Raw genomic sequence first — 57,479 nt, forward strand, 5'->3', positions numbered from 1 at the left:
ATCGGGCGCTCCCGGTGCGGACCCTTGGAGCACCCCCGCACTGGTGCTGCCCGTAGGGCAGGTGGTGGGGTCCACCGGACCGCGGCCCGACAGGACCTCGCCGTACGCCTGCATCAGATCGGGCAGCCGCAGCGTGGAGAGATCCTCGCGGGTCGGCGTGCCCGGGTATCCGGACAGCCGCAGATCACGGTAGGCGCAGCTCTTCTCGTACAGCGTGCGCAGAAAGCGGCCGTTGCCGAGCTCGTCGATCCAGCCCTGGTCGACCACATGGCCGCTGATGGAGCGCAGCTCCTCGCGGACCTCGTCGTCCCACACATCACCGTTCTCGGCGGCCAGTACCTCGCCGATCGCGGTGAGTTCGAGAGGGCGGTACGAGGGGAAGTCGACGCGGGTCGTGAAGCGGGAGGAGAGCCCGGGGTTGGTGGCGAGGAGCCGGTCCATGCCCTCGGGGTAGCCGGCCAGGATCACCACCAGATGGTCGCGGTTGTCCTCGGCGCGCTTGAGAAGGACCTGAAGGGCCTCGTCGCCGTATGCGTCGCCCTTGGAGTAGCCGGAGTTGGACAGGCTGTACGCCTCGTCCACGAACAGCACACCGCCGAGTGCCGAATCGATGAGCTCATTGGCCTTCACCGCCGTCTGGCCAAGGAACTCGCCCACCAGATCGGAGCGTTGGGCCTCCACCAGATGGTCGCCGCCGAGCAGCCCGAGGGCGTAGAAGACCCGGCCGAGGATTCGGGCGACGGTGGTCTTGCCGGTGCCGGAGGGGCCCGAGAAGACAAAGTGACGTTTCGGAGGCTGGACCGGAAGGCCCTGGCCGGCTCTCAGCCTGGCCATCTTCAGTTGTGCGGACAAGGCCTTGACCTGCCGCTTCACCGGCTCCAGGCCCACCATCCGCTCCAGCTCCGCGAGCGCTTCGGCAAGCAGCACCGGATCGGTGGGGCCCGCCGGGAAGGCCGGGGCCGACGGCTGTACGGGAACCACCGCTTTGCGCCGTACACCCTCGGGCGGGACGCTCGGCACGGAGCCCGGGAGCTGGGTCTGCGGATCGAGGCCGATCCGCGTCTCTGCCGCGAGGGGTCCGTCCCCGTCGGCCTGAGCGTCCACGACGTCCTGGCCGACACCGGCGATGGAGACGGCCGCGAGGCCTGCCGAGTCGTCGTACCCGTCGATGCCGTCGTACTCCGCGATCGCGGCGAGGCGCGCCGAGGTGTCCATGAAGGCCGGATCGATCCGGTGCACCGCCCGGTACAGCGGCAGGGCGGCGGCGCTGCGGCCGGTGCCCTCGTGCGCCCGCGCCAGCCAGTACCGCAGCTCCTTGCGCTGCGGCTGCTCGCTGCGACAGCGCATCAGCGCGGCGGAGAGCAGCGGCTCCGCCTGCCCGTACATCTCCAGGCGCACCCGGGCCATACCGCCGAAGAGCCCGGCCTCGATGCCCAGCATCGAGTCGTTGACGAGCGGCTCGGTGTGGCGGACGAGCTGTTCCCAGTCCTTGACCAGATAGGCCCGGCAGGCATGCAGAAACCGCACTTGAGGGTCGGCGTCCACCGGTGGCAGCCCCGCGAGCGCCCGGTCCAGCTCCGGCACATGACGGCCGTCGAGCCAGTGGGAGGCGTGCGCGAGTAAGAGATCGCGCGGGCTCTCGAGGACGGGCTGGACCCACCAGCCCAGCCAGTACCAGGAGTTGAGTGTGCGGCGGTGGCGGGCGCGCTGCTCGCCGAAGCGTTCGCGTGCGCGGTACATGCGCAGCAGCGCGGTCGTGGTGTCGACGCGCAGCGCATGAAGACCGAGCCAGCCGTCGGCCATCCCGGGATCGAGCTGTACGGCGGTGCGGAACTCCTCCTCCGCCTGTGGATACGCGCCCATGGTGTAGGCGTCCACGCCGCGCACCCAGGCGAGGTCGGCGGGGGCCGGTGCGCCCTGCGTGCCGATGTCCATCAGGTCCCCCACAAACGTGCACCTGTCCTGTGTTCCCGGACCGAACCGCCTTGCCGTGGACGGGAATTGACCCCACCGAGGTGCATCGTACCTGCGCAGAAGGGTTGCGACTAAGGGCGCCACCAGTGAACCGGAGGCAGTGACCCTGGGTAAGCGGAGGGGAGGGCGCCGTGCCGGTGAAGTGGGGGAGAGGGCAGAACGAAGCCCCCGATCACGGGGGAACAACCGGGGGCTTCGCGTCTGCGGCGGCTCCGGAAAGCCGCACATTGAGAACGTAAGACCTGTGCGCCCCCTCGGTCAAGAAGAGTTGGAGCTCTCTTGAGGGTGATTCCCGACTGGTCAGTATGCCGGGGGAAAGCGGTCACCCTGTGTAATGCGTTGGTTCGGTCGTGCTGTCGAAGTAGGTCCCGGGAGCCACTCGTATCCCTCCTGACACTCTCGTATCAGGGCATCCGCGAACGGACGAGAAGGGTCCGTCGCGAAATGGCGTGTCTCCGCCATCGTCCAGGCGTCCCAGAAGGCGGAGAGGCCGATTCCGTCGCGTCGGCGGCCCCGCTGCCAGGACTCTTCGGCGTCCCTCTCCATCCACAGCAGCCCCGCCAGATACGGGCGCAACATCCGTCGCCCCGCCCCGACTCCCTCGATCAGCACGACGGGAGCCGCTTCCAGCGGGCGCGGGGACCCGAAGCGGCGCAGATTCCAGTCGTACGGGTGAAAGTGTGCGGTTCTGCCGTTCGAGAGCGGCTCGATCACCTCGGCCATCATCCGGTCCGTCCAGCCGAAGAGCTCCTCATGGCTGGCCAGATCGTCGAGATGCAGCACGGGCACGCCGTCGCTGCCGCCGAGGGCCGCGGCGAGCCGGGCGGCGAAGGTGCTCTTCCCCGAGCCCGCGTGGCCGTCGACCGCGATCAGCCGTACCGGTCCGCAGGAGGGCGGCAGCGCGCGCAGCGCAAGGGCCCGCCGATCGAGGTCGCTCATCCGGCCAGCCTACGAGGGTGGCGCGGCCCACCGCAGGTCACTCCCCCTGCGGGCGTGGGGGGACCTCCAGTGGACGAGACCAATATTGGTGGAGCGACTCGGCTCCGGATGCTGGCAGAAGGCCACTGCGACCCGTAATAGTTGCCCCCACTGTCGCGCACCTGACTTGGGGGTCCCATGGCCAGACCTGCTTCGCGCAGAACCGTGCTGAGCGCCGCGATCGCCGCGGCGGCGGGTGCGGGCGCGCTGTCTTCGTCCGCCGCCGCGGCGCCCGCCGCCCCGGCCTCGAAGCCCGCCGGACACGGCAAGCCGCTGCCGCCGGTCGACAACCGCTTCTGGACCTCGTACACCGACTGGCGAAGCGGCACGGCGGCCGGCACCCGGGCCGTCGCGGGCCTGCGCCCGAGCCTGGTCATCGGCAGCGCCGCGGGCCGCTCCTACTACACCGACCCGCACACCGGGAAGACGGCCACCTGGGAGTACGCCACCTGGACCTCGCCTGTCCATGTCTCCCCGGTGCCCGCGACCGAGGTCATCGCCTCCTGGAACGCACGGACCCCGGCTGGCACCTGGCTCCAGGTCGAGCTGCGCGGCCGCTACTCCGACGCCACCCAGACCCCCTGGTTCGTGATGGGCCGCTGGGCGGCGGGCGACGGCGACATCCGGCGTAGCTCGCTCGACGACCAGACCGACGGCAAGGCCACCATCTGGACCGACACCTTCTCGGTCGACGATGCGGCGGGCGGGCTGCGGCTGAACTCGTACCAGCTGCGGCTGACCCTCTACCGCAAGCCCGGCACGGGCCTCACGCCCACCGTATGGCGGCTCGGCGCGATGGCATCCGACATCCCGGACCGCTTCACCGTGCCCGCGTCGGCGCCGGGTCTCGCGCGCGAGCTGGCCGTGCCGCCCTACTCGCAGAACACGCATGTCGGCCAGTACCCGGAGTACGACAACGGCGGTGAGGCCTGGTGCAGCCCCACCTCCTCGCAGATGATCATCGAGTACTGGGGGCGCGGACCCAGCTCCGACGACCTGGCCTGGGTGAACCCGGACTTCGCCGACCCGCAGGTCTGCCACGCGGCCCGCTCCACCTTCGACTACCAGTACAACGGCTGCGGAAACTGGCCCTTCAACGCCGCCTATGCGGCCACCTACCCGGACATGAGCGCGGTCGTCACCCGGCTGTCCTCGCTCACCGACCTGGAATCGCTGATCCGCGCCGGTATCCCGGCCATAACGTCACAGTCCTTCCTCAAGGAGGAGCTGACCGGGGCGGGCTACGGCACCTCCGGCCATCTGATGACCGTGATCGGCTTCACGGCCGACGGTGACGTGATCGCCAACGACCCGGCCTCGCCCAGCAACGCCGCCGTGCGCCGTGTCTACAAGCGCGCCGAGTGGGAGAAGATCTGGCTCCGCACCAAGCGCTACAACGCGAGCGGCAAAGTGGTGTCGGGCACAGGCGGCGTCTGCTACCTGTACTGGCCCGCACGTCCGACGGCCGCCCAGCGCCGGGCTCTGGCGGCCTTCGGCATCCACTGAGAGCACGAGCGGACCCCGGGGGCAGTGACGTACGTCTCTACCCCCGGGCCGCTGCCGCTGGCACTGTGGTCGGTCACCGGGGGACGCATCTGCTGGACGACTGAACCGAGACGCACCATGACTTCGACCGCTGCCACCGCCGACGTTGCCGAGACCCGCGCCCGCACCGGCGGCCCCGACGACGGCTCCAGGATCCTCGAGCACATCTGCGGCTGGACCCTCGTCGTCGTCCTCGCCATGCTCGTCACCCAGCTGGGACTGATCTAGGGCCTGTCGTTCGGATCTTGCCGGGCTCGCGTGCCCTGGTGCGCACTCCCCCGTAGCCCTTCGGGCACGGGAGGTGCCCCCACGCCGCGTTGTCGTCAGTCGCCGACGCTCCGCGTCGGCTCCGTCCTCCGCCTTGCGATCGCACGCACCGCAGTGACATCAGCCGCTCCGCGGCGGGCCGCTCACTGATCCGGCCTGATCGACCGGACAGGACCCAGGGGGTGCCCCGCCCTCAGAAGCACTTCTTGCCACCGATGCTCACATCGACCTTCATCCCCTTCAGCCGGAAGTTCCCGCCGGTCGCGGACCAGGCGTGCGACCGCACCCCGACGACCTCGATGTCCCTGGCCTGGAGACCGAACTTCCCCGCCTCGCCCTTGACTCCGCCGACCGCGTCCAGCGTCGAGGCGTCGCGGCCGATCTGCGCCGTGCCGAAGCGGGCGTCACCCACCAGGTCCTCGCCGTCGATCACCAGATTGCTCGCGGTGACCTGACCGGCGTCGCCGCCCGCGGTCAGTTTGAAGACGACCTTGCCGACCGGGGTGTCCACTTCGGCCGCCTGGCAGATGTCGCTGAGCGTGGCGTCGCCGATGCCCAGCAGGGCCACCGGATGGCCCCTGCCGTCCACCGATCTGTCGGTCTGTACATATGAGGCCAGCCCCTGGCTCGTCAGCTTGCCTGAGGAGACCTGGAAACTCGTGCCCGAGACGGCGAACGACGCGGCGAGCGCGCCCTCGGCCATCACCGATGCCATCGCCCCGACCGCGAGAACCGCGGGAATCGCGACGACGGCGGTCTTCTTCCACGCGGTTCTGCCCTCGACGCGTGGCCTGTCGACTGTGCTCACTTCTTCCTCCCGTACGTCGTCCACGTGCGTAGGGGGAGTGCGTGCGCAGGTCTGCCATACTGCGGAGATCCTGTGGCAGTTGGAGACTAGGGCTCAATTTGAATAATAGTCAACAGCGCGGCGCGACCGAACGATCGCAGGTACGCCGCGGTGAACTCATCGCAACCGGGCGGAAGTTGTTCGCCGACACTTCCTATGACGCGCTGTCGATGGATGACATCGCCAAACACGCCGGAGTCGCCAAGGGCCTGATCTACTACTACTTCAAGAGCAAACGCGGCTACTACCTGGCCATCATCGAGGACTCGGTGGCCGACCTCGTCTCGCGTGCGGCGGGCGAGACCGAGCTGCCGCGCGCCGAGCGCGTGTACCGCACGGTCGACGGCTATCTCCGCTACGCCCAGCACCACCAGGCGGCGTTCCGCACGATCGTCACCGGCGGCGTCGGCTTCGACACCCAGGTGCAGTCGATACGGGACGCGGTGCGCGAGGAGCTGATCGCCACCATCGCCGAAGGCGCGTACGGCAGGCGCGACATCCCCATGCTCGCCCGGCTCGCGCTGCTCGGCTGGCTCAGCAGCGTAGAGGGAATCACCCTGGACTGGCTGGGCCACCCGGAGCTCACCCGGGAGACGGTGTGCGCGCTGCTGATGCGGATGCTGCGCGGCACGCTTCATACGATCGCGGAGTTCGAGCCGGAGTGCCCGGAACCGCCGAGGGAGCCCCTGCCCGCCGCGCTCACCGACCAGGAGTGCGTGCCCACAGCCGTCGAGGCATGACGCGAGGGCGGGCCGCCGTGCGGGCTGCCCGCCCTCGACTCAGCTCATCAGCACGCTGGGTCCTGTCCGGCCGATCAGGCCGGGCTCGCGTGCCCTGGCACGCACATCTGCCGCGTTGTCGTCAGTCGCCGACGCTCCGCGTCGGCTCCTTCCTCCGCCTTGCATCTGCACGCACCAGACCCCGCTCACTGATCCGGCCTGATCGACCGGACAGGAGCTAGTTGATGGCCTTGATCAGCTCCCCGTTCGAGGTGTCACCGCTGAGCTCCCAGAAGAAGGTGCCCCCCAGGGCCTGCTGGTTCTTGTAGGTCATCTTCCCGGCGATGGTGGAGGGGGTGTCGTAGTTCCACCACTGACTGCCGCAGTGGGCGTACGCGGTACCGGCGACGGTTCCGTTGGCCGGGCACTTGGACTTCAGTTCCTTGTAGTCGTCGATGCCCTGTTCGTACTTGCCGGGCGCGGGTCCGGTCGCCGTGCCGCCGGGTGCCTTCTGGGTCACGCCCGTCCAGCCGCGTCCGTAGAAGCCGATCCCGAGCAGCAGCTTCGACGAGGGAACGCCGAGGCCCTTGAGCTTCTTGATCGCCGCATCGGTGTTGAAGCCCTGCTGCGGAATGCCGGTGTAGGACGTGAGCGGCGAGTGCGGGGCGGTCGGACCCTGGGCCGCCCAGGCGCCGAAGAAGTCGTACGTCATCGGGTTGTACCAGTCGACGTACTGGGCCGCGCCCGCGTAGTTCGCCTTCTCGATCTTGCCTCCGGCCGAGGCGTCCGCCGTGATCGCCGCGGTCACCAGGTTGGAGCTGCCGAACTTCGAACGCAGCGCGGACAACAGGTTCTTGAAGGACTCCTTGCCGCTGGTGTCACAGCTCAGACCGCAGGCGTTGGGGTACTCCCAGTCGATGTCGATGCCGTCGAAGACGTCCTTCCAGCGGGGGTCCTCGACCAGGTTGTAGCAGGACTGGGCGAAGGCGGCGGGGTTGGCCGCGGCCTGGCCGAAGCCGCCCGACCAGGTCCAGCCGCCGAAGGACCAGAGGATCTTGAGGTTCGGGTGCAGCTTCTTCAGCTTGCGCAGCTGGTTGAAGCTGCCCCGCAGCGGCTGGTCCCAGGTGTCGGCGACGCCGTCGACGCTCTGCGCGGCCGTGTAGGTCTTCTCGTAGTCGGCGAAGGAGTCGCCGACCGCGCACTTGCCGCCGGTGACGTTGCCGAAGGCGTAATTGATGTGGGTCAGCTTGTTCGCGGACCCGGACGTCTGGATGTTCTTGACGTGGTAGTTGCGGTCGTAGACACCCCATTCGGTGAAGTAGCCGACCACCTTGCTCCCGGCCTTGGGAGCGGCAGCGGCTTTCGCGGCGGGGGACTCGCCGGCGGAGGCGAAGTGGGCGCCGGTGAACAGGGTCGCGCCGAGAGCGGCGGTACAGGCTGCGGCTATGAGCGCCCTGAAGCGGGCGCGGGGACGGTGTGGTCCGGGCATCAGGTCTCCTCGTGGGGGAGGGAGATCGAGTGGGGGATGTGCAGGCGGCCGTCGGACTTCTTTGGCATGAACGCGTTCATGTTCTGGGGGGAACGGTAGATGGACTAGACCAGTCGGTCAATGGTTCGGACCAATCTCGGCCGGGCCCACGAGAAGCGGAGTCGGGAATTCCAACCCGTGACGTAACTCCGCTGATCGGGCATACTCAACGCGCCAACAGCCGCCGTCAGCCACTTTCGTGATCCGGAAGGGCAGCATCGGCCTGGCAGGAAGACCGGCGGCGCGCCCACACCCTTTGCGCGCGACGCCGCAGCGCCCGACAGGGAGGAGAGCGCCGCAATGCCCGACCGCGCCCCGCAGCCGGTGGAACGTCAACTGCCCACCGAGGAGTCCAGGGATCTGATCACCCTGGTACGCGACATCATCCAGCGGGAGATCGCCCCCAGGGCGGCCGAAGAGGAGGACTCCGGGCACTTCCCGCGCGAGGTCTTCTCCCTCCTGTCCCAGTCCGGGCTGCTCGGCCTCCCGTACGACTCCGAGTACGGCGGCGGAGACCAGCCGTACGAGGTCTACCTCCAGGTCCTCGAGGAGCTCGCCGGCGCCCGCCTCACGGTCGGCCTCGGCGTCAGCGTCCACTCCCTCTCCTGCCACGCCCTCGCCGGCTACGGCACCAAGGAGCAGCAGGCCGAGCACCTGCCCGCCATGCTCGGCGGCGGCCTGCTCGGCGCGTACTGCCTGTCCGAGCCCGCATCGGGATCGGACGCCGCATCGCTGCGCGCCAAGGCGGTGCGCGACGGGGACAGCTGGGTGATCACCGGCACCAAGTCCTGGATCACGCACGGCGGAATCGCCGACTTCTACACGGTCATGGCCCGCACCGGCGGCGAGGGGGCCCGAGGCATCACGGCCTTCCTCGTCCCCGGGGACACGCCAGGCCTGAACGCCGCCGCGCCCGAGAAGAAGATGGGCATGAAGGGCTCGCCCACCGCCCAGTTGCACTTCGACGGTGTACGGGTCCCCGACTCCCGCCGGATCGGCGACGAGGGCCAGGGCTTCGCGATCGCGCTCTCCGCCCTCGACTCGGGCCGGCTCGGCATCGCGGCCTGCGCCATCGGGGTCGCCCAGGCGGCCCTGGACGAGGCCGTCGCGTACGCGACCGGGCGGCAGCAGTTCGGCCGGCCCATCGCCGACTTCCAGGGGCTGCGCTTCATGCTCGCCGACATGGGCACCCGGATCGAGGCGGGCCGCGCGCTCTATCTCGCCGCCGCACGGCTCCGGGATGCGGGACGGCCCTTCTCCCGGCAGGCCGCGATGGCCAAGCTGTTCTGCACGGACACGGCGATGAGCGTGACGACCGACGCGGTCCAGGTGCTCGGCGGCTACGGCTACACGCTGGACTTCCCGGTCGAGCGCTATATGCGCGAGGCCAAGGTGCTCCAGATCGTCGAGGGCACCAATCAGATCCAGCGCATGGTCATCGCCCGTCACCTGGCCGGTCCCGAGACCCGCTGAACCTAGTCGCCCGGCTTCGTGGGCGCCGTGGGCCAGGGGGCGTTTGTCGTCGCCGTCCGGTAGGTGGTTTCCCGGGCGATCCCGCGGCCGGTCCGCGCTGACCCGAAAGCCGGCGGCGCCGCGAGCCTGCTCCATTCAGGGTCGCGGCGCCCCGGCAAGGTTCTGCCTCCGCTCGCCCAGAGCTGGAGCAGCTCTCGGTAGATCGGCGGATCGGCCGGGTGCGGAACCGATTCTTCGGGTGCGGGTGCGGGTGTCGCGAGCCGGCGCCGACCGTGGGCGGGCGTCGAGTACAGCAGGGTCATGCCTGGGCAACGCCGCCGGTCCCGGGCGGGTTACCACCGGGGCAAATAGGCCCCCTGTTCGCGAGGCACCCCGTGGGCGCCCGCCTCTGGTCTCCGCAGGGCATCTGACGTACCGTCAACTTCCTTGCCGCCCAGGAGGTCAGCCGTGTCCGACGACCGCCCGATCGCCCTCGACGAATACCCCGTCCACCAGGCACCCCTGTCGATGAAGCACCTTGTCACCGGCGACCGCAACGCGTACGACCGGTGCATCTTCCAGGTCTTCGACCACGAAGGCCGCGCCCTGCTCATCGCGGGCCTCGGGGTCTACCCCAACACCGGCGTCATCGACGCCTACGCCACCCTGCGCCTCGGCGACCGGCTGCACGCCGTACGCGCCTCCGACGCCCTGACCGACGACCGGATGAACCTTGCCGTCGGACCGCTGCGGATCACCGTCGACGAGCCCCTGCGCCGCCTCACCCTGCACTGCGACGCCGACCCGGACGACCCGGGCTCGCTCTCGTACGACATCACCTGGAGCGCGGACTTCCCGGCCGTCTGGGAACCGCACCACATCCAGCGCCGCGGCGACCGGCTGATGCTCGAAGGCCGCCGCTTCGTCCAGGCGGGCAAATGCGCCGGTGTGATCCGGGCCGCCGGCGAGGAGATACAGGTGACGGCGGGGGAGTGGACCGGCACCCGCGACCGCAGCTGGGGCGTGCGGCCCATCCCCGGCGAGGAAGGCGGCCGCGCCGCCGAAGAACTGCGGCCCGAAGGCTTCCACTGGCTCTGGGTCCCCGTCCGCTTCGAGGACCGCTTCCTGATGGTGATCGTCCAGGAGGACGCCGACGGACACCGCAGCCTGAACGAGGCCCTGCTCGTACGGGACGGGGAGCGCGACATCCAGCTCGGCTGGCCCCACGCCGACATCACCTACCGGCCCGGAACCCGCGATCCGCGGACCGCCGTCGTGCATCTCACCGACCAGACCCGCAAGCCCGTCGAACTCGGCGTCGAGATCCTCGCCTCCTCGCCGCTGGCCGTCGGCGCCGGATATCCGCCCGCTACTGACTGGCAGCACGGCACCTGGCAGGGCCGCGGCTGGACGGACCGGCGCGTCTACGACCTCACCGATCCCACCGCCCACCCCGCGGCCGCCTACGGCGTCACCGACCACTCCGCCCGCTTCACCCTGGACGGCCGGACCGGGCACGGGATCTTCGAGCACGGCAGCTTCGGACGGCACGACCCGAGCGGCTTCACCGGGTACGCGTCGGTCGCCCCCTGACCTGGTGAGTCGGCCCCTGACCTCCGACAAGGACCTTCCGAGAGGAGTCGGCAGATGGCAACGGCACCCCGCCCCCGCACCACCACCCGCGACCCCGAGGAGCTCGCCCGCCGTCTCACCGCCTGGCTGGACGCCCGGCTGCCCGGCGCCAAGGTCGGCGGCGTACGGGTCCCCGAGTCCAACGGGATGTCGAGCGAGACGCTGCTCTTCGACATCGAGCACCCCGAACCGCCGGTCAGGGCCTGCGCGTTGCGGCTCGCCGCCGACCCCGCCGCGTACACGATCTTCCCGGTGTACGACATGGCTCTGCAGTACCGCACGATGCGGGACGTCGCCGAGCACACCGACATCCCGGTCCCGCGCGTGCTCTGGCTGGAGGAGGACGCCGGGGCTCTGGGCGCGCCGTTCTTCGTGATGGAGCGCGTGGACGGCCGGGTACCGCCCGACGTCATGCCCTATACGTACGAGGGCAATTGGCTGCACGCCGCGAGCGACGCCGAGCGCGCCCACCTCGAACGGGCCACGGTCTCGCTGCTCGCCCGGCTGCACGACCAGCACCCCGTCGAAGCCGGGGACGGCAGTGCGCTGAGCCGCCAGGTCGATGCCCAACGGGCGTACTACGCCTGGGTGGTGAAGGGACTGCCGCGCTCCCCGCTCATAGAGTCCGGCTTCGACTGGCTGGACGCCCACTGGCCGGCGGGCGAGGGCGAGACGGTTCTGAACTGGGGCGATGCCCGAATCGGCAACATCATCTACGACGGATTCGAGCCCGCGGCCGTGCTGGACTGGGAGATGGCGTCACTCGGCCCGCGCGAGGTCGACCTCGGCTGGACGGTGTATCTCCATCGCTTCTTCCAGGACCTGACGGTGAGCTTCGGGCAGCCGGGACTGCCCGAATTCCTGCGCCGGGACGCCATCGAGCGGCGCTATGCCGAACTCACCGGCCACACGCCGCGCGACATGGAGTTCTACACGCTCTACGCGGCGCTGCGGCACGCGATCGTCATGCTGCGCGTGGCCTACCGCCAGATCCACTTCGGCGAGACCCAGCTCCCGGAGGACCCGGACAGGCTGATCCTGCACCACGGCAGTCTCGCCGCCATGGTGCAGGGAAGCTACTGGACCTAGTACGGGACCTACGCGGCGTGGCGCCGCATCTGCGGCACGCGCAGGGGACGCGAGCCCGGACCGCCGACGTGAGAGAAGGGCTGCGTCCGCCAGTCGAGCCCCTGAGGGAGTGTCAACAGGAGCGCGGTGTCCTGCTCCTGGACATCGAGGGTCTCGTCCGCGGGGCGGGCCTGCGATGCGGCGCGGCCGGTACCGGCGCACACGGTGAGCCCGAAGGGATTCCACGGGGTGGGGCACAGCGCGTGCTCCGGCAGGACGTCCTCGTCCGCCAGCAGCGCGATGGGCTGTGCGCAGTCCGGGCAGATGACCCGGTACATCTCAAAGGTGTCGTACGCGTCGAGCTCGTCGATCTCGGCCGGTTCGGCCGAATCAACAGGCTCCGGTTCGGTACGTCCGGTGTTCTTGACACTCTGCATGGAGAATCTCCCCCTCGGGTGGGCCGACCAGGCACTTGCGGCCTCGACCACAGCAAGCAATTCCCCACCGGCCCGGGAGGTAACCGCGCGGTCACGAGGGACCGGGCCGCGAGCCTGTGGCATTCGTCACATGCCCGCCGCAGGTGCCTCCGGGTGCTTCCGCCGACTGTGCCGGAAGCCGCCTGGGGCAATAGGTTGATCCGCATGGAGGAGCTCGACAGACAGATCGTGGAATTGCTCGTCAAGGACGGGCGGATGAGCTATACCGACCTGGGCAAGGCCACCGGCCTGTCCACATCGGCGGTGCATCAGCGCGTCCGTCGCCTTGAGCAGCGTGGTGTCATCCGAGGCTATGCCGCCGTCGTCGACCCCGAGGCGGTCGGGCTGCCGCTCACCGCGTTCATCTCGGTCAAGCCGTTCGACCCGAGCGCGCCCGACGACATCGCGGAACGTCTCGCCGACGTGCCCGAGATCGAGGCCTGCCACAGCGTCGCGGGCGACGAGAACTACATCCTCAAGGTGCGTGTGCCGACCCCGCTGGAGCTGGAGCATCTGCTCACCCGCATCCGCTCGCTGTCCGGGGTCTCCACGCGTACGACCGTCGTGCTCTCCACCCCGTACGAGGCACGCCCGCCGCGTATCTAGGCTGGTCCCATGACCGAGAGCGCCGCCCCCCAGAGCGAACACCGCACCGTGCTGCTGCGCGGTGGAGAAGTCCACAGTCCCGCCGACCCCTTCGCCACCGCGATGGTCGTCGAACGAGGGCATATCGCCTGGGTGGGCTCCGAGGGTGCCGCCGACGCCTTCGCCACCGGCGTCGACGAAGTGATCGACCTCGAAGGGGCGCTGGTCACCCCGGCGTTCACCGACGCACATGTGCACACCACGGCGACCGGCCTGGCCCTCACCGGGCTCGACCTGTCCGGGGCGCGCATCCTGGCCGACGCGCTCCGGCTCGTACGGGAGCACAGCGCCGCACACCCCGCCGACAAGGTGCTCCTCGGTCATGGCTGGGACGCCGCGCGCTGGCCCGAGCAGCGACCGCCGTCCCGCGCCGAACTGGACGAGGCGGCCGGCGGGCGCCCCCTGTATCTGCCGCGGATCGACGTCCACTCGGCCGTCGTCACCACCGCACTGCTCGACCTGGTCCCCGGTGTCACGGGCCTCACCGGCTACCACCCGGACGCACCGCTCACCGCCGCCGCCCACCACGCCGTGCGTGCGGCGGCCCATGGTGCGATCACCCCGGAGCAGCGCACCGCGGCCCAGCGCGCCGCACTCGCCCGGGCCGCGTCGCTCGGCATCGGAACCGTCCATGAGTGCGCCGGTCCCGACATCTCCGACGAGGACGACTTCACGTCCCTGCTGGCCCTGGCCGAGGCGGAAGCGGGCCCGAGGGTCGTCGGCTACTGGGCCGAACGGGTCGCGAATGCGAAGGACGCCCGGCGCATCCGCGAACTCGGCGCGATCGGCGCGGCCGGGGACCTCTTCGTCGACGGCTCCCTCGGCTCGCACACCGCCTGCCTGCACGCCCCGTACGCCGATGCCGGGCACACCGGCACCGCCCACCTCGACGCCGCCGGCGTGGCCGCCCATGTCACCGCCTGCACCGAGGCCGGGCTGCAGGCCGGTTTCCACGCCATCGGCGACGCCGCGCTGACCGCGGTCGCCGAAGGTGTCCGGGCCGCCGCCGGCACACTCGGCCTCGGCCGCGTCCGAGCCGCTCGCCACCGTGTCGAGCACGCCGAGATGCTCACGCCCGAAACCATCGCCGCCTTCGCCGACTTCGGCCTCACCGCCTCCGTGCAGCCCGCCTTCGACGCGGCCTGGGGCGGCGAGGACGGCATGTACGCCCAGCGCCTCGGCGCGGACCGGGCCCGCACGCTCAATCCGTACGCGGCACTCCTGCGCGCCGGGGTCCCGCTCGCCTTCGGCTCCGACAGTCCGGTGACGCCGCTGGATCCCTGGGGCACCGTCCGGGCGGCCGCCTTCCACCGCACGCCCGAGCACCGGGTCTCCGTGCGCGCCGCGTTCACTGCCCACACGCGCGGCGGCTGGCGGGCCGTCGGCCGCGACGACGCGGGTGTTCTGGTCCCGGGCGCCCCCGCGGACTACGCCCTGTGGCGCACCGAGGAACTTGTCGTCCAGGCCCCCGACGACCGGGTCGCCCGCTGGTCCACCGACCCCCGCTCCGGCACCCCGGGCCTGCCCGATCTCACCCCCGGCGCGGAACTCCCGGTCTGCCTGCGGACCGTGGTCTTCGGACAAACCGTCTTTGAGCGGCCGAACGAGTGACGTACGGACATTTCGTACCGCCGATCGATGTTTCCGGTGCTCGGCCACGACCTGCGGATCTTCGGTGCTGACCTGCTGATTTGGGCAAAGCGCGCAGATCAGACGACTGTTGACATGGAGCGCCCACCGGCGGGTAGGTTCGGCCGAGTCCACCACGGGACGTCCGACCGGCAACTTCCACGCAGTCGTCGAACGCCGCTGGGTCATGGGGCAGCGTGTCGCACCGGCGCACTGCCACTGGGAGCCAGGTTCAGCGCCCGCGCCTCGGGGGCGAGGGAAGGTTTCAGCCGGACGGCAGGTGTGACCCGGGTGGGGCCCGGCGTTCAGTAGACAACGGCTCTCGGTCGACCCGCAGCCAGCGGGTCCCAGGTCGGCCCGAAGGACGCCGGGCCCTGATCCGCAGCTCCTCTGCACGCCCGTCCGGTCCTCTGCACGTCCCTCAGGCAGATTTCCGCGCGGCCCGATCGGCCGATGTCCGCGCCCCTTCGCGCGCTCGTCGCGGCACCTGCGACACCCCAGGTCCGTGCCGCCGCAGCCACGCGCCGGGCGCTCGCTATGGTGGGGCTCTGTGCACGGACTTTAAGGGGCAGCAGTGAACGACGGCGGTCAGCGGCGGTACGGCCCGCTCGGCAGAGCCTTGGTGATCATTCCGACCTACAACGAGGTCGAGAACATCAAGCCGATCGTCTCCCGGGTGCGCGCAGCCGTGCCCGATGCGGACATCCTCGTCGCCGACGACAACAGCCCCGACGGAACCGGCAAGGTCGCCGACGAACTCGTGGCCCAGGACGACAAGGTGCACGTCCTGCACCGCAAGGGCAAGGAAGGCCTCGGCGCCGCCTATCTCGCGGGCTTCGCCTGGGGCATCGAACACGGCTACGGCGTACTCGTCGAGATGGACGCCGACGGCTCCCACCAGCCCGAAGAACTTCCCCGGCTGCTCACCGCGCTCAAGGGCGCCGATCTGGTACTCGGCTCGCGCTGGGTCCCGGGCGGCCGCGTGGTGAACTGGCCCAAGTCCCGCCAGTTCCTCTCCCGCGGCGGCAGCACCTACTCCCGCCTCCTGCTCGGCGTCCCCATCCGCGATGTCACCGGCGGCTTCCGCGCCTTCCGTGCCGAAACCCTCCAGGGCCTCGGTCTTGCCGATGTGGCCTCTCAGGGCTACTGCTTCCAGGTCGACCTCGCCCGCCGGGCCGTCGCCGCCGGCTATCACGTCGTCGAGGTCCCGATCACCTTCGTCGAGCGCGAACTGGGCGACTCCAAGATGAGCCGGGACATCGTCGTCGAGGCGCTGTGGCGGGTCACCGCCTGGGGAGTCGGCGACCGGGCGAATCGTCTCCTCGGCCGCAAGCAGTCCCCCTGACCGGCTCCTTACTGATCGGCCGCTTACGCCGCTACGGCGGGCGTCCAGGCACACTGGGAGCATGACGACCGGCGCACCGAACCCGACAGCCCCCAAGCGCTCACGCGCCCGCACCTTTGTCCCCCTCGGCGTCGCCGCCTGGGTGGTCCTGGAGGTCTGGCTGCTGACCCTCGTCGCATCGGCCACGAGCGGGCTGACCGTGCTGGTTCTGCTCGTCGTCGGCGCCGTTCTCGGCGGTGTCGTCATCAAGCGGGCCGGGCGGCGAGCTTTCCGCAACCTCACAGAGACCCTGCAACAGCAACAGTCGGGTCAGAGCCCCGCGGCGAACACGGGCAACGGCACAGGTGCCGGCAGCACGGGCAATGGCTTCCTGATGCTCGGCGGACTGCTCCTGATGCTGCCGGGTCTGATCTCCGACGTGGCTGGCCTGCTGCTCCTCGTGCCGCCGGTCCGCACCGCGCTCGGCCGGTACGCGGAGCGGTCCCTGGAGCGCCGTATGCGCGCCGCATCGCCCGGCAGCCTGGGCGACGCCTTTCAGCAGGCCAGAATGCACCGGCCGGACGGGAAGGTCGTGCAGGGGGAGGTCATCCGGCCGGACGCGACGCAGTCGTCGCGTGGTTACGAGGACGAGGGCCCGCGGCCCCCGCTGGCGCCCTGAGACCCCGGAGCCGCGACATCACAAAGCCGCGAGAGCACAGCGCCGCGACAGCACAAAGCCGCGGGCCGTCTCACACCAGTGTGAGACGGCCCGCGGCTGTTGTGTTGTATTACGCGGTCAGGCGGACTTCCGGCTGTCCCGCGGGTGCACGGCGATGTTCATGGCGCCGGAACGAAGGACGGCCAGCCTCTCGGCCAGCACCTCCTCCAGCTCCTCGCGGGTGCGCCGCTCCATGAGCATGTCCCAGTGCGTCCGCGCCGGCTTGCCCTTCTTCTCCTCGGGGCCATCCCCGTCTACGAGGAGTGCCTGGGTCCCGCAGACCTTGCACTCCCACTCCGGCGGAATTTCCGCCTCAACCGAGAAGGGCATCTCGAAACGATGGCCCTTCTCGCATGCGTACTCCACCGCCTGGCGCGGGGCCAGATCGATGCCGCGGTCCGTCTCGTAGCTGGTCACCACGAGTCGCGTACCGCGGAGAGCTCGCTCACTCATGAATCGTGCCTCCCGGGCTTGTCGCCCACAGGACAGGTGTCGCTGTCGTCGTCATCCGGTCAACGTCCGGTCGGCGGTAAAGATTCCCGTTCCGGGTCATGCGTCGCCCGTCGTGCCGCCCCTTGTTGTACCCACCAGTGCCCGGTTTGTCACATCTGGCAGAAAGTGTCACCCAGTGATTTCACTTCTTCAGCACGCAGTAACGGTCCGCCTGGCAAGCCAAAGGCGTACACTACCGGCCTTTCACTTCAACGTCTAAATCCGCTCCGGCACGGGGTTGCCCGCAGCGGCCACCGCCTGCCTGATCGGGACCCGCGCGAGCAGCACGGAACCGAGCGCGAAGAAGACCACCAGAGAGATGATCGCGTCCCGATAACTGCCGGTCAGCTGGTACGCGAGCCCGAACACCAGCGGTCCCAGCCAGCTCAGCCCGCGGTCGCTCATCTCGTACGCCGAGAAGTACTCCGCCTCCTTGCCGCGCGGCACCAGATGTGAGAACAGCGACCTCGACAGCGCCTGACTGCCGCCCAGCACCAGACCGATCGCCCCCGCCAGAGCGAAGAACCAGACCGGCGCCCCGGCCGGCAGGAGGTACCCCGCCGCCAGAATCACCGTCCAGACGGCGAGCGACGCGAGAATCGTCCGCTTGGCCCCGTGGGTCCGGGCGAGCCGCCCCATGCCCAGCGCGCCCGCCACCGCGAGCACCTGCACCAGCAGCACCGCAGTGATCAGCGTCGTCTGATCGAGGCCCAGCTCCTCGGAGCCGTAGATCGACGCCTGCGAGATCACCGTCTGGACCCCGTCGTTGTAGATCAGATACGCCAGCAGGAACGACAGCGTCAGCGGATGCCTGCGCATGTCGCGCAGTGTGGCCAGCAGCTGCCGCCAGCCGGAGCCGACCGCGCCCTCGCCGCTCGGCGTCACCTGCCGGTCCCGCAGGCGCCGCAGCGGCACGAGTGTGAAGGCGCCCCACCACAGGCCCGCCGACGCCAGACAGATGCGAACTGCCGCCGACTCCGAGAGACCGAATGAATCGTGGCCCGAGTACAGGACCAGATTCAGCACCAGCACCAGCGCCCCGGACGTATAGCCGAAGGCCCAGCCCCGGGACGAGACCGCGTCGCGTTCCTCGGGCTCCGCGATCTGCGGCAGATACGCGTTGTAGAGGACCATCGACACGGACAGGGAGGCGTTGGCGACGATCAGCAGGAACGCGCCCAGCAGATAGCGCTCGCCGTCCAGGAAGAACATGGCCGTCGTCGCGGCCGCCCCCACATAGGCCGCCACCGCCAGCAGTGGCTTCTTGCGCCCGGTACGGTCTGCCGCCGCGCCTGCCAGCGGCATCAGCAGCACGGCGAGCACCATCGAGACCGAGACCGAGTACGCGAAGACCGAGCCCGCGCGCACCGGGATGCCCAGCGGGTGCACAAAGCCGTCGGCGTCCGCGGCGGCCTTCGCCACCGCTGTCAGATACGGCCCGAGGAAGACGGTCAGCACACTCGTCGAATAGACGGAGCATGCGAAGTCGTAGAAATACCAGCCGCGTTGCTCGCGTCTGCGCTCAGTCGTCCCGGTCGTCCGGCCCGCGGTGTCGGTCGTCACGCCGCGCCCCCTCGCTCGTCCCGTTGTGCAGACGCGCGGGGTTCAGACCCAGACTCCCCGGTCGGTCAGTACCGTGCGCAACGTCTCCAGATGATCGGTCATGATGCCATCCACGCCGAGATCCAGGAGCGCTGCCATCCGGTCCGCGTCGTTCACGGTCCAGACATGCACCTGCAGACCGCGCTCGTGCGCCGCCCGCACAAAGCGCCGGTCCACCACACGGATGCCGCTCTGCGACTCGGGGACCTGGGCACACACCGCGCCCATGCGCAGGGCAGCGGGAATTCCGTACGAGCGCAGCCGCAGGCCCAGTACGCCCCGCACGCCGTACGAGGTGGCCAGGCGCGGCCCTGCCAGCCGCGTCGCCCGCGCCACCCGGCCCTCCGAGAACGAGCCGACGCACACCCGCTCCCAGACGCCCGCCCGGCGGATCAGATCGACCAGCGGAACGAGTGCGGGCTCCGCCTTGATGTCCACATTCCAGCGGGCGTCCGGGAACTCCTCGAGCAGCTCCTCGAAGAGCGCCAGCGGCTCCTTGCCGCCCACCCTGGCCTTCTGCACCTCGCTCCAGGGCAGCTCCGCGATCCTGCCGCCGGCGTCCGTCACCCGGTCCAGCGTCGTGTCGTGGAAGGCGACCAGCTTGCCGTCCGCGGTCGTGTGCACATCGGTCTCGAAGTAGCGGTAACCAAGACCGGCGGCCCGCCGGAAGGCGGCCGCGGTGTTCTCGATCCCGTCCGCCGCGCCGCCGCGATGGGCGAAGGCGAGCGTGGAGGGGTGGTCCAGATAGGGGTGGAGTACGCGGGTCACTCCCGCAGTATCGCCTGCTCGGGTGTCCTCGCGGCGACGACCGTGCTGCCACTGCCCTGATCGGAGATGGCGAAGATGCGCAGGAACAGCTGCGCCAGTGGCCCGATCGCCAGGGCGTAGGCGACCGTGCCCACGCCCACCGTGCCGCCGAGGACGAAGCCGGTCGCCACTACGGCCACCTCGATCGCCGTACGGACCAGCCGGATCGAACGGCCCGTGACCCGGTGCAGACCCGTCATCAGACCATCACGCGGACCGGGGCCGAAGCGGGCCGCGATGTACAGCCCCGTCGCCACGCCGTTGAGAACGATGCCGCCGATCAGCACCGGAATCTGCACCGCGAGCCCGTGCACGTCCGGCACCAGGGCGAGCGTGCCGTCCATCGCGATGCCGATGGCGAAGACATTGGAGACCGTGCCGAGCCCCGGCCGCTGCCTGATCGGAATCCACAGCAGCAGCACGGCCGCGCCGACAATGATGGAAACGACGCCGATCGTCAGCCCCGTCCGCTCGGCCAGGCCCTGATGCAGCACCCCCCAGGGTTCGAGCCCGAGCCCGCCGCGCACAAGGAGCGCCGAGCTCACTCCGTACAGGGTCAGACCGATGTAGAGCTGCAGCAGTCTGCGGGTGAGATGCGTGGGCACGGCGGTCACGTGACCCCCCTCTGGTGGTTGTGGACTGACCCATGACACTCTGTGGCTACGGAACTGATGCCAACCATGGCCAATTCAAGGAAGGTGGACTGACTTCCATGACGCAGTGGACCTCTGCCGTGGGGGCGGCGCAGCTCGCCCGGCAGCTCACCTCCCAGCAGCCCCGCCCGGCCGGGCCCGGCGCCCGCAAGCCGCCCGCCTACCGCGCACTCGCCGACGGTATCCGGCTGCTCGTCCTCGAAGGCCGCGTGCCCGTCGCCGCCCGGCTGCCCGCCGAACGCGAGCTGGCACTGTCGCTGTCCGTCAGCCGTACGACCGTCGCCGCCGCATACGAGGCGCTGCGCGCCGAGGGCTTCCTCGAATCCCGCAGGGGAGCGGGCAGTTGGACCTCTGTACCGGCCGGGAACCCGCTGCCCGCACGCGGCCTCGAACCCCTGCCGCCCGAGTCGCTCGGATCGATGATCGACCTCGGCTGCGCGTCCCTGCCCGCGCCCGAACCCTGGCTGACCCGAGCTGTCCAGGGCGCACTCGAAGAGCTGCCGCCGTACGCCCACACCCACGGCGACTATCCGGCCGGTCTGCCCGCGCTGCGTCAGATGCTCGCCGACCGCTACACCGAGCGCGGCATCCCGACCATGCCCGAGCAGATCATGGTCACCACCGGGGCGATGGGCGCGATCGACGCCATCTGTCATCTCTTCGCCGGGCGCGGCGAGCGCATCGCCGTCGAGTCCCCCTCCTACGCCAACATCCTTCAGCTGATGCGGGCAGCGGGCGCCCGCCTCGTGCCGGTGGCCATGGCCGAGGGGCTGACCGGCTGGGATCTCCCGCGCTGGCGGCAGGTGCTGCGGGATGCCGCACCCCGGCTCGCCTATGTGGTGGCCGACTTCCACAACCCGACCGGAGCCCTGGCCGACGAGGACCAGCGCCGCCGCCTCGTCGACGCGGCACGCTCCGCCGGCACGGTCCTCGTCGTCGACGAGACCATGTCCGAGCTCTATCTGGACGAGGGCATCGAGATGCCGCGGCCCGTCTGCGCCTTCGACCCGGCGGGCAGCAATGTCCTCACGGTCGGCTCGGCCAGCAAGGCCTTCTGGGCGGGGATGCGCATCGGCTGGGTGCGCGCGGCCCCGGACGTGATCCGCTCGCTGGTCGCGGCACGTGCGTACGCCGATCTGGGCACCCCCGTTCTGGAACAGCTCGCGGTCAACTGGCTGATGCAGACCGGAGGCTGGGAGGAGGCCGTCGCCATCCGGCGGGGCCAGGCGCGGGAGAACCGCGACGCCCTGGTCACGGCGGTGCGCAGGGAGCTGCCCGACTGGGAGTTCGACGTGCCGAGCGGCGGGCTCACCCTGTGGGTGCGCACCGGTGGTCTGTCCGGCTCCCGGCTCGCCGAGGTCGGCGAACGGGTGGGTGTGCGGGTGCCGTCGGGGCCCCGCTTCGGTGTCGACGGGGCCTTCGAGGGCTATGTCCGGCTGCCGTTCACGGTCGGCGGTCCGGTCGCGGACGAGGCGGCTACGCGACTGGCAGCCGCGGCGCGGCTCGTGGAGACGGGCGCGACCACCGGGACGGAAGCCCCGCGGACGTTCGTCGCCTGAGTCTGCGGAGTTTGTCGCCGGACGGGACTTGTCAGCTCTCGGCCGATACGGGATCCGGTACGGCATCGAGCGCGGCCCCGTCCTGCCGCTCCGGCAGCAGCTCAAGCACGGCCTGCCGGTGTGCGTCGCTCGTCGCCTCGTCGTACGGGTCCGGCGTCGCCGGCACCTGAAGCCTGAGCACCGGACCGGTACCGAGCCGCGCATAGCCGCGGCCCGGCGGGACCTCGGGTGTAGGCGTGGTGTGCGGCGCGGTCCCGAGGACGGACTCGACCTGCTCGAAGCCGGCGGGGCCCAGCACGACCCGCGCGCGGGTGTGCGTCCGTACGGCCTCGGTGAGCGAGTCCAGGCTGTCGAACTGCTCGGCCACGACCACCGTGACCTGCGCGGCTCTGCCGTGCCGCAGCGGCACCTGAAGGAGCTGCTGCGGATCGGTGTGCCCGTCGGCCGCCGCGAGGTGACCGAAGATGCTCGGCCGGTCCAGCAGGATCCACAGCGGGCGCTTGGTGTCGTCGGGAGCGGGATGCCCGGCCTGCCGGGCGCGGTTGGCGGCGATCAGCCGGCGCTCGGTCTCGTGCGCCGCCCACTCGAGGCTTGCCAGCGCACCGGCAAGACCGCTCTCGACGGCCAGGACGCCTGCGCGCCCGGTCAGACAGCCGTACTCCCCGGTGCCGCTGCCTTCCACGATCAGTACGTCTCCGTGCTGCAGGGCCTGGAGTGCGATCGAACGCAGCAGGGTCGTGGTGCCGCTGCCGGGCTCGCCGACCGCCAGCAGATGCGGCTCCGTCGAGCGCGGTCCGGTGCGCCAGACGACGGGTGGCGCGTCCCTGGTCTCCTCGCCCTCTGCCACCGGCACGGTGCGCTGCACCGCGTCGGCGTCGGTGAAGCCCAGCACGGTTTCGCCGGGGACAGTGACGAAACGCTGGGCGGCGATGGAGGTGGACAGGGCGGGCAGCACGCTCATCACGAGCCGGTTGCCCTCCTCGTCCCAGGTGAAGAGATACTCGCGGCCGCGCCCGGACTTGGCGTGCAGAAGCTGCTCGATGCGGGCCCGGGACTCGGCCTCGCCGTCGGTGAAGTACGCGGGGTAGGCGACCCGCAGTCGCGTGAGCCGCCCATTGCCGTCGAACTCGTAGTCGCTGAAGGCCTTGTCCCAGTCGCCGCCGTGGGCGAACAGCGGGGCGGGGTCCTCGGCGACGGAGAAGTACGGCACGAGCGCCTCGTAGAGGGCTTGCAGCCGACGGGCCTCGGCTTCGTCGGGGCCGGTCTTCACCGGCGTACGCACCCGGCCCTTCCAGGCGGCCGCGGCCATCACCGAGATCAGGGCGACCAGCGGCCCGTACGGGATGAGCGCGACCACCAGGACGCAGGCCGCGACGAGGAACAGCGTGGGGCCACGCCGTTCCTTGGGCGTCGCGGCCCACCTGTGCCGGGCCATGACTGCCAGCTGCCGCAGACCACGCGTGATGGTGATCAGCGGATGGAGGACGTCCGTGGCACTGTCGGCGGCCGTGCGCGCGATTTCCCGGCTCCGGGCGATCTGTGCGCTGCCGCTGCTGAGAATGCGGGGGAGTGGTCGCCGGGCCACATCGGTCTCCTGAAGGTGCGATGGGTGCAGATGGTGCTGGCCGGTACTGCGGGCGTCAGAACTTGATCCCGCCCAAGAGGCTGGCGAGACTCGCGCTGCCGGCCTTGATGCTGGGTGCGATGGCGGTGCCCGAGATGAAGAAGCCGAAGAGTCCGCAGACGAATGCGTGGGACCCCTTGAGTCCGTCCTTCCTGAAGAAGAGGAAGACGATGATGCCGAGCAGTACGACGCCTGAGATGGAGAGGATCATGAGCGGTTCTCCTGGTTGAGGGGACAGTCACCATGAGTACTTCCATGCTCACAGGAAGTATCTATGTGATAAAAGGTGCAAATGGGTGAAATTCTCGGGATTTCACTGCACTGGAGGACGTCGGGCCACCGGCCGGGGGGCACACTGCGCGGTTGCACGGCACAGTGCCTCCCTTGCGGTGATCCTTGCCGCAGCCGAGCCGCCTCATGTCGGGTTACGGGCAGTACCCTGTCGATTCACTCGTACGGTGGCTCTTGCCGTGCGCCCCAGGTCAACGCGTGAAAGGCGGTCCGTCCGATGAGCGAAGCCCCGGATCCCGAGGTGATCGAGCTCGCCACCAAGGTCTTCGACCTGGCGCGCCAGGGAGAGACCGAGGCACTCGCCGCGTACATCGACGCCGGTGTGCCCGCCAACCTCACCAATGACCGCGGCGACACCCTCGTCATGCTCGCCGCCTATCACGGGCACGCCCCGGCCGTGGAGGCGCTTCTCGCCCGCGGCGCGGAGCCGGACCGGGCCAACGACCGCGGCCAGACGCCGCTCGCCGGTGCCGTCTTCAAGGGCGAGGACGCCGTCATCCGCGTGCTCCTGGCCGGCTGCGCCGACCCGAAGGCAGGCACGCCCTCCGCGGTGGATACTGCGCGGATGTTTGGGAAGACGGACCTCCTGGAGCTGTTCGGCGATCAGTGAGCGACCAATGAGCCGTCGCCCAGAGGCCGTTGACAGGTCGCCGAGAGGTCGCCGGGAGGGACGCCGTAAATGTGGTCGCGGTGGCGAAATGGGTGGGTCATCATGACGTCAGCCCTACCCCGGACTTCATCCGGGAGTTCCCCCGGGGCCACCGACGAGAGGTAGAGGAAGATGGTCTACACCAAGCAGAAGACGACGGGCGGCCCTACATGTTGCTGCGCGGCCTAGGCATCTCCACTCCCCGGTTGCGTCGACAGCTTGATGTGAGGCTTTTCCCATGTTCGATCCAGTCATAGCGCCGAGCGGCACGCTGCTCGGCCTGCTGCAGAGGGGCCGCGGTGACGGCACGCTGCACGCGCTCGCAGCGCCGCGCGCCGAAGCGCTCGCCGCGCTCAATCACTGCGTACTGAACGACCCCCGCCACGACTGGCAGGTCGAGAACCGCTCCCTGTACTACGCGCGCCTCTACCTGGATCTCCACGGCAGCCTCGAGGAGATCGAGCGCCACCTGTGCGACACCGAAGACCACCTCGACACCGACGAGGCCAGGACCGGCCTCGCGCTCGCGGTGCTGGGGCATCTCGCCTCGTACGGAAGGGGCGACGCCCTTTCACTGCTGCGGCGCTACGCCGCGAGCGGCGCCAACTGGACCTGGGCCCTCGACGAGCTCGCCCTGCGGGACAACGACTCGGGCCTGCGCGCCCTCGCCGCCTCCGTCCTCGCCCGTTTCCCGGCCACCCCGGAGGGCGACGCCGAACTGGCCGTCGCCGTACGGGACGCCTTCGAACCACGGCCCTGGCGGCTGTGGGCCGAAGACCAGCGGGACACGATCGGCGGCCGCGTGCGCGCCGCCCGGGAGGCAGGCTCCTTCGACCGCTGGCAGCGCCAGATGCGACCCACCGGGCCCCGCCCCGGCTGGAGCGTCCAGGCCGTCTTCGACTGGGCCGACCAGGGACTCGAGCGCGGCAGCGCCCTCCACGTGCCCGCCGCCCGCTGCCTGTCCGCCGTTGCGGGACCCGAGGACCGGCCCGCCATCGTCGAAGCCGCACGCGCGGGATCCGACGGCGCGCGCTGTGCCGCGCTGCACTATCTCGCCGAGTCACGCGACACCGTCGTGCTCGATCTGATCGAGGCCGCCGTGTCCGGCGGCTCCCGTACCGTCGCCGATGCCGCCGTCTCGGCGTTCGAGCGGATGTGCGGCGACGGGGCCGTCGACCGGGCCCGCGGCTGGGTCCACCGGCCCGACGCGCTCGGCGCGTCAGCGGCGGGCGTGCTCGCCTGCAGAGGCACGGCCAAGGACGCCAAGCTGGTGCTCGGCGCCCTGCGCGAGACCGTGCGGGCCGACGGGCCCGACGCCCCCCTGCTGTGGACGCTCGTCGACGGAGCCGGACGGCTCGGTATCGGCTGCGCCGCACCCGTACTGCGCCATGTCTACCGCGAGACCGCCTCCTCGCAGCTGCGCGGGCGCGCGGCCCGCGCGCTCGCCGCCACCGATCCCTCCTTCCCCACCGGATTCGCCGTCGAATGCCTGTGGGACTGCGAGGAGACCACCAGGGAAGTCGCCGCGCTGCACGCCGAGACCGGTGATGTGCGCGTCGCCGAGAGACTGCGCCGCCTGGCCGCCGATCCGGCCGAGGAGGCAGAGGTGCAAACCGCCGTACGCAGCAGAATCGGCCCGGACATGCCCGCTGTGTGACATTCGGGACGCGGAAGGGCGGCGGCCACAAACGCTCATGGGACGTTCCCCGAGCGGAAAGATCCACGTTGGGTCAGCCACCCCGAGTGCGACGACAACACGGGTATGCGAGTCGTCATCGTCACCGAATCCTTTCCGCCAGACGTCAATGGTGTGGCGCACTGCGCCCTGCAGACCGCCCGGCACCTCGCCGCGCGCGGTCATGACCCGCTCGTCATAGCCCCGGCAGTCGCCGGGGCCGACGACTCCGACCGAACCGCGCCCTGCCCCGTGGTGCGCGTCCCCTCCCTGCCCCTGCCCGGATATCCCCAAGTACGGGTGGCCCTCCCCAGCCGCCGCGTCGCGGCGACCATCGCCGCCCACCGGGCCGACCTCGTCCACCTGGCCAGCCCGTTCGTGCTCGGCGTGCGCGGCATGGCGGCCGCGGCACGGCTCGGCCTGCCGGCCGTCGCCGTCTACCAGACCGACCTCGCCGGCTACGCCCGCACATACGTGGGCGCCGGCGAAGGCGCTGCGTGGCGGCGCATCCGTACGGTCCACAGCGCCGCGGACCGTACCCTCGCGCCCTCCAGCGCCGCTCTGCGCGATCTGGAGGAGCACGGTGTCGAGCGGGTGCGGCTGTGGCCGCGCGGCGTGGACACCGCACGTTTTCGGCCGGAGCTGCGGGACGAGGAACTCCGTCGCGAGCTCGCCCCGAACGGCGAGCTGATCGTCGGCTACGTCGGCCGGCTCGCCCCCGAGAAGCATGTCGAGCTGCTCGCCGGGGCCTGCGGGATGCCCGGCGTACGCGTCGTCGTCGTGGGTGACGGGCCGAGCGAGACCACCCTGCGCAGCGCGCTGCCCGGGGCCGTCTTCCTCGGCCGCAGGACCGGAGACGACCTGGCGCGGATCTTCGCCTCGCTGGACGTCTTCGCGCACACCGGTCCGTACGAGACCTTCTGCCAGACCGTGCAGGAGGCCATGGCCAGCGGCGTGCCGGTCATCGCCCCGGCCGCGGGCGGGCCGCTCGACCTGGTCGACCACGGGCGTACGGGCATGCTGGTCGAGCCGCGGGACGTGGACGCGGTGTCCACGGCCGTCGCGGCGCTCGCCGCCGACCCGCAGCTGCGGGCCGCCTACGGGCGCGCAGGACGGGCCGCAGTCGAGGGCAGGACCTGGGCCGTGATCGGGGATCTGCTCCTCGACCACTACGCCGAGGTGCTCGGCGCGCGTACGGCGGTGGCGGCATGAGCGCGCTGCGGATCGTACGGCTCGCGAACTTCGTCACCCCCGCCTCCGGCGGCCTGCGCACCGCGCTGCGCGAGCTCGGCAAGGGCTACGCCGCCGCGGGCCACGAGCCCGTGCTGATCGTTCCCGGAGACGTGGAGAGCGACCGGATGACCCCCCAAGGGCGGGTCATCACCCTGCCCGGGCCCGAGCTGCCCGGCACCGGCGGCTACCGCGTGCTGGCCGCCCGGCGACGGCTGCGGGACGTCCTGGAGCTCCTGGAGCCCGACCGGATCGAGGTCTCCGACCGCACCACCCTGCGGTGGACCGGCGAGTGGGCGCGGCGCCACCGCATCCCCTCGGTGATGGTCTCGCACGAGACGGCCGACGGTGTGCTGCGCACCTGGGGTCTTTCCGAGTCCGTCGCGGCCCGGACCGCGGACCGGCTCAACCGCCGTACCGCCTGGGCGTATTCGCGGATCGTGTGCACCACGGAGTGGGCGGAGCGGGAGTTCATCCGCATTGGGGCGCGCAATGTCGTACGAGCGCCCCTCGGCGTTGACCTGCGCCGCTGCAGGCCGGGGCGGCGCAGCACGGTGCTGCGCGCCAAGCACGCCGCCGGGGCCGAGGTGCTTGTGCTGCTCTGCTCCCGGCTGTCGGTGGAGAAGCGTCCGGGCATGGCCCTGGACGCGCTCGCCGAGCTCCGGGCGCGGGGCGTGAAGGCCTCCCTCGTTGTCGCGGGCGACGGGCCGCTGCGGGCCGCGCTGATCCGCAGGGCCCGTGCCGAGCGGCTGCCTGCCCAGTTCCTCGGCTATGTCGGCGACCGCGAGGCGGTGGCCGATCTGCAGGCGGCTGCGGACATCTGCCTGGCGCCCGGGCCCGCCGAGACCTTCGGGCTCTCGGCCCTGGAGGCACTCGCCTGTGGCACGCCGGTCGTCGCGAGCGCGTCGTCGGCGCTGCCCGAGGTGATCGGGGACGCGGGAGCGGCCGCGGTCGACACGCCGACGGACTTCGCCGACGCGGTGCAGAAGCTGCTGGCCCGTCCCGAGGACGAACGCCGCGAGGCGGCCAGGGCGCGGGCCGAACTCTTCGACTGGCTGCGGTCGGTGGACGCGTTCCTGGCGGCCCACGACGCACCGCGGCTGCGCGAGCGGGCACACGGAGAGGGAGTGGCGGCATGACGGCCGCACCGGCGACCGCGGTCGCGGACGAATCGGAATCGGAGGGCGGGGCTTCGAGCGCCCGCGATGCGCCGATAGCGGTGGTGGGACTGGGGGCGCGCCCCACGCACGCCGGTCTCGGCGCGGCCGAGCTCGCATCCGTACCCACCACAAGGGCGCTGCGTTTCGTCGCCCTCGGGGACTCCCTCACCGAAGGTGTGGGCGACCGGGTCGCCGAAGGGTGGCGCGGGTGGGCCGCCCTGCTCGCCGGCGGGATCGGCTGCGTCCAGGCGCCCGCCGAGTTCCGCAACCTCGCCGTCAGCGGCGCCCTCACCAGGGACGTCGCCGAACGGCAGACCCCCGAGGCGCTGGCGTTCGCACCGGACATCGCGTCCGTGCTCGTCGGGGTGAACGACACCTTGCGCTGCACCTTCGACATCGAGGACATGACCCGGCAGCTCGACTCCGTATGCGCGCAGCTGACCGCGGGCGGAACCATGCTGCTGACGGCCTGTCTGCCCGATCCCGGCAGCATGCTCGGTCTTCCCCTGCCGCTCGCCCGCCCCCTCGCGAGGCGCCAGCGGGCGGTCAACGCCGTCGTCCACGCCCTGTCGGCCCGTTACGGCGCCGTACATCTGCATGCCGCGGAGGCGTCCTGGGTCGCCGACCGGACGATGTGGAGCGCCGACCGGCTGCATCCGGGCGAGCGCGGGCACCGGATGATCGCGCGGCGTTTCCACGAGCTGCTGGCCGAGCGCGGGCTCGCCCACGGGACCGCGCCCGGCAGCGACCCCGAACAGGCCCCTCCGGGCCGCGCCGCCGCCGCGCTGTGGCTCGCCACGGCCGGGACCGGATGGGTGGCGCGCCGATGCACCGATCTGCTGCCGCAGCTGCTGCGGCTGGCGGGCGCGGAGGTACGCCACTGGGCACGCGGCACCAGTGAACGCCTGGACCGCAGCGCGGAGCACGCGCTGTCGGCGGCGCTGGCTGCCGTGTCCCTGGACGTTTCCCTTGCCAGAATGGGGGAATGAGCGGGCGCTGGGAATTCTGGATCGACCGTGGCGGCACCTTCACCGACATCGTGGGCAGACGGCCCGACGGACGGCTGGTGTCCCGGAAGCTGCTCTCGCACAACCCGGAGCGGTACCGGGACGCGGCCGTCGCCGGGATCCGGCTGCTCCTGGGCGTGGCCCCGGGCGACCCCGTGCCGGCCGACCGGGTCGACAGCGTCAAGATGGGCACCACCGTCGCCACCAACGCCCTCCTCGAACGGCGTGGCGAGCCGACGGTGCTGGTCATCACCGAGGGCTTCAGGGACGCGCTGCGGATCGCGTACCAGAACCGCCCCCGGCTCTTCGACCGCCGGATCGTGCTGCCCGAGGCGGTGTACGAGCGCGTCATCGAGGTCCCCGAGCGTGTCGACGCGCAGGGCGAGACCGTCCGGCCCCTCGATCTGGCAAGCGTCACCGAGCAGTTGAAGGCAGCCCGCGCCGAAGGCTTCAGCAGTGCCGCGGTCGTGCTGGTGCACGGCTACCGCCATCCCGCCCACGAGACCCGCATCGCCGAAGCCGCCCGCGCGCTCGGTTTCACCCAGGTCAGTTGCTCCCACGAGGTCAGCCCGCTGATCAAACTGGTACCGCGCGGCGACACCACCGTCGTCGACGCCTATCTCTCGCCGATCCTGAGGCGGTACGTGGACGAGGTCGCGGCCGAACTCGACGGCATCCGCCTGATGTTCATGCAGTCCAACGGCGGACTGCGCGAGGCCGCCCACTTCCGCGGCAAGGACGCCGTGCTCTCGGGACCGGCGGGCGGCGTCGTCGGCATGGCCCGCACCGCCGAACAGGCCGGATTCGGCCGGGTCATCGGCTTCGACATGGGCGGCACGTCCACCGATGTGTCGCACTACGCGGGCAAGTTCGAGCGCGAGCTCGGCACCCAGGTCGCCGGTGTGCGGATGCGCGCACCCATGATGAACATCCACACCGTTGCCGCGGGTGGCGGCTCCGTCCTCCACTTCGACGGCCGCCGCTACCGCGTGGGACCCGACTCTGCAGGGGCCGTCCCCGGCCCCGCCTGCTACCGCCGCGGCGGCCCGCTCACCGTCACCGACGCCAATGTGATGCTGGGGCGCATCCAGCCCGACCACTTTCCCGCGGTCTTCGGCCCCGGGGGCGACCAGCCACTGGACGCCGAAACCGTGCGCGAGCGCTTCGCCGCGCTCGCCGAGAACGTGCACAAGGAGAGCGGCACACAGCGCACGCCTGAGGAAGTCGCCGCCGGTTTCCTGGAGATCGCCGTCCTCAACATGGCGAACGCGGTGAAGAAGATCTCCGTGCAGCGCGGCCACGACATCACCCGCTACGCACTGACCTCCTTCGGCGGCGCGGGCGGCCAGCACGCCTGCGCGGTCGCCGACGCACTCGGCGTCAACACCGTCATCGTGCCGCCGCTGGCCGGGGTGCTCTCCGCGTACGGCATCGGGCTCGCCGACGCGACCGCCATGCGCGAGCAGTCCGTGGAGGCGGAGCTCGACGAGGCGGCCCTCGGGCGCGTACGCACCCTCTGCGACGAACTTGCCGCACGCACCCGCGCCGAACTGCGCGCCGACGCCGTCGCGGACGCCGCGATCACCACGCACGCGCGCGTGCTGCTCCGTTACGCGGGAACGGACGCGGCACTGCCCGTGCCCCTGGACACCGTCGCCGCGATGAAGGAGGCCTTTGAAACGACCCACCGTTCGCGCTACGCGTTCACCATGGACAAGCCGCTCGTGGTGGAGGCGGTCTCCGTCGAGGCGGTGGGCACGGCCGGTGAGCACGGCGCGTACATCGTCGAAGAGATCGCGGGCGACGGCGAGTTCGCCCCGCGGGCCGTGGTGCGGATGTTCGTGGACGGCGAGCATCGGGACACGCCTCTGTACCACCGTTCGGATCTGCGCACCGGCGACCGTGTGGAAGGACCGGCGATCATCGCCGAGGCCGATGCCACCACCGTCGTCGACCCGGGCTGGCGCGCGGCCCCGGACGAGGGCGGGCATCAGCTGCTGACGCGCGTACGGCCACGCCCGAGCCGGGTCGCCGTGGGCACCGAAGTCGACCCGGTGCTCCTGGAGGTCTTCAACAACCTCTTCATGGCCATCGCCGAGCAGATGGGCGTACGCCTGGAGAACACCGCCCACTCCGTCAACATCAAGGAGCGGCTCGACTTCTCCTGCGCCCTCTTCGACGCGAACGGCAATCTGATCGCCAACGCGCCCCATATCCCCGTCCATCTCGGCTCGATGGGCGAGTCGATCAAGGAGGTGCTGCGCCGCAACGAAGGCTCGATGAAGCCGGGCGACGTGTATGCGATCAACGACCCGTACCACGGAGGCACCCATCTGCCCGATGTCACGGTCGTGACACCCGTGTTCGACGGGGACGAGCTGCGCTTCCTGGTGGCCTCGCGCGGCCACCACGCCGAGATCGGCGGTATCACCCCCGGCTCCATGCCCGCCTTCAGCCGCACTGTGGACGAGGAGGGTGTGCTCTTCGACAACTGGCTGCTCGTGCGTGACGGGCGGCTGCGCGAGGCCGAGACCCGGGAGCTGCTGACCACCGCCCGCTACCCGTCCCGCGCGCCCGACACCAACCTCGCCGACCTGCGGGCCCAGATCGCCGCCAACGAGAAGGGAATTTCCGAACTGCGCAAGATGGTCGGCCAGTTCGGACTCGATGTCGTCCAGGCCTATATGCAGCACGTACGGGACAACGCGGAGGAGTCGGTGCGCCGTATCGTCGCCGGGCTGAGCGACGGCGCGTACCGGTACGAGACCGACGGCGGCGCGGTCATCCAGGTGGCCCTGCGCGTGGACCGCGCGGCACGCAGCGCCGTCATCGACTTCACCGGCACTTCGCCGCAGCAGCCGGGGAATTTCAACGCCCCCAAGTCCGTGGTGATGGCCGCGGTGTTGTACGTCTTCCGGACGCTGGTCGCCGACGACATTCCGCTCAACAGCGGCTGTCTGGAGCCGCTGGACGTGAGGGTGCCGGACGGCTCGATGCTCGCGCCCGCCCACCCTGCGGCCACGGTCGCGGGAAATGTTGAGACCTCGCAAGCCGTCACCGGCGCGCTGTACGCGGCGCTGGGCGTCCAGGCCGAGGGCTCGGGCACGATGAACAATCTGACCTTCGGCAACGACCGCGTGCAGTACTACGAAACGGTGGCCAGCGGCTCGGGTGCGGGCGACGGCTTCGACGGGGCGGACGCCGTGCAGACCCATATGACCAACTCGCGTCTGACCGACCCCGAAGTGCTGGAGTGGCGCTATCCGGTGCGCGTGGACGCCTTCGCCGTACGGGAGGGCAGCGGCGGGCAGGGGCGCTGGAGCGGCGGCCGTGGAGTGGTCCGCAGAATCCGCTTCCTGGAGCCGATGACGGTGGCGCTGCTCACCGGGCACCGCCGCGTCCCGCCGTACGGCATGGCGGGCGGTGGGACGGGCGCGCTCGGCACGAACCTGGTGGAGCGGGCCGACGGCACCGTGACGCAGCTGCGCGGCGTCGACTCGGTGGACGTCGGTCCCGGGGACGTGCTCGTGATGCACACGCCGGGCGGCGGGGGATACGGGACTCCGGGGACGTAGTCGGCGGGCGGGGTCCAGGTGGGTCCGGGGGCTTGGTGTCCGTGGGCCCGGGTGGGGTCAGCGGACCGGGACGAAGCGGACGGGTATGCCCGGCACGGCCTGTGCAGCCGCCGCGAGATCCCGCTCGTCGACGACCGCCACGACCGGATAGCCGCCGGTGGTCGGGTGATCGGCGAGAAAAACCACAGGGCAGCCGTCCGGCGGCACCTGCACGGCCCCCAGCACCATGCCCTCGCTGGGCAGTTCACCGGTCTGCGCCCGCTCCAGCGACGGCCCTTCGGTACGCAGCCCGATCCGGTTGCTCGCCGACGAGACCCGGTAGGCGCCACGGGCCAGCGTGTTGAGTGCCGACCCTGTGAACCAGTCGGCACGCGGCCCGTACCGCACGCGCAGTACCAGCTCGCCCGGCGGGGCGGGATGCGGGACAGCGTCCACGCGCGCGTGCGCCGCGGGCGGGCTGCCCAGGGGGAGTACGCTTCCGTCCGCGAGCGGTGCGGGACCGAGGCCCGAGAGCAGATCCGTGGACCGGCTGCCGAGCACCGGTTCGACGGCCACTCCGCCGCCGAACGCGATGTAGCTGCGCACCCCGAAAGCCGCGGACCCGATGTCCAGGAGGGCACCGGCGGGCACGTGCACCGGGGCTCCCCAGGCCGCCGGCCGTCCGTCCACGGTCACCGGGCAGGGAGCACCGCCGACGGCCACGGTCACCGCACAACGCGGGCGTACGGCACAGCCGTTGAGCGTCGTCTCCAGGACGGCCGCCTCCACGCGGTTGCCGACGAGCCGGTTGGCCAGCCGGGCGGCCGGCAGGTCGAGTGCGCCCGAGCGCGGCACCCCGAGATGGGCGTGCCCCGGCCGCCCAAGATCCTGCACGGTCGTCAGTGCCCCGGCCCGTACGACGGCAAAGGCCCGGTCGGTCATCGGCACTCCGGAACGAAGCGCACGCGCGTCCCCGGCGACAGCAGCGCTGCGGGCTCCCGCGCCGGGTCCCACAGCACGGTGTCCGTCGCCCCGATGAGCTGCCAGCCGCCGGGTGACGAGCGCGGATACACCCCGGTGTACGAGCCCGCCAGCGCCAGCGCGCCGGCCGGGACCGACGTGCGCGGGGTCGACCTGCGCGGCACCGCGTACTGCGGCGACAGCCCGGTCAGATAGCCGAAGCCGGGCGCGAACCCGCAGAATGCGACCCGGAATTCGGCCGCCGAATGGATTCGTACAGCCTCCTCCTCGGACACCTGCCACAGCGCCGCGACATCCGCCAGATCGGGACCGTCGTAGCGGACGGGTATGTCGATGGCGTCCTGCACGCGCGCGTGGAGCGCCGGAATTTCCCATTCCATAAGCTCCCGCGCGAAGTGCCCGGGCCTCTCGAGCCCGTCGAGCAGCACCGTACGCGCGGCGGGCACGATCTCCCGGATCGGGGGGAGGGTGCCCGAGGAGCGGCGGCGCAGCAGTTCGGCATGGAGCGCCCCGGCCTTGTCGCCGTCGTCGAGCTCGACGAGGAGCGCCCGGTCGCCGACCGGCAGGGCTCTCATACGAAGGCCTCCACACGGACGCCCACGGTCTCCAGCTGCCGCCGCACCCGGCGGGCGAGCGTGACCGCCCCCTCGGTGTCGCCGTGCAGACAGAGCGAACGGGCCCGCACGGGGACCGACTGACCGCAGCGCGAGGTGAGCACCCCGAACCGGGCCATGCTGACCGAGCGTTCGACGACGGCGGCCGGGTCGCTGAGCACCGCGCCGTCCTGTCCGCGCGGCACAAGCGTCCCTTCGGCGGTGTAGGCACGGTCCGCGAACGCCTCGGTGACGGCGGGCAGTCCGGACTTCTCCGCCATGGTGTGCAGCTTCGATCCCGGCAGTCCGAGCAGCGGCAGCCGCTCGCCGGCCAGCAGTACGCCGTCGACGACGGCCGCCGCCTGCTCCTCGTCGTGGACGACCCGGTTGTAGAGGGCGCCATGAGGTTTGACGTACGAGACACGCGACCCGGCCGCCCGGGCGAAGATCTCCAACGCGCCTATCTGATAGGCGATCTCGGCGGACAGTTCGTCCGGCGGGACATCCATGGAGCGCCGTCCGAAGCCGGCCAGATCGCGGTACGAGACCTGGGCGCCGATCCGCACGCCGCGTTCCGCCGCCAGCTCGCAGACGCGCCGCATCGTGGCCGCGTCCCCGGCATGGAAGCCGCAGGCGACATTGGCGCTGGTGACGACGGACAGCAGCTGCTCGTCGTCGGTCAGCCGCCAGCGGCCGAAGCCCTCGCCGAGGTCGGCGTTGAGATCGATGGACGCCCAGGTCATGTGCTCCTCATTCCTGCTGCTCGTCAGGCCGCGCGGTACTGCTCGTCGCGGGCGTCCGTGGTCACACCAGCTCCTTGCCGCGCGTCTCGGGCAGACCGAGGAGCGCCACGACCGCGAGGCCGTAGCCGACGGCGCCGAGGACGAGCGCGCCGCCCACACCCCAGCTGTCGGACAGAAAGCCCACCAGGGTGGGCAGGAACGCGCCCACGCCGCGGCCGCAGTTGTAGGTGAAGCCCTGGCCGGTGCCGCGGACGGCCGTCGGATACAGCTCGCTGAGGAACGAACCGAAGCCGCTGAAGATCGCGGACATGCAGAACCCGAGCGGGAAGCCGAGGACCAGCAGCAGGCCGTTCGCCCCGGACGGGATGTTCGTGTACGCGATGATCCCGATGGCCGACAGCACGGCGAAGAGCGTGATGTTCTTCTTGCGGCCGATCCGGTCGGTGAGATAGCCGCCGGTGAGATAGCCGATGAAGGAGCCGGATATCAGGAAGGTGAGGTAGCCGCCGGTGCCGACGACGGTGAGCCCCCGCTCGGTCTTCAGATACGTGGGCACCCACGTAGCGAGCGTGTAGTAGCCGCCCTGGACGCCGGTTGAGAGCAGCGTTGCGAAGAGCGTGGTGCGCAGCAGGTCGTTCCTGAAGATCGAGAAGAAGGAGCCGCGCTCGGTGCTTGCTGCGCGCCGCGCAGCCGCCTCGGGCGCGTCGCTGACATTCCGCCGTACGTAGATCACCAGCAGCGCCGGCAACGCACCCGTCCAGAACATCACGCGCCAGGCGGTGTCGGCGTCGAGGAACTGGAAGACCAGGGTGTAGACGATGACGGCGAGCGCCCAGCCCGCCGCCCACGCGCTCTGGACGGCACCGAGGGTACGGCCGCGGTGCTTGGCGCTCGCGTACTCCGCGACCAGGATCGCGCCGACGGCCCACTCGCCGCCGAAGCCGAGGCCCTGAAGGGCGCGGAAGACCAGCAGCGTCTCGTAGTTGGGGGCGAATCCGCACAGCACGGTGAACACCGCATAGGTGATCACCGTCAGCATCAGCGCCTTCACCCGGCCCACCCGGTCGGCGAGTACGCCGGCCAGTGCCCCTCCCACCGCCGAGACGACCAGCGTGACGGTGGTGAGAAGTCCGGTCTGTCCGTTGTCGAGACCGAAGTACGCCGCGATCGCCACCATGCTCAGCGGCAGCGTGAAGTAGTCGTAGGAGTCGAGGGCGTACCCGCCGAACGCGCCGCCGAAGGCGCGGCGGCCGCGCGGACCGAGAGCCTTCAGCCAGGCGAACGCGCCGGTGTTCTCCGGGAGTTCGCCCTGCTTCGACTGGGTCTGGGTCGTACTCATCTGCACCTCGCAGAAGGGGAGGAGGGTGCTGTCGAGACTGTGCGGTGACGCCAAGGTAGGGGATTGTTGAACGATCCGACAAGAGTCATGTCGGGTCGTTCTTGCTTCTACGATGGAGTCCGCACGCCGGCGGAGTGGCCGGCGAGGAGAGAGGGCGTTGTGGGGACGACGGAGCCCGGGATCGGCGGACTGGCGGACGACCGCCCGCTGTTGGGTCGCACCAGCACGGCGGAGAGGGTCGCCGACATCCTGCGCACGCGCATCGCGGAGGGCTACTTCCCGCCGGGAGAGCGCCTTTCCGAGGACAGCATCGGCAAGGCGCTCGGCGTCTCGCGCAACACGCTGCGGGAGGCTTTCCGGCTGCTGACTCACGAGCGGCTGCTCGCCCATGAGCTCAACCGTGGGGTATTTGTCCGGAAGCTGGCCGTCCAGGACGTCGTGGACATCTACCGCACACGGCTGCTGGTCGAATGCGCCGTCGTCCACGGTCTCGGAAAGCCGCCGTACGCGCTCGAAGAGCTCGAAGCGGCCGTGGCGGGCGGTGAGCGCTCGGAGCGCGAGCGCGACTGGAAGGGCGTCTCGACCGCCAACATCCACTTCCACCGCGAACTCGTCGCCCTCGCCGGCAGCGCGCGCACCGACGAGCTGATGCGCAGTGTGCTGGCCGAGCTCCGGCTCGCCTTCCACGTGGTGGACAACCCGCGACGGCTGCACCAGCCCTATCTCGTACGCAACCGGGCAATCCTCGAAGCGCTTCAGGCGGGCGACCGGACCGGCGCCGAGCGGCTGCTCACCGACTACCTCGACGATTCGCGGACGCAGATGGTGGAGACGTACGCGCATCTCGTCGCCGACGAGGACACGGACGCGGACACGGACACGGACGGAGCGTAGCCGGACGGTCGCTTCTGCGCCGTTTCGACCGTTGTCAGTGCGAGGACCTAATCTGTGCAGCGTGACTTCGCCTGTCTCGACTGCCTCGACGGAATTCGTTCCGCCCCAGCTCAGCGCGGCGCCGCGGCCCGCGCAGGGCCCGGCCGCCGACGAAGGGCTGGCGCGGCGGCTGCGCGCGCTCGCGTGCACCGCGCCGCTGCACGACCTCGACACCCGCAAGGCGAATCTCGCGGGGGAGTACACGGTGTACGCGATGGCGGAGGTCGCCCTCGCGGCCATCGACCTCGTCACGCTCAACATGGACTTCGACACCGGCGCCGACCACGACCAGATAGTGGCCAGGCTCCTCCCGCGCGTCGCCGCCCAGGCACCGCAGCGCCCGGTCGCCGAGCACGAGCGGGTCGCCCGCTGGGTGCTGGAGAACCTGATCAACGTGGGCAGCGTGGACCGCGGCTTCCGCGCGGTGTACGGCACCTTCGGCCCCGACGGCGTCTACACCCGCCGTGACTACGACTTCAAACTCATCGAGGAAGTCCCGGGATACGGCGGCAGCGTCTATCTCCGCGCGACCGACGAGGCGGTCAACGTCCTGGTCGGCGCGCTCGACACGGATGTCACCAGCGCCCAGATCGCGGCCGAGGTGAAGCTGGAGGTCCTGATCAGCCGGGGCAGGCTCGCCGACGCCCAGCTGGCGGCGGAGCAGGCCCGATACCGGACCGTGCAGTACGCCGAGACGCTCCGCAGAACCCTGGAGGCGACCCGGCGCAATGTCCGTGCCGTCGACTGGCTCAACGCCGTCCCCGACATGATCGCCGAGGCGCTCGACCATGTCGCCGACCGCTACCGCCATGAGAACGCGATCCTGACGAACATCCGCAAGGCGCGCGACGAAGCCGAGGACCCCGAGCACAAGCGCCGCGCCGCCGAGCTCGTCGACATCGTCAAGGACTGCATCCGCCGTCACACCCAGCTGCAGTCCCGGCTCCTTGAGGCGGGCCCGCTGTTCCGCGCCGAACAGGACCGCCAGGCCTTCGCCCGCCCGACCGCGCGGACCGGACTCGATCTGTACGGACAGCTGCTGGCGCCGCTGCTGCCGCTCCCCGTGGAGGCGGCGATCCGCGTCACGGACGCGTTCTTCGCCCGCGGGACGGGGCTGCGCACACCGTCGTCCGTACGGGTCGGCGATCTGGTCGACATGCTGCTCACGCCGCCGCTGGAGCGCGAGCACCTCGGGGCCGAGATGCCCGAACCGGATCTCATCGCCACGCCCGACGACAGCCGCTTCAGCGAGGAGCAGCTGGCGAGCGCGATGGAACTGCTCGACCTGGAGCACGACGCGCCGCGCCGCCTCTCCGGCCTGCTGGCCGAGGCGCGCCGCCGCGACCCCGAACTGCCGTATCTGGTGGCCCTGCTGGCCATCCACGCGGCAAGCCCCCCGGTCGGCACGGCCTACCGCCAGGGCGAGGAGCGGCTCCTGTTCGCCGTCGACGACGGCACGGACCTGGACGACCCGGAATTCGGCGGCGCGGACCTGATCGTGGGCACGGCGCTGCTGGACGCGGCGGGCATGGCGGCGGCGCGTTCGGAGGCGGCATGAGCACGATCCCCGGGGCTCCGCCCCGGACCCCTGCGCCTCAATCGTCGGCGGGGCCGGATGTGCGGCTGGGCCGCACATGTCAGCCTGTCCGGAGTTTGAGGACACGCGCGAAGCGCGTCCCGGGGGTCTGGGGGCTCGCCCCCAGTTTCGGGAAGGGGCGGGACTGGGGCCATGCCCGCCGCAGGCGCACCGCCCGACCCGCACCCCACCCCCTCACCGCAGACCTGCCGCAGGAGCACCCGTGACCGACCACCATGCCGAGCAGCACGCGTGGCGCGAGACGGACGTCCAAGAGGCGCCCGCACCGGCCACCGGTGCCGCCGTCACGCCCGCCGACGCCGCCGACGCCGCCCGCCTCGTCTCCTTCGGGCTGCAGCCCAAACTGCTCCCCGCCCGCGACGCCGAGTACGCCGAACTTCTGCGCCGCTACCGCGAAGACGCCCCCTTCGCCCGGCTCGCGGACGCCGTCGCCACCGGCCTCGGCCTCGTCGTCCTCGAAGTCTCCACGCGTGCAGGAATGGCCGTCGCGGCCGGTGAGGACTCCGTCTTCGCCGTCCGCATGGGCGACTACGCCCGTCGCGCCTCCGCCGACTCCGCGGACCGCTTCCTGCACGGCCTGGCCCATCTCGCCGTCGCCGCCATGGCCTTCCCCCGCCCCGAGGACCTCGCCGACGACGGCTACATCGGCCGCATCACGGTCAACGGCGTCGACGCCTTCGTACGCCAGGCCTGTCGCCGCCTCGAAGAGCGCGCCGACGAGCAGGGCGAGAACACCGACCCGGCCACCGACGCGCCCGGCCTGGAAGCGGCCTGGCGGATCTACGCACGGCGCAGCGCCACCGGCGCCACCAAAGACGCCCGCCGCCTCGCCGGATCCACCACCGGCATCGTCGGCAAGGCCGTCGCCTTCCTCACCGACTCCGGATTCCTCCAGCGGACCGGCGACGACGCCGGAGGCGCGTACCGCACCACGGCCCGATACCAGCTGCAGGTACGCGACATGGCGGGCAGCGCGGCCATGGCCGAACTGCTCGAACTGGGCGTCGTACCGGTCAGCGACGGCAGCGCCACGCTCGTGCCGCCGACCGACGCGGACGACCTGGAGCTGACCGCCGACGCGGGCCTGCCCTTCCACGCCTGATCCCCCACCTGCCACTTACGAGAGTCCGCCGCCATGTACGAGCTGTCCCGGGTACGCCTCTACTCCATCGGGCCCGCCGGTGCGCGCTATGCCGACACCGTGCTCGACCTGCGCGGAGTCGGCGAGCCCGTACCCCACCCCGCCCCCACACAGGCGGAGTTCTTCGAGGATGAGCCGGTCGGCCCGCCGCGCCGCCCCGCGCCCGCCGGCGTGCTCTTCCTGGAGAACGGCGGCGGCAAGTCCGTACTGCTCAAGCTGATCTTCTCGGTGATGCTGCCCGGCCACCGCAACACACTCGGCGGCGCCAGCTCCGGCGTGCTCCGCAAGTTCCTGCTCGCCGACGACTGCGGACATGTCGCCCTGGAGTGGCAGCACACGCTCACCGGCGAACTGGTGGTGGTCGGCAAGGTCAGCGAGTGGCGGGGCCGTCAGGTCTCCAACGACCCGCGGAAGTTCGCGGAAGCCTGGTATTCCTTCCGGCCGGGCCCCGGGCTCAGCCTCGACTCGCTGCCGGTGGCCGAGTCGACCGCCGTCCGCACGCCCGTCGAGGGCGCGTCCGGCGCGCAGGGGCGCCGTCGCACGATGAAGGGCTTCCGGGACGCCATCACCGAGGCGGGCAAGGCGTATCCGCACCTCGACGTCTACTGGGAGGAGATCCACGACCGCTGGAACGCACACCTAGGCGAAGTGGGTCTCGACCCCGAACTGTTTCGCTACCAGCGGGAGATGAACGCCGACGAGGGCGAGGCGGCCGGCCTCTTCGCGGTCAAGAAGGACTCCGACTTCACCGACCTGCTGCTGCGTGCCGTCACCGACACACGCGACACGGACGGACTCGCCGACCTCGTCAGCAGCTTCGGCAACAAGCTCGGCCGCCGCGCCGAACTGACCGCTGAGCGCGACTTCACGGCCGGTTCGGTCGATCTGCTCGGCCGGATCGTGGAGGCGGCCGAGGCCCGGACCAGGGCCCGGGACATCCACGCAGGTGCCGAGCGCCGTACGCGTACGCTCGCCCGCCGGCTCTCCCTGCGGGCGGCCGAGGAGCGGGGGCGTACGGCCGACCTCGCCCAGCAGGTCACCGCCGCCGCCCACACCGTCACCGAGGCCGAGCAGGCGCGCAGCCGCAGTTCGCTGATCGCCGCCGAACTGGCCTACCGGCACGCATCGCTGGCACTGACCGTCGCCGAGAAGAGCGCCGCGGCGCAGCGCCGTGAGCTGACCGACGCGCGTACGCTGCACGCCGCCTGGCAGGCGGCCGAGGCCGTGCTGCGCCACCGCGCCGCAGGCGACCGCTCCGCGCGGGTCGCCGCCGCCATCCGCGAGGCCGAACGGGACGCGGCCCCCGCGCTCGCCGCCCGCGCCAAGGCCGCCGCCGACCTCGTCCGCGCACTGCACTCCGCGGCGGAGGACGGTGAGCGGGTGGCCAACGAGCAGGAGGAGCGCTCTGCGGCGCTCCAGGAGGCGGGCGAGGCCGCCCACCGCGACGCCACGGCCGCCGCCACCGAGGCACAGCGCGCCCGCAGCGAGATCGGCCATCTGCGACAGCGGCTGAGCGAGGTCGAGCAGGAGACGGCCGAGGCGGTCCGGGCGGGCTGGCTCGACGACACCGCACCCGACGCCGACCCGGCCAGGGCCGCGCTGGCGGCCAGCGACGCGGAGAAGACGGCGGTCGCGGCCTGGGACGTGGCACGCGAGGCCGGTCGCACGACGGCGGACCGCGCGAGGGAGGCGGCCGCTGCGGAGTCCCGAGCCGAACTGGCGGCGGCCCGCGCCTCGGACGCGGCGCTGGCCGCCGAGCATGCCTACGAGGCGGAGCGCCGCGCGGCCGACTCGATCGCCCAGGACGAGCGCCTCGCGGAACTGCTCAGCCTGCCGCCGGCGGTGCACGCGGCGGTGCCTTCGCCGCGGCGGGGCGCCGGTGCGGACGAGGCCTCGGGTGCTGCCGCGACGGCCCGCACGGCCGAGGACTCGTCGCAGAACGGGGGCAGCGCCCACGGCGGGTCCGACGACGGCCCGGCCGACGGGGCCGGCAGCCGCACCGTCGCCCACCCCCTGCGTACAGCCGAAGATCCCCTCACCGCCGAGGAGTTGGACCGCTACGCCGACGAGCTGCGCGAGCAGCTCGACCAGTACGTCGCCTCCGCCGAGCGCCAGCTCTTCGACCTGCGCACGGCTGCAGCCGACGACGCGCGCATCCTCGGCGCGCTCGGCGACGGCGGGCTGCTGCCCCCGGGGCCCGACGTCCTCGCGACCGTCGAGTACCTCGGCGAGCACGGCATTCCCGCCCTCCCCGGCTGGCGCTACCTCGCGCAGGCCGTCGACCCGGCCGACCACGCTGCGGTTCTCGCCGCGCGTCCGGAGCTGGTCGACGGTGTGGTCATCACCGATCCCGCCTCGCACGCCCGCGCCCGCGAAGTCCTCGCCGGTGCCGCGCTGTTGCCCCGCTCCGCCGTGGCGGTCGGCACGGCCGCCGCGCTGCTCGCGCCGGTGCCCGGACCGGGTACGGGCGGCAGTGGCGACGCGGACGTGTTCCTCGTACCGCCCAACCCGGCGATGCACGACGAGCACGCGGCGGACGAGGAGCGTCAGACGCTGCGGGCCCGCGCGACCGCACGCGACGAGGAGATCCGAGCCCTCGCGGCCCGGCTCGCGGGCGACCGTTCGCTCGCGGCCCGGCTCGGCTCGTGGCGTGCGGACTGCCCGCCCGGCATGCTCGCCGAGCTCGCACAGGGCGCGCAGAGCGCCCGTGCGGCAGCCCAGGAGGCGCAGGAGACGCTCGCCGAAGCCCGTACCGCACGCGCCGAGGCGGACGAGGCAGCCGCGGACGCCGCCCGGGTGCGCGACGAGCGCCAGGAGGCGGCGCAGCGCGCCCGCCGTGCCGCAGACGCTCTCGCGGGCCTGGCCTTCCGGCTCCGCGAGCGCGCGGGCTGGCAGGTGAAACTGCGTGAACTGGCGGACGACGCAGCCGAGTCCGAGGCCCGGGCCGCGACCTGCCTGGAGCGGGCCAAGGCCGCCGACGAGGACCGCCGTGCCGCCCAGCGGGCCGGGGACGACGCGCGCCGCACCGCCCGCGCACTGCGGGCCGAACGGGCGGAGATCGCCGGGGCTCCGGAGAATCTGCCGGAGGCCGATGCGGATGCCCCGCGCACCGCCCTTCCCGCTCTGCGGGAGGCCTACCGCGCCGCCTCCCAGCTGTACGAGAAGGTGGGCGTCGGCGCCGACCTCCGCGCCGAGCAGGCACGTGCGGAGAGCGACGAGAGCGCCGCCCTCGCGGAGCTCGACCGGCTCACCAACAAGGTCCGCACCCGTGCCGCCCAGCTCCTGGAGGGCACGGACGGCGCCGACGGGCCGTCCCGCCAGGCGGCGGCCGCACGCGCCGAGTCCCTCGTACAGATGCTGGAGTCGCGCGCTTCGGAGGCCAGCGAGAAGCTGGGCCGCCTGCGTGGCGAAGCCGAGCGCCTTGCCCCCGCCGACGGCGAGTCGCACACCGAGCTCCCCGACGACCTGGTCCCGGCCGACGCCGAGCAGGCGCAGGCTCTGCTGCGTACGGCGACGGCCGAACTGGCAGCGCGCACCGACGCGTTGGAGACGGCCCGTGCCGCGCACGCCGGTCTGCTCCAGGCCCACCGGGCCGCAGAGGACGCGGCCGGCGGCTTCGACGAGACCGCGGCGCTCCTGCGCGACCTGCTGAGGGAGCACCACGACGAGGAAGGCCAAGAACCCGAGGCGTACCCCGGCACCCTGGAGGAAGCACGTCACTCCGCCGCGGAGGCCCGCCGTTCACTGCGCGGCTGCGCCACCGACCTGTCCGCCGCCGAGGCGGCCGTGCGGGAAGCGAGCGACATCCTCGTACGGCATGCCAACTCCACCCGGTACGAGCAGGTACGCACTCCCGCGCGCCAGCAGATCCGGGAGCTGCCCGCTGCCGCGCTGCCCGAGCACGCGGCGAAGTGGGCGGAGGCCTTCGCGCCCCGGCTGCGCGTACTGACCGACGAGCTGGAGCAGTTGGAGCGCAACCGCGACACCATCGTCGACCGGCTGCGCGGCCTGGTGGACTCCGCGCTGACGACACTCCGCTCGGCACAGCGGCTCTCCCGGCTGCCCGAGGGGCTGGGCGAGTGGTCCGGCCAGGAGTTCCTGCGCATCCGCTTCGAGGAGCCGGACCAGGCGACGCTCGCCGAGCGGCTGGGCGAGGTCATCGACGAGGCGACGCGCGCGGCGGTGAAGAAGAACTCCGCAGCGGCCTACGGGGAGGGCCGCCGGGACGGAATGTCCTTGCTGCTGCGCGGTGTTCAGGCAGCGCTGCAGCCCAAGGGCATCGCCGTCGAAATCCTCAAGCCGGACGCCGTGCTGCGCGCCGAGCGGGTCCCTGTGGGGCAGATGGGCGACGTCTTCTCCGGCGGCCAGCTGCTCACCGCTGCCATCGCCCTCTACTGCACGATGGCCGCGCTGCGCAGCAACGACCGCGGCAGGGACAAGCACCGCCATGCGGGCACGCTCTTCCTGGACAATCCGATCGGCCGGGCCAACGCGACGTATCTGCTGGAACTGCAGCGGGCGGTCTCCGATGCGCTGGGTGTCCAGCTGCTCTATACGACAGGGCTGTTCGACACCACGGCCCTCGCCGAATTCCCGCTGGTCATCCGGCTGCGCAATGACGCGGATCTGCGCGCGGGCCTGAAATACATCAGCGTCGAAGAACATCTGCGCCCGGGCCTGCCGCAGCAGGACCCCTCGGGCGAGACGGTCCACGGCGAGATCACGGCAACGCGCATGTTCAAGCGAACCCCGGTCCCGGCGGAGCCGGTGGACTAGGGCCGGTCGTTCGGATCTTGCCGGGCCCTGATCGACCGGCCACGACCTGGGCGGTACGCGTTACGGGGGGGTCTGGGGCGAAGCCCGAGCAGGCCCCCCGTTCACGCCTCAGAATGCCGCCGCACCGGCCCCGCGTCGCCGTATTCTCGCGTTCTCGCGCGCCGCCGCCCGTGCCATCCGGCGCGCACGGCGGCGCTCACGCCGCAACCGGCGCGCCGTGCTGCTCGGCACCGACACCACCCCGTTGCGCTGGTTCCACACCTGACGGGTCACCCACACGTCCAGCACGGCCCAGGTCGCCACCACCGTGCTGCCCACGCTGCTGAGCACCATCGGAAAGGCCAGCCACGACCCGGCCAGCGTGCAGAGAAACGCGATCATCCCCTGAATCATCGTCAGCGACGCGATGATGACCGCGCGCACCGCTGCCGTGCGGACCGGATCGGCCATGCGCCGCCGCACCGCCGGTTCCTCCAGCCAGAGTTGCCGCGGGACATTCGCATAACTCGCCGCCCGAACCCCGCTGCGACGCTCGTCCGTGTCCATGGACCCTGTCACTCCCCACCTCTGTCCGACTTCAGGGTGGCTGCCCGGATTCCGCTGCTTTACTCCGGCCGCCGCAACGAATACGGACCGCAGCCGAACCGAATGCGACGTGCGCGCCGACCCGGCGAACCCCCGTGCCCCCGTACACAATGACGATTGACCAGGCCGGATGATTCCCGTGCCGTCGCGCGATGGAGCGAAGAATTCCAGCCATCTCCCGCCGTCCGAAAGATGACGTGCCGCCAGGTGTGGTCCGACACCGCCGGGAATGCCATCTCCCCGAATACCAGGACAACCCATGATCAACGCGTCTGTCGTAGGCCGAAAATCGTCCGGACGCGCCTTCGAGTTGTTTGTGTGACAGTAGTAGGCTCGCGCCGTTTGTTGCCGGAACACCACCCGCACCGGGCGGGGGTTGAGCAGGGGGAGGCCATGCGCTTTCGCGGGAAGTCCATCCGCCGGAAGATCGTGGCGTTGTTGCTGGTGCCGCTTGTCTCCCTGACCGCCCTCTGGGGCTTCGCCACCGTACTGACCGGTCAGGAGGCCAGCCAGCTCCTCGACGTCAACTCCGTGGTCGAGGAAGTCGGATATCCGGTGGCGGACGCGCTCGGCGACGTCCAGAAGGAGCGCCGCCAGACGCTCATCTACCTTGCGGACCGGCGGTCTTCCGACGCCCTGCCCGCTCTGCGCCGCCAGCGCCAGGCCACCGACAAGGCCGTCGCCAAGATCACGGCGAATATGGAGAAGGACGGCGTCCGCGAGGACATGCGCTCCGACACCCGCGAGGAACTGCGCTCGCTGGTCGAGGGCCTCGACGGACTGAGCGCCCTGCGCCGCTCGGTCGAGACGGGCACCATCTCCCGCAATCAGGCCCTGGACTTCTACAACCGGATCATCGATCCCGGCTTCAGCTTTCTGACGACGCTGCACGCCCTGAACGACGTGGAGCTGGAACGCGAGGCCCGCGCCCTCGTCGGCCTCGTCCGCGCCATGGAAATGCTCTCCCGCGAGGACGCCCTGATCGCCTCCTCGCTGACCACGGGCCAGATCACGGCCGACGAGATCCGCGCGCTCTCCGACTTCATCGCGAACCGCAAGCTGTACTACGAGACCAATCTCGAGGTCCTGCCCGCGAGCGAGCGTGAGATCTACGAGCAGTTCTGGCGCAGCCCCGAGACGGCACCCCTCCGCGATTCCGAGGAACGCCTGATCACCGTGGGCCCCACCAAGAAGGCGGGTGCCTCCGAAGCCGCACGATGGCAGGCCGCGGCCACTCCCGTCCTCGACGCACTCTCCCGCGAGGCCAAGGAAGCGGGCGTCCGCTACCAGGACCGCGTCAAGCCCGCCGCGTACAGCGTCCTCGTCAAGGCGGGCGTCGCAGGCGTCCTCGGCTTCCTCGCGCTGCTCGTCTCGGTCATCGTCTCCGTACGCATCGGCCGTGATCTCGTCCGCGACCTCTCCCGGCTCCGCAAGGAGGCCCACGAGGTCTCCGGCGTACGACTGCCCAGTGTGATGCGCCGTCTCGCCGCAGGTGAGCATGTGGACGTCGAGACCGAGGCACCGCGCCTGGAGTACGACAAGGACGAGGTCGGTCAGGCGGGCCAGGCGCTCAACACCCTTCAGCGGGCCGCCGTCGAGGCCGCTGTCCGGCAGGCCGACATGCGGCGCGGAGTCTCCGACGTCTTCGTCAACCTCGCCCGGCGCAACCAGGTTCTGCTGCACCGCCAGCTCACCCTCCTCGACACCATGGAGCGCCGCACCGAGGACACCGAGGAACTCGCCGACCTGTTCCGCCTGGACCACCTCACCACCCGTATGCGACGGCACGCCGAGGGACTGGTGATCCTCTCCGGCGCTGCCCCCTCCCGACAGTGGCGCAAGCCGATCCAGCTGATGGACGTCGTACGGGCCGCGGTCGCCGAGGTCGAGGACTACGAGCGCATCGAGGTCCGCCGGCTGCCGCGCATCGGCGTCGGCGGTCCCGCGGTCGCCGACCTCACACACTTGATCGCCGAACTCCTGGAGAACGCCACGGTGTTCTCGCCGCCGCACACCGGCGTTCAGGTGCACGGCGAACGGGTCGCCAACGGCTTCACTCTCGAAATCCACGACCGCGGGCTCGGCATGGCGCCCGAGGTGCTGCTCGACGCCAATCTGCGGCTCGCGGAGACTCCCGAGTTCGAACTCTCGGACACCGACAGGCTCGGCCTGTTCGTCGTCAGCCGGCTCGCCCAGCGCCAGAACGTCCGGGTCTCGCTGCAGCCTTCGCCGTACGGAGGGACCACCGCGGTCGTCTTCATCCCCGGGGCCCTGCTCACCGAGGCTCCCGAGACCCAGGGAACCGGCTTCCGCCTCGACCGCAAGAGCGAGAGCGCGGCCGGACGGCGTGGCAGTGACGGCAAGCTCTCCGCGCTCGCCAAGGTGCCCACCGGCCTGGGCGGTTCACCGCTGCTCGACGGACCCGTCGAACTCGAGGCCCCCGTCGGCTCGTTGGGCTTCGACGACCGGCCGGTGCGCGGCGGGATCGACTCCGTCGCCGACATCGAGGACACGGAGAGCGAGCGCGGCGGGATCTTCCGCGCGCGGGCACGCGACCGCCGGCGCGGGGCGCCCGACGAGCAGCACCAGCAGGCGCTGGACCAGACCCCCGAGAGCAGCTCCGGCCCGGTACCGCTGCCCCGGCGCAAGCCGCCGACCCTGGTCACCGACAACGGCCGCAGGGTGGACGAGCGGGGCCGCACCCATCCGGCTCCGGCCCCCGAGCCCGGGAGCGCCGCCTCCCAGCCCCCGCTCGCGCCGGCCCCCGAGCCCTGGCAGGCCGCAGCGCCGCGTCAGATCCCGGAGGCGGAGCCGCGCCAGGTCCCGGGGCCCCGCCATGCTCCGGAGCCGCGCCCCGCGCCCTGGCCCGCGCCCTCCCCGGCGGCACCTGCGCCCGCCCCGGGCGCACCCGCGCCGCAACAGACATCCCGGCCCGCCGCCGAACAGGCCCCGGCGCTCGACGGCCTGCCCCGTCGTGTCCGCCAGGCAAGCCTTGCCCCCCAGTTGAGGCAATCCGCCGCCGCGGAGCGGCAGTCGTCCGCCCCGGCCGCGGAAGATGACGCCGAGCGGGACGCGGAACAAGTACGCAGCCGTATGGCTTCCATGCAACGAGGCTGGCAGCGCGGCCGCCGCCAGAACGCCGAAGAGGCCGAGCACTCCGACCAGGCCGACGGCCCCGGCGAGACCGCACCACGAACGACACCTGAGGGGGACGGTCGATGACCGCACCGCACGTCGCACCATTCAACGCCACGGGGGCCAGGCCGACCACCCAGGGGGCGGGCGAGCTCAACTGGCTCCTCGACGAACTCGTCGACCGCGTCGCCAGCATCCGCAAGGCGCTCGTGCTCTCCGGCGACGGCCTGGCCACCGGCACATCCCGGGATCTCACCCGCGAGGACAGCGAGCATCTCGCGGCCGTCGCCTCCGGATTCCACAGCCTGGCCAAGGGAGTCGGCCGCCACTTCGAGGCGGGCAAGGTCCGTCAGACCGTCGTCGAGCTGGACGAAGCGTTCTTGTTCGTCACGGCGGCGGGCGACGGCAGCTGTCTCGCCGTGCTCACCGACGCGGACTCCGACGTCGGCCTGGTGGCGTACGAAATGACGCTCATGGTCAAGCGGGTCGGAGTCCACCTGTCCACCGCGCCACGGACCGGTCAGACCGCCGGAGGATGAGTGGCCGGCATGAGTGAATCGGCTCAGTACGCAACCGACCCGCACCACTTCTTCGATGCCGACGCAGGCCCCGTGGTCCGTCCGTACGCCATGACCCGCGGCCGGACGAGCAGTAAGACCCGCCACCGGCTCGACCTGATCGCCCTGGTCGTTCCGGAGCTTGCGGCCGACGACCCCGGCCGCGACCAACTGCTCTCGCCCGAGCATGTTGAGATCGTCGAGCGCTGCGGCAACACCCCTCAGTCGATCGCCGAACTCGCGGCCACCCTGGACCTCCCCGTCGGGGTCGTCCGCGTCCTGGTCGGCGACCTCGTCGAGGACGCCCTGGTGCATGTAACCCGTCCCGTTCCGCCGGCCGAGCTGCCGGATGTGAGCATTCTCCGCGAGGTGATCAATGGTCTTCGGGCGCTCTAGCCGCCGAAAGCCGCCCATCGAACCAGTCACGCTGAAACTCCTGGTGGCGGGTGGATTCGGCGTCGGCAAGACGACCCTGGTGGGCGCAGTCAGCGAGATCAGACCGCTGCGCACCGAGGAGACGCTCAGCGAGGCGGGCCGACCCGTCGACGACCTCGAGGGCGTGGAGAGCAAGAAGACCACGACCGTCGCGATGGACTTCGGGCGCATCACGCTCCGCGAGGACCTGGTGCTCTACATCTTCGGCACACCGGGTCAGGACCGCTTCTGGTTCCTCTGGGACGAGCTGGCACAGGGCGCGCTCGGCGCGGTCGTCCTCGCCGACACCCGGCGCCTGGAGGACTCCTTCGCGGCCATCGACTACTTCGAGCGCCGCGGCATTCCGTTCACGGTCGCAGTCAACTGCTTCGAGGGGTCGGGGCGTTTCCCCGGCGAGGCGGTGCGGTCGGCGCTCGATCTCGACCCCGAGGTGCCGCTGCTGATGTGCGACGCGCGTGAGCGGGAGTCCGTCAAGGAGGTGCTGGTGGCGGTGGTGGAGCATGCCCTGACCCGCGCCGACCGGCAGCGCGAGCACGCCACGACCTGAAGAGCGGTGTGACACGGCCCGTACCCCCACCGACTGGGGTACGGGCCGTGAGTCGTGGTGGCGTCAGGCGCCGTGTTCCTCCCAGCCGAAGCTGCGCTCCACCGCCTTGCGCCAGTTGCCGTACTCGCGCTCGCGCACCTCGGCCTCCATGTGCGGCGACCATTCCACGTCACGCTGCCAGTGAGCCTTGAGCTCGTCCGTGTCCGACCAGACTCCGGTCGCGAGCCCCGCCGCGTACGCGGCACCCAGACAGGTCGTCTCGGAGACCTTCGGCCGGATCACCGGGACCCCCAGCACATCCGCCTGATGCTGCATCAGCAGATTGTTGGCGGTCATGCCGCCGTCCACCTTGAGCGTGGTGATCTGCACGCCGGAGTCCTGGTACATCGCGTCGACGACCTCACGCGTCTGCCAGCTCGTCGCCTCAAGAACCGCGCGTGCCAGGTGCGCCTTGGTGACATACCTCGTCAGACCGGTGATGACACCGCGTGCGTCGGAGCGCCAGTACGGGGCGAAGAGCCCGGAGAAGGCGGGCACGATGTAGGCCCCGCCGTTGTCGTCCACGCTCGCCGCCAGCGTCTCGATCTCGTCGGCGCTGCGGATGATGCCGAGCTGGTCCCGGAACCACTGGACGAGTGCCCCGGTGATGGCGATCGAACCCTCCAGGCAGTACACCGGCGCCTCGTCGCCGATCTTGTAGCCCAGCGTGGTGATCAGCCCGCTCTTCGAGGGAACGGGCCGGCTGCCGGTGTTCAGCAGCAGGAAACTGCCAGTGCCGTAGGTGTTCTTGGCCGTTCCGGTGTCGTAGCACGCCTGTCCGAAGATCGCGGCCTGCTGGTCGCCGAGTGCGGACGCCACCGGCACACCGTCGAGCTGCCCGACAGCGCTCCCGTACACCTCGGCCGAGGACCTGATCTCCGGGAGTATCACCTGCGGCACATTCATCGCCGACAGGATCGCCGGATCCCATTCGAGGGTCTGCAGATTCATCAGCATCGTGCGTGACGCGTTGGTCACGTCGGTGACATGGACGCCGCCCTCGGTGCCACCCGTGAGATTCCAGATCAGCCAGGAGTCGATCGTGCCGAAGGCGATCTCGCCCCGCTCGGCCCGGCTGCGCAGCCCGGGCACGTTGTCGAGCAGCCAAGCCGCCTTGGGCCCGGAGAAGTAGCTGGCAAGCGGAAGCCCGGTGGCATCGCGGAAACGGTCCTGCCCGTCGGTGCCGCCCAGTTCGTTGCAGAGCGCGGAGGTACGGGTGTCCTGCCATACGATCGCGTTGTGCACCGGCTTGCCGGTCGCGCGGTCCCACAGGACCGTCGTCTCCCGCTGGTTGGTGATCCCGAGCGCGCTGAGCTGGTCGGCGCGCAGCCCCGCCTTGGCGATCGCCCCGGCCACCACGGCCTGCACCTTGGACCAGATCTCGGTGGCGTCGTGCTCCACCCAGCCGGGCCTGGGGAAGATCTGACGGTGTTCACGCTGGTCGACGGCGACGATCGCGCCGTCCTGGTTGAAGATGATGCAGCGGCTGGACGTGGTGCCCTGGTCGATTGCGGCGACGAACTTGTCCGTCATGACGTCCCCTTGTCAATGAGGCCCGAAGGAGGGCCTAGAAGGCTGCGTTGAAGATGAGACCGGCCAGCAGCCCGCCGATCACGGGTCCGGCCACCGGGACCCAGGCGTAACCCCAGTCCGATGTGCCCTTGTTGGGGATCGGCAGCAGCGCGTGGGTGATGCGCGGTCCGAGGTCGCGGGCCGGGTTGATGGCATAACCGGTCGGCCCGCCGAGCGAGAGACCGATGCCTACGACCAGCAGCGACACCAGAAGGATGGAGATGCCGGAGCCGTAGATGCCGGCGTCCTGCCCGGGTATCTGGCCGATGCCGATGCCGTCGTTCCTGCCGAAGGCGAGTATCGGCAGCACCAGGCCGATCGTCGCGATGATCTCGGTCGTCATGTTGGCCACGGGATTGCGGATCTCCGGAGCGGTGGAGAAGATCCCGAGCGTGGGCAGGGCGTTCTTCTCGTCCGCGTTGGCCTGGAACTGCGCGAAGTAGACGAGATAGGCGAGTACGGCGCCGAGGATCGCGCCGACCATCTGAGCCAGGATGTACAGCGGGACCTTGCTCCACTCCCCGGTGTCGACGGCGACTCCCAGCGTCACGGCCGGATTGAGATGACCGCCCGACAGCGGCGCGGCGGTGTACGCGCCCGCCAGCACGCCGAAGCCCCAGCCGAAGGCGATCACGATCCAGCCCGATGCCCTGGCCTTGGAGTGATGGAGGGTGACGGCGGCGCAGACGCCGGCGCCGAATAGGATGAGTATCGCGGTGCCGATGACCTCACCTAAGAAAATGTCTCCGTTGCTCATGGCGGCTCCTATGCCCTCGCCCGGGGCCCGGCCCCGGTCCTGCGTGCAGGGTGCGTGCTCCATGGCGTGCCATGGCTGCGGACGGGAGGCAGGGGAGTCCCGTACCCCGCCCGGCGTCCTTGACGAGCGTGGTGAGCGTGCCGAAGTGCGGCGATGCCGACGATGAGGCAGTGTTCACCGGCGTTACTGGGGCGTCAAGGTCGTTGACAGCAAGTGCAGTTCACGGCCGGTGCGTTGACACAGTAGCGGGGAACGTAAGGCAGCGGGAGCATGCCTTTCCGGCCCGGCTCAGACGCCATTCCGGCCGGGCTCAGCGGACGGCGACGACCGCCGAACCATGGCCGAACAGCCCCTGGTTCGCTGTGATTCCGGTGCGCGCGCCCGGCACCTGGCGCTCCCCGGCCGCGCCGCGCAGCTGCCAGGTCAGCTCACAGACCTGAGCGATGGCCTGGGCGGGTACGGCCTCGCCGAAGGACGCAAGACCGCCGCTGACGTTGACCGGAATACGCCCGCCCAGCGCGGTGGCACCCTCGCGCACCAGCTTGGCTCCCTCGCCCGTCCCGCACAGGCCGATGTCCTCGTACCACTCCAGCTCCAGGGCGGTGGAGAGGTCGTACACCTCGGCCAGCGAGAGGTCATCGGGCCCGATGCCCGCCTCCTCGTACGCGGCCCGGGCGATGGATGCCCGGAAGGTGTGCGGGAAGGGATCAACGGCGGCCGCCGAGTCGGTCGCGATGTCCGGGAGGTCGAGCATGGTCTTCGGATAGGTCGGGGTGACGGTGGAGACAGCTCGGATACGGACCGGATCGGCGGCCCCTCGCCGCCGTGCGAAGTCCATGCTCGACAAGACCAGAGCGGCGGCGCCGTCGGAGGTCGCGCAGATGTCGAGCAGCCGTAGCGGATCGGCGACGACCGCGGACGCGGCGACATCCTCGGCCGAAACGGTCTTGCGGTAGCGGGCGTTGGGGTTGAGCGCCCCGGCAGCCGCGTTCTTCACCTTGACCAGCGCGAAGTCCTCGGGGGAGTCGCCGTACAGGGCCATGCGGCGGCGTGCGTAGAGCCCGAAGTAGGCCGGGTTGGTGGCACCGAGCACCCGGAAGCGCACCCAGTCGGGATCGTCGGGCCGCTCGCCGCCGGCCGGGGCGAAGAAACCCTTCGGAGCCGAGTCCGCGCCCACCACGAGCACGACATCGGCCATGCCCGCCAGGATCTGGGAACGCGCGGTGTTGATCGCCTGCGCACCCGAGGCGCAGGCGGCGTAGACGCTGGTGACGCGTGCCCCTTGCCAGCCCAGCGCCTGCGCGAACGTCGCCCCCGCCACGTAACCGGGATACCCGCAGCGCATGGTGTCCGCGCCGACCACCGACTGCACTTGCCGCCAGTCGATCCCGGCGTCGGCGAGTGCGGCGCGGGCCGCGACCGTTCCGTACTGGACGAAACTGCGGCCCCACTTGCCCCAGGGGTGCATTCCGGCCCCGAGGACCGCCACATCGCCGGTCATGACGCCACCCCCACGGGCCGCCAGTGCCAGGTCGTCCAGACGGTTTCCGGGGTTTCGTCGAGCACGCCGGGCACAACCTCGACCTCCATCCCGACCGCGAGATCACCGACGGACACGCCCGGCACCGCCTGGCCGAGGACGACCATGCGCTCGGCCTCCAGCTCGACGGCGACGAGGGTGTACGGCTCCCAATCCGTGTCCGGGTCGGAGACATACGGCGCCGGGGGGCGGTAGCGCCCGTCCGTGTACGCCCACACCCGCCCCCGCTTGGACAGGGGCACCTCCGCCAACTCCCCGCACCCGCATGCAGGATTGCGGCAGAAGGAGTCCTCGCGCGGGAAGAAGACGGATGAACAGGCCGTACAGCGGGTGCCGAGCAGCCGGAAGTCCTCCTCACCGCTGTCGTGTGTGAACCATCCGGCCACCACGGGCGTGCGCGCCACGGTCCCTCCCCGGCCCAGCAATCTGACGGTACGTCAGAAGTGTGCCACGGGTCAGCGGTTCAGGGCGAGCCATTTGGCGGCGATCTCGGCCAGCTCACCGTCCCTGCCCGCCAGCATCATCCGGATCATCTGCAGGTCGCCGCGCAGTGACCAGGCCGGATGCCCGAAGGTCGCGGGATTGTTCTTCTCGATGAAGAAATGCGCGGGCCAGGCCGTCCCGTATCCGATGAGCGGCAGCGCGGCCGCATACCGTTTCCGGCCACGCGCCAGCCCGTACGCGCTGACCGCGAGACCGGTCAGTGTGCCGGTCAGATGCACCCAGCGGGTGACCGCCCTGGAGTGCATGGCGACGTAATACGGCCAGAATTCCTCGTACGAATCGAATGTCTGCTGCGTCATGTCCGCACCGTATTCCTTGAGCGGAGAACCGGATACGGCCGGGGCGCGTCCGACTTCAGTGAACGGGCGGCCGGAGCCTACGGGGGTGGTCCCGGCCGCCCGTTCTCACGCCGTCACCTCAGTGCCCGGCGACCGAGCGCCGGGCGACGGGGAAGTCGAAGAAGGTGTCCGGGAACGGCTCCGGCTTGAAGGTGAAGTGCCACCACTCCTCCGGCAGATTCACAAAACCCTCGGCGCCCAAAGTGCCCTTCAGGAGCGCCCGGTTGGCGCGCTGCTCGCCTTGGATTCGCGGGTCATCGGTATGAGACAGGGTGTCGAAGCAGTCGAATCCGGTCCCCATGTCGACGGAATTGTCAGGGAAGCGCTCCGACTTGGGCGCGAAGCACGGGACGAGAGACTCACCCGGGACATACGGCCTGGTCGGCAGGACCGGAAGCTTCACCACGGTGAGATCGACCGTACTGCCGCGGCTGTGCCCGGACTTCTCCGCGATGTAACCGTCCGCGAACAGCCTCGATTTGTCGACCTGTGGATAGAACTCCTCCTTCATGGCCGCGTCATCGAGATCCTTGGCCCACCGTACGAAGTGGTCGACGGCCCGCTGGGGGCGGTAGCAGTCGTACACCTTCAGCGAATAGCCCTGCCGCAGCAGCGTCAACTGCGCCCGGTGCAGGGCCTGAGCGGCGGGCCGGGTGACGATGCAGAGCGGCTGGCGATAGCCGTCGACGGGCTCACCGACGAAGTTGTGACGGGTTGTATAGCGCATCTCCTGGACGATCGTCGGGTCGACGGAGCGCAACGCCACGAACTCCTTGGGAGCCTTGGGCTCCGGCTCGGCCTGCGCCGCGGGGGCGGCGGTGACAGCTGTGACGGCGAAGAGCGCGGCGGCCGTCGCGACGAGGGTGCGGAAAGCGGAAGCGAGTCCTGTCATGCCCACACGCTCTACCAGTTCCCGGCATTGCGGGAAAGGGTGATCGGATACAGTCCGCGCGTGTCCATGGACTCCCACTGCGGCAACTGCGGGGCCCCGTACGGCTCCCCGACCGGCTGGCCCCGCACCTGCGCGACCTGCGGCGAGACGGCCTACCGCAACCCGCTGCCGGTCGCCGTCGCGCTGCTGCCCGCGTACGACGCCGAGGGCACGGGGCTCGTCGTCATCACCCGCACGATCGAACCGAGGCGCGGAGGGGTCGCGCTGCCGGGCGGCTATATCGACCACGGCGAGGACTGGCAGCAGGCGGTCGTACGGGAACTGTCGGAGGAGACGGGCATCGAGGCCCCCCGCGACGAGGTCCGTCTGGCGGACGCCCTCAGCGCCCCGGACGGCCACCTGCTCCTCTTCGGCCTGCTGCGCCCGCGCCCGGCGGCCGACCTACCCCGGCCGACCCCGACCCCGGAGACGACGGGCTGGCACCTGCTGCACGCCCCGACGGAACTGACGTTCCCGCTGCACACGATCGCGGCACGAAGGTGGTTCGAGGGCGCGTACGGGTAGTTGCCAAGTTCGGGCGTTGGTGGTTGCAGCCGGTGGGTGATCTCGCGGGCGAACCCTTCCCGCACCCCGGACGCCGGGCGGCGCGAGGCTGCCGCTTACGGGGTGCAGGGCGCGGCCCCTGCCTCATCCGCTCGGGGGTCTGGGGGCCTGCCCCCAGTTACGGGAAGGGGCGGGGTGGGGGAGAGCCCCCGCCCGAGCCACGGCCCCCCGGACCCCTAAGCCCCGCACGCCACGGCAGCGGCGCACCCCCAACACCCCCGCCCCGCGTCAGACCCGCACCCCTCACCCCGCCGCCAACCCCCTCACCCTCACCCTCCACCGCGGCGGCCCCGACCCGTCCCCCTTCTTCTGCTTCACCACGACCCGCCCGTCCACCAGCCGCGTCGTGTACCGCTCCACCTCCGCCTGCTCCCACCCGTCGCCCGCATCCGGGACCACCAGACCCCCACCCCTGCGGCCCTCCGCCGGCGCCCAGACCTCCAGCTCCATCGCGCCGTCCGCCCCCCGAACCGGGATCACCGCACCACCCCGCGCCAGTACCGGGATCCGCGACAGCGGAGCGTCCACCAGCACTTGCCCCGGGCCGTCGTACGCCTGCCCCGTCGCCGTGTCGTACCACCGCCCCCTCGGCAGCCGCACCGCCCGCCGGTCCGTCCCGCGTTCCAGCACCGGTGCCACCAGCAGCGCGTCACCCAGCAGGAACGCGTCCTCGCAGTCGCGCAGGACCCGGTCCTCCGGGCAGCCCCACCACAGCGGCCGCGCATACGGCGCCCCGGTCAGCCGCGCCAGGTGCGCGAGGGTGACGA

General features: G+C 71.1%; 50 protein-coding genes (1 of these 50 running past the window's edge). 26 read left to right on the forward strand and 24 right to left on the reverse strand.

Going from position 1 to position 57,479, the window contains the following annotated elements:
- On the reverse strand, positions 1–1,935 hold a 1,935-nt coding region (locus tag ABZS64_RS28785), incomplete at its 3' end, for an AAA family ATPase (RefSeq protein ID WP_355835904.1).
- Positions 1,936–2,274: 339 nt separating this feature from the next.
- Entirely contained in the window at positions 2,275–2,913 is a 639-nt protein-coding gene (locus tag ABZS64_RS28790) for a hypothetical protein (RefSeq protein WP_355835766.1), read from the reverse strand.
- Positions 2,914–3,090: 177 nt separating this feature from the next.
- Between ABZS64_RS28790 and ABZS64_RS28795 the strand changes: the two genes are divergently transcribed.
- Both ABZS64_RS28795 and ABZS64_RS28800 read left to right on the forward strand, forming a co-directional pair.
- Positions 3,091–4,458, forward strand: coding sequence for a peptidase C39 family protein (locus ABZS64_RS28795; RefSeq protein WP_355835769.1), 1,368 nt, complete (start codon positions 3,091–3,093; stop codon positions 4,456–4,458).
- Positions 4,459–4,575: 117 nt separating this feature from the next.
- Complete coding sequence (locus tag ABZS64_RS28800) at positions 4,576–4,725, forward strand: SCO1431 family membrane protein (RefSeq protein WP_355835772.1); 150 nt, start codon at positions 4,576–4,578, stop codon at positions 4,723–4,725.
- A gap of 232 nt (positions 4,726–4,957) precedes the next feature.
- Here the strand turns inward: ABZS64_RS28800 and ABZS64_RS28805 are convergent, their stop codons facing one another.
- Complete coding sequence (locus tag ABZS64_RS28805; protein ID WP_355835907.1) at positions 4,958–5,479, reverse strand: DUF6230 family protein; 522 nt, start codon at positions 5,477–5,479, stop codon at positions 4,958–4,960.
- A gap of 191 nt (positions 5,480–5,670) precedes the next feature.
- On the opposite strand from ABZS64_RS28805, the gene ABZS64_RS28810 reads away from it, so the two are divergent.
- Complete coding sequence (locus ABZS64_RS28810) at positions 5,671–6,351, forward strand: TetR/AcrR family transcriptional regulator (protein WP_355835775.1); 681 nt, start codon at positions 5,671–5,673, stop codon at positions 6,349–6,351.
- Positions 6,352–6,568: 217 nt separating this feature from the next.
- Here the strand turns inward: ABZS64_RS28810 and ABZS64_RS28815 are convergent, their stop codons facing one another.
- Complete coding sequence (locus tag ABZS64_RS28815) at positions 6,569–7,819, reverse strand: glycoside hydrolase family 18 protein (RefSeq protein WP_355835778.1); 1,251 nt, start codon at positions 7,817–7,819, stop codon at positions 6,569–6,571.
- Positions 7,820–8,158: 339 nt separating this feature from the next.
- Between ABZS64_RS28815 and ABZS64_RS28820 the strand changes: the two genes are divergently transcribed.
- A complete protein-coding gene (locus ABZS64_RS28820; RefSeq protein WP_355835780.1) occupies positions 8,159–9,331 on the forward strand; it encodes an acyl-CoA dehydrogenase family protein in 1,173 nt (390 codons plus the stop codon).
- Between the two features lie 2 nt (positions 9,332–9,333).
- Here the strand turns inward: ABZS64_RS28820 and ABZS64_RS28825 are convergent, their stop codons facing one another.
- Positions 9,334–9,633 (reverse strand): hypothetical protein, encoded by a 300-nt coding sequence (locus ABZS64_RS28825; RefSeq protein WP_355835783.1) that lies wholly within the window; start codon positions 9,631–9,633, stop codon positions 9,334–9,336.
- 145 nt (positions 9,634–9,778) lie between these two features.
- On the opposite strand from ABZS64_RS28825, the gene ABZS64_RS28830 reads away from it, so the two are divergent.
- Together ABZS64_RS28830 and ABZS64_RS28835 are read left to right on the forward strand one after the other, a co-directional pair.
- Positions 9,779–10,903, forward strand: a complete 1,125-nt coding sequence (locus tag ABZS64_RS28830; RefSeq protein WP_355835786.1) for a hypothetical protein — start codon at positions 9,779–9,781, stop codon at positions 10,901–10,903.
- Positions 10,904–10,957: 54 nt separating this feature from the next.
- On the forward strand, positions 10,958–12,031 hold the full coding sequence (locus ABZS64_RS28835; protein ID WP_355835788.1) for a phosphotransferase family protein: 1,074 nt from the start codon (positions 10,958–10,960) through the stop codon (positions 12,029–12,031).
- 8 nt (positions 12,032–12,039) lie between these two features.
- Here ABZS64_RS28835 and ABZS64_RS28840 read toward each other — a convergent pair whose 3' ends face one another.
- Entirely contained in the window at positions 12,040–12,447 is a 408-nt protein-coding gene (locus ABZS64_RS28840; protein ID WP_355835791.1) for a hypothetical protein, read from the reverse strand.
- A 204-nt stretch (positions 12,448–12,651) separates the two neighbouring features.
- Here ABZS64_RS28840 and ABZS64_RS28845 point away from each other — a divergent pair, with 204 nt between their 5' ends.
- The 4 genes from ABZS64_RS28845 to fxsA all read left to right on the forward strand — a co-directional run bounded on the left by ABZS64_RS28845 (position 12,652) and on the right by fxsA (position 16,763).
- Positions 12,652–13,092 (forward strand): Lrp/AsnC family transcriptional regulator, encoded by a 441-nt coding sequence (locus ABZS64_RS28845; protein WP_142215982.1) that lies wholly within the window; start codon positions 12,652–12,654, stop codon positions 13,090–13,092.
- Between the two features lie 9 nt (positions 13,093–13,101).
- Entirely contained in the window at positions 13,102–14,742 is a 1,641-nt protein-coding gene (locus ABZS64_RS28850) for an amidohydrolase (RefSeq protein ID WP_355835795.1), read from the forward strand.
- 592 nt (positions 14,743–15,334) lie between these two features.
- Positions 15,335–16,105 (forward strand): polyprenol monophosphomannose synthase, encoded by a 771-nt coding sequence (locus tag ABZS64_RS28855; protein WP_355835798.1) that lies wholly within the window; start codon positions 15,335–15,337, stop codon positions 16,103–16,105.
- Positions 16,106–16,166: 61 nt separating this feature from the next.
- The gene (gene fxsA, locus ABZS64_RS28860; protein WP_355835801.1) at positions 16,167–16,763 is read left to right on the forward strand and encodes an FxsA family membrane protein; all 597 of its coding nucleotides are present in this window, start codon (positions 16,167–16,169) and stop codon (positions 16,761–16,763) included.
- 117 nt (positions 16,764–16,880) lie between these two features.
- On the opposite strand, the gene ABZS64_RS28865 is transcribed toward fxsA, so the two are convergent.
- From ABZS64_RS28865 to ABZS64_RS28880, 4 genes are all read right to left on the reverse strand, one after another.
- Entirely contained in the window at positions 16,881–17,255 is a 375-nt protein-coding gene (locus ABZS64_RS28865) for an RNA polymerase-binding protein RbpA (RefSeq protein WP_142215978.1), read from the reverse strand.
- Between the two features lie 255 nt (positions 17,256–17,510).
- Positions 17,511–18,857 (reverse strand): MFS transporter, encoded by a 1,347-nt coding sequence (locus ABZS64_RS28870; protein ID WP_355835804.1) that lies wholly within the window; start codon positions 18,855–18,857, stop codon positions 17,511–17,513.
- 42 nt (positions 18,858–18,899) lie between these two features.
- Positions 18,900–19,664: a glycerophosphodiester phosphodiesterase gene (locus tag ABZS64_RS28875; protein WP_355835807.1), complete on the reverse strand. Its 765-nt coding sequence runs from the start codon at positions 19,662–19,664 to the stop codon at positions 18,900–18,902.
- Positions 19,661–20,317, reverse strand: coding sequence for a hypothetical protein (locus tag ABZS64_RS28880; RefSeq protein ID WP_355835810.1), 657 nt, complete (start codon positions 20,315–20,317; stop codon positions 19,661–19,663). The genes ABZS64_RS28875 and ABZS64_RS28880 overlap by 4 nt, the downstream gene beginning before the upstream one ends.
- 98 nt (positions 20,318–20,415) lie before the next feature.
- On the opposite strand from ABZS64_RS28880, the gene ABZS64_RS28885 reads away from it, so the two are divergent.
- Positions 20,416–21,915, forward strand: coding sequence for a PLP-dependent aminotransferase family protein (locus ABZS64_RS28885; RefSeq protein ID WP_355835813.1), 1,500 nt, complete (start codon positions 20,416–20,418; stop codon positions 21,913–21,915).
- A gap of 31 nt (positions 21,916–21,946) precedes the next feature.
- On the opposite strand, the gene ABZS64_RS28890 is transcribed toward ABZS64_RS28885, so the two are convergent.
- Complete coding sequence (locus ABZS64_RS28890) at positions 21,947–23,500, reverse strand: hypothetical protein (RefSeq protein WP_355835819.1); 1,554 nt, start codon at positions 23,498–23,500, stop codon at positions 21,947–21,949.
- A 55-nt stretch (positions 23,501–23,555) separates the two neighbouring features.
- On the reverse strand, positions 23,556–23,750 hold the full coding sequence (locus ABZS64_RS28895) for a hypothetical protein (RefSeq protein ID WP_355835822.1): 195 nt from the start codon (positions 23,748–23,750) through the stop codon (positions 23,556–23,558).
- Between the two features lie 297 nt (positions 23,751–24,047).
- On the opposite strand from ABZS64_RS28895, the gene ABZS64_RS28900 reads away from it, so the two are divergent.
- The 6 genes from ABZS64_RS28900 to ABZS64_RS28925 all read left to right on the forward strand — a co-directional run bounded on the left by ABZS64_RS28900 (position 24,048) and on the right by ABZS64_RS28925 (position 33,126).
- Positions 24,048–24,440, forward strand: coding sequence for an ankyrin repeat domain-containing protein (locus tag ABZS64_RS28900; RefSeq protein WP_355835824.1), 393 nt, complete (start codon positions 24,048–24,050; stop codon positions 24,438–24,440).
- Positions 24,441–24,717: 277 nt separating this feature from the next.
- Entirely contained in the window at positions 24,718–26,136 is a 1,419-nt protein-coding gene (locus tag ABZS64_RS28905; protein ID WP_355835826.1) for a HEAT repeat domain-containing protein, read from the forward strand.
- A gap of 105 nt (positions 26,137–26,241) precedes the next feature.
- Entirely contained in the window at positions 26,242–27,366 is a 1,125-nt protein-coding gene (locus ABZS64_RS28910) for a glycosyltransferase family 1 protein (RefSeq protein ID WP_355835829.1), read from the forward strand.
- Positions 27,363–28,523, forward strand: a complete 1,161-nt coding sequence (locus ABZS64_RS28915; RefSeq protein WP_355835832.1) for a glycosyltransferase — start codon at positions 27,363–27,365, stop codon at positions 28,521–28,523. The genes ABZS64_RS28910 and ABZS64_RS28915 overlap by 4 nt, the downstream gene beginning before the upstream one ends.
- Positions 28,520–29,533, forward strand: coding sequence for an SGNH/GDSL hydrolase family protein (locus ABZS64_RS28920; protein ID WP_355835835.1), 1,014 nt, complete (start codon positions 28,520–28,522; stop codon positions 29,531–29,533). Before ABZS64_RS28915 ends, ABZS64_RS28920 begins: the two co-directional genes overlap by 4 nt.
- Positions 29,530–33,126 (forward strand): hydantoinase B/oxoprolinase family protein, encoded by a 3,597-nt coding sequence (locus ABZS64_RS28925; protein WP_355835838.1) that lies wholly within the window; start codon positions 29,530–29,532, stop codon positions 33,124–33,126. Before ABZS64_RS28920 ends, ABZS64_RS28925 begins: the two co-directional genes overlap by 4 nt.
- 57 nt (positions 33,127–33,183) lie before the next feature.
- Here the strand turns inward: ABZS64_RS28925 and ABZS64_RS28930 are convergent, their stop codons facing one another.
- The 4 genes from ABZS64_RS28930 to ABZS64_RS28945 all read right to left on the reverse strand — a co-directional run bounded on the left by ABZS64_RS28930 (position 33,184) and on the right by ABZS64_RS28945 (position 36,761).
- Positions 33,184–34,047, reverse strand: a complete 864-nt coding sequence (locus ABZS64_RS28930) for a biotin-dependent carboxyltransferase family protein (RefSeq protein WP_355835839.1) — start codon at positions 34,045–34,047, stop codon at positions 33,184–33,186.
- Positions 34,044–34,661, reverse strand: coding sequence for a 5-oxoprolinase subunit PxpB (gene pxpB / locus ABZS64_RS28935; RefSeq protein ID WP_355835842.1), 618 nt, complete (start codon positions 34,659–34,661; stop codon positions 34,044–34,046). The genes ABZS64_RS28930 and pxpB overlap by 4 nt, the downstream gene beginning before the upstream one ends.
- Positions 34,658–35,422, reverse strand: a complete 765-nt coding sequence (locus ABZS64_RS28940) for a 5-oxoprolinase subunit PxpA (RefSeq protein ID WP_355835846.1) — start codon at positions 35,420–35,422, stop codon at positions 34,658–34,660. The genes pxpB and ABZS64_RS28940 overlap by 4 nt, the downstream gene beginning before the upstream one ends.
- 61 nt (positions 35,423–35,483) lie before the next feature.
- On the reverse strand, positions 35,484–36,761 hold the full coding sequence (locus ABZS64_RS28945) for an MFS transporter (protein ID WP_355835849.1): 1,278 nt from the start codon (positions 36,759–36,761) through the stop codon (positions 35,484–35,486).
- A gap of 159 nt (positions 36,762–36,920) precedes the next feature.
- Between ABZS64_RS28945 and ABZS64_RS28950 the strand changes: the two genes are divergently transcribed.
- The 4 genes from ABZS64_RS28950 to ABZS64_RS28965 all read left to right on the forward strand — a co-directional run bounded on the left by ABZS64_RS28950 (position 36,921) and on the right by ABZS64_RS28965 (position 45,208).
- Positions 36,921–37,655, forward strand: coding sequence for a GntR family transcriptional regulator (locus ABZS64_RS28950; RefSeq protein ID WP_355835852.1), 735 nt, complete (start codon positions 36,921–36,923; stop codon positions 37,653–37,655).
- Positions 37,656–37,716: 61 nt separating this feature from the next.
- A complete protein-coding gene (locus tag ABZS64_RS28955) occupies positions 37,717–39,252 on the forward strand; it encodes a hypothetical protein (protein ID WP_355835855.1) in 1,536 nt (511 codons plus the stop codon).
- Between the two features lie 241 nt (positions 39,253–39,493).
- Positions 39,494–40,393 (forward strand): hypothetical protein, encoded by a 900-nt coding sequence (locus ABZS64_RS28960; RefSeq protein WP_355835858.1) that lies wholly within the window; start codon positions 39,494–39,496, stop codon positions 40,391–40,393.
- A 33-nt stretch (positions 40,394–40,426) separates the two neighbouring features.
- On the forward strand, positions 40,427–45,208 hold the full coding sequence (locus tag ABZS64_RS28965) for a hypothetical protein (protein WP_355835861.1): 4,782 nt from the start codon (positions 40,427–40,429) through the stop codon (positions 45,206–45,208).
- A gap of 108 nt (positions 45,209–45,316) precedes the next feature.
- Here ABZS64_RS28965 and ABZS64_RS28970 read toward each other — a convergent pair whose 3' ends face one another.
- Positions 45,317–45,754, reverse strand: coding sequence for a hypothetical protein (locus tag ABZS64_RS28970; protein ID WP_355835863.1), 438 nt, complete (start codon positions 45,752–45,754; stop codon positions 45,317–45,319).
- 432 nt (positions 45,755–46,186) lie between these two features.
- On the opposite strand from ABZS64_RS28970, the gene ABZS64_RS28975 reads away from it, so the two are divergent.
- The 4 genes from ABZS64_RS28975 to ABZS64_RS28990 are packed head-to-tail and all read left to right on the forward strand — an operon-like array spanning position 46,187 to position 50,467.
- Positions 46,187–49,015: a nitrate- and nitrite sensing domain-containing protein gene (locus tag ABZS64_RS28975; RefSeq protein WP_355835866.1), complete on the forward strand. Its 2,829-nt coding sequence runs from the start codon at positions 46,187–46,189 to the stop codon at positions 49,013–49,015.
- Positions 49,012–49,467 carry a roadblock/LC7 domain-containing protein gene (locus ABZS64_RS28980; RefSeq protein ID WP_355835869.1) on the forward strand — a complete coding sequence of 152 codons (456 nt, stop codon included), beginning with the start codon at positions 49,012–49,014 and terminating at the stop codon, positions 49,465–49,467. The genes ABZS64_RS28975 and ABZS64_RS28980 overlap by 4 nt, the downstream gene beginning before the upstream one ends.
- 9 nt (positions 49,468–49,476) lie before the next feature.
- Positions 49,477–49,881 (forward strand): DUF742 domain-containing protein, encoded by a 405-nt coding sequence (locus ABZS64_RS28985; protein ID WP_355835872.1) that lies wholly within the window; start codon positions 49,477–49,479, stop codon positions 49,879–49,881.
- Entirely contained in the window at positions 49,862–50,467 is a 606-nt protein-coding gene (locus ABZS64_RS28990; RefSeq protein ID WP_355835874.1) for an ATP/GTP-binding protein, read from the forward strand. The genes ABZS64_RS28985 and ABZS64_RS28990 overlap by 20 nt, the downstream gene beginning before the upstream one ends.
- 63 nt (positions 50,468–50,530) lie before the next feature.
- On the opposite strand, the gene glpK is transcribed toward ABZS64_RS28990, so the two are convergent.
- The 6 genes from glpK to ABZS64_RS29020 form a co-directional block, all read right to left on the reverse strand.
- Positions 50,531–52,039 carry a glycerol kinase GlpK gene (gene glpK, locus ABZS64_RS28995; protein WP_355835876.1) on the reverse strand — a complete coding sequence of 503 codons (1,509 nt, stop codon included), beginning with the start codon at positions 52,037–52,039 and terminating at the stop codon, positions 50,531–50,533.
- A gap of 34 nt (positions 52,040–52,073) precedes the next feature.
- Positions 52,074–52,835 carry an MIP/aquaporin family protein gene (locus tag ABZS64_RS29000; protein ID WP_355835879.1) on the reverse strand — a complete coding sequence of 254 codons (762 nt, stop codon included), beginning with the start codon at positions 52,833–52,835 and terminating at the stop codon, positions 52,074–52,076.
- A 310-nt stretch (positions 52,836–53,145) separates the two neighbouring features.
- Positions 53,146–54,336: a lipid-transfer protein gene (locus ABZS64_RS29005; RefSeq protein WP_355835882.1), complete on the reverse strand. Its 1,191-nt coding sequence runs from the start codon at positions 54,334–54,336 to the stop codon at positions 53,146–53,148.
- The gene (locus tag ABZS64_RS29010; RefSeq protein WP_355835911.1) at positions 54,333–54,764 is read right to left on the reverse strand and encodes a zinc ribbon domain-containing protein; all 432 of its coding nucleotides are present in this window, start codon (positions 54,762–54,764) and stop codon (positions 54,333–54,335) included. The genes ABZS64_RS29005 and ABZS64_RS29010 overlap by 4 nt, the downstream gene beginning before the upstream one ends.
- Positions 54,765–54,830: 66 nt before the next feature.
- A complete protein-coding gene (locus tag ABZS64_RS29015) occupies positions 54,831–55,178 on the reverse strand; it encodes a DUF962 domain-containing protein (RefSeq protein WP_355835885.1) in 348 nt (115 codons plus the stop codon).
- 118 nt (positions 55,179–55,296) lie between these two features.
- A complete protein-coding gene (locus ABZS64_RS29020; RefSeq protein WP_355835888.1) occupies positions 55,297–56,109 on the reverse strand; it encodes a M15 family metallopeptidase in 813 nt (270 codons plus the stop codon).
- A gap of 66 nt (positions 56,110–56,175) precedes the next feature.
- On the opposite strand from ABZS64_RS29020, the gene ABZS64_RS29025 reads away from it, so the two are divergent.
- Entirely contained in the window at positions 56,176–56,673 is a 498-nt protein-coding gene (locus tag ABZS64_RS29025; RefSeq protein WP_355835914.1) for an NUDIX domain-containing protein, read from the forward strand.
- A gap of 282 nt (positions 56,674–56,955) precedes the next feature.
- Here the strand turns inward: ABZS64_RS29025 and ABZS64_RS29030 are convergent, their stop codons facing one another.
- Positions 56,956–57,479, reverse strand: partial view of a glycoside hydrolase family 31 protein gene (locus tag ABZS64_RS29030; RefSeq protein WP_355835891.1) — the 3' end only. 1,834 nt of this gene lie beyond the right edge of the window; the window shows 524 of its 2,358 coding nt (coding positions 1,835–2,358); the start codon falls outside the window, past its right edge; it ends in the stop codon at positions 56,956–56,958.

The organism is Streptomyces sp. NPDC005408 (genome assembly GCF_040606445.1).
Lineage (GTDB): Bacteria > Actinomycetota > Actinomycetes > Streptomycetales > Streptomycetaceae > Streptomyces.

Coding starts and splice junctions, on each gene's coding strand:
- ABZS64_RS28790 (WP_355835766.1), bottom strand. CDS start 2,913: ATGAGCGACCTCGATCGGCGGGCCCTTGCGCTGCGCGCGCTGCCGCCC.
- ABZS64_RS28930 (WP_355835839.1), bottom strand. CDS start 34,047: ATGACCGACCGGGCCTTTGCCGTCGTACGGGCCGGGGCACTGACGACC.
- ABZS64_RS28965 (WP_355835861.1), top strand. CDS start 40,427: ATGTACGAGCTGTCCCGGGTACGCCTCTACTCCATCGGGCCCGCCGGT.
- fxsA (WP_355835801.1), top strand. CDS start 16,167: ATGACGACCGGCGCACCGAACCCGACAGCCCCCAAGCGCTCACGCGCC.
- ABZS64_RS29020 (WP_355835888.1), bottom strand. CDS start 56,109: ATGACAGGACTCGCTTCCGCTTTCCGCACCCTCGTCGCGACGGCCGCC.
- ABZS64_RS28840 (WP_355835791.1), bottom strand. CDS start 12,447: ATGCAGAGTGTCAAGAACACCGGACGTACCGAACCGGAGCCTGTTGAT.
- ABZS64_RS28915 (WP_355835832.1), top strand. CDS start 27,363: ATGAGCGCGCTGCGGATCGTACGGCTCGCGAACTTCGTCACCCCCGCC.
- ABZS64_RS28825 (WP_355835783.1), bottom strand. CDS start 9,633: ATGACCCTGCTGTACTCGACGCCCGCCCACGGTCGGCGCCGGCTCGCG.
- ABZS64_RS28900 (WP_355835824.1), top strand. CDS start 24,048: ATGAGCGAAGCCCCGGATCCCGAGGTGATCGAGCTCGCCACCAAGGTC.
- ABZS64_RS28795 (WP_355835769.1), top strand. CDS start 3,091: ATGGCCAGACCTGCTTCGCGCAGAACCGTGCTGAGCGCCGCGATCGCC.
- ABZS64_RS28970 (WP_355835863.1), bottom strand. CDS start 45,754: ATGGACACGGACGAGCGTCGCAGCGGGGTTCGGGCGGCGAGTTATGCG.
- ABZS64_RS28885 (WP_355835813.1), top strand. CDS start 20,416: ATGACGCAGTGGACCTCTGCCGTGGGGGCGGCGCAGCTCGCCCGGCAG.
- ABZS64_RS28835 (WP_355835788.1), top strand. CDS start 10,958: ATGGCAACGGCACCCCGCCCCCGCACCACCACCCGCGACCCCGAGGAG.
- ABZS64_RS28910 (WP_355835829.1), top strand. CDS start 26,242: ATGCGAGTCGTCATCGTCACCGAATCCTTTCCGCCAGACGTCAATGGT.
- ABZS64_RS28940 (WP_355835846.1), bottom strand. CDS start 35,422: ATGACCTGGGCGTCCATCGATCTCAACGCCGACCTCGGCGAGGGCTTC.
- ABZS64_RS28925 (WP_355835838.1), top strand. CDS start 29,530: ATGAGCGGGCGCTGGGAATTCTGGATCGACCGTGGCGGCACCTTCACC.
- ABZS64_RS28865 (WP_142215978.1), bottom strand. CDS start 17,255: ATGAGTGAGCGAGCTCTCCGCGGTACGCGACTCGTGGTGACCAGCTAC.
- glpK (WP_355835876.1), bottom strand. CDS start 52,039: ATGACGGACAAGTTCGTCGCCGCAATCGACCAGGGCACCACGTCCAGC.
- ABZS64_RS28845 (WP_142215982.1), top strand. CDS start 12,652: ATGGAGGAGCTCGACAGACAGATCGTGGAATTGCTCGTCAAGGACGGG.
- ABZS64_RS29025 (WP_355835914.1), top strand. CDS start 56,176: ATGGACTCCCACTGCGGCAACTGCGGGGCCCCGTACGGCTCCCCGACC.
- ABZS64_RS28820 (WP_355835780.1), top strand. CDS start 8,159: ATGCCCGACCGCGCCCCGCAGCCGGTGGAACGTCAACTGCCCACCGAG.
- ABZS64_RS28850 (WP_355835795.1), top strand. CDS start 13,102: ATGACCGAGAGCGCCGCCCCCCAGAGCGAACACCGCACCGTGCTGCTG.
- ABZS64_RS29000 (WP_355835879.1), bottom strand. CDS start 52,835: ATGAGCAACGGAGACATTTTCTTAGGTGAGGTCATCGGCACCGCGATA.
- ABZS64_RS28990 (WP_355835874.1), top strand. CDS start 49,862: ATGGTCTTCGGGCGCTCTAGCCGCCGAAAGCCGCCCATCGAACCAGTC.
- ABZS64_RS29005 (WP_355835882.1), bottom strand. CDS start 54,336: ATGACCGGCGATGTGGCGGTCCTCGGGGCCGGAATGCACCCCTGGGGC.
- ABZS64_RS28920 (WP_355835835.1), top strand. CDS start 28,520: ATGACGGCCGCACCGGCGACCGCGGTCGCGGACGAATCGGAATCGGAG.
- ABZS64_RS28945 (WP_355835849.1), bottom strand. CDS start 36,761: ATGAGTACGACCCAGACCCAGTCGAAGCAGGGCGAACTCCCGGAGAAC.
- ABZS64_RS28895 (WP_355835822.1), bottom strand. CDS start 23,750: ATGATCCTCTCCATCTCAGGCGTCGTACTGCTCGGCATCATCGTCTTC.
- ABZS64_RS28905 (WP_355835826.1), top strand. CDS start 24,718: ATGTTCGATCCAGTCATAGCGCCGAGCGGCACGCTGCTCGGCCTGCTG.
- ABZS64_RS28805 (WP_355835907.1), bottom strand. CDS start 5,479: ATGGCATCGGTGATGGCCGAGGGCGCGCTCGCCGCGTCGTTCGCCGTC.
- ABZS64_RS28980 (WP_355835869.1), top strand. CDS start 49,012: ATGACCGCACCGCACGTCGCACCATTCAACGCCACGGGGGCCAGGCCG.
- ABZS64_RS29015 (WP_355835885.1), bottom strand. CDS start 55,178: ATGACGCAGCAGACATTCGATTCGTACGAGGAATTCTGGCCGTATTAC.
- ABZS64_RS28800 (WP_355835772.1), top strand. CDS start 4,576: ATGACTTCGACCGCTGCCACCGCCGACGTTGCCGAGACCCGCGCCCGC.
- ABZS64_RS28975 (WP_355835866.1), top strand. CDS start 46,187: ATGCGCTTTCGCGGGAAGTCCATCCGCCGGAAGATCGTGGCGTTGTTG.
- pxpB (WP_355835842.1), bottom strand. CDS start 34,661: ATGAGAGCCCTGCCGGTCGGCGACCGGGCGCTCCTCGTCGAGCTCGAC.
- ABZS64_RS28815 (WP_355835778.1), bottom strand. CDS start 7,819: ATGCCCGGACCACACCGTCCCCGCGCCCGCTTCAGGGCGCTCATAGCC.
- ABZS64_RS28985 (WP_355835872.1), top strand. CDS start 49,477: ATGAGTGAATCGGCTCAGTACGCAACCGACCCGCACCACTTCTTCGAT.